The sequence below is a fragment of the Sphingomonas sp. PL20 genome (assembly GCF_017875905.1).
GTDB classification, from domain to species: Bacteria; Pseudomonadota; Alphaproteobacteria; order Sphingomonadales; family Sphingomonadaceae; genus Sphingomonas; species Sphingomonas echinoides.
Window position 1 is genome coordinate 1 of the sequence record NZ_JAGINH010000003.1, and the last position, 45,658, is coordinate 45,658.

General features: G+C 60.5%; 40 protein-coding genes and 5 pseudogenes. 17 read left to right on the top strand and 28 right to left on the bottom strand.

Going from position 1 to position 45,658, the window contains the following annotated elements:
• Positions 1-69: 69 nt before the first annotated feature.
• From H4W01_RS22030 to H4W01_RS22065, 8 genes are all read right to left on the bottom strand, one after another.
• A complete protein-coding gene (locus tag H4W01_RS22030; protein ID WP_209609318.1) occupies positions 70-3,048 on the bottom strand; it encodes a Tn3 family transposase in 2,979 nt (992 codons plus the stop codon).
• Positions 3,049-3,052: 4 nt separating this feature from the next.
• Entirely contained in the window at positions 3,053-3,637 is a 585-nt protein-coding gene (locus H4W01_RS22035; protein ID WP_066659028.1) for a recombinase family protein, read from the bottom strand.
• Between the two features lie 335 nt (positions 3,638-3,972).
• Positions 3,973-5,004, bottom strand: a complete 1,032-nt coding sequence (locus tag H4W01_RS22040; protein ID WP_209609316.1) for an HlyD family secretion protein — start codon at positions 5,002-5,004, stop codon at positions 3,973-3,975.
• Positions 5,005-5,009: 5 nt separating this feature from the next.
• Positions 5,010-6,086 carry an MFS transporter gene (locus tag H4W01_RS22045; protein ID WP_209613559.1) on the bottom strand — a complete coding sequence of 359 codons (1,077 nt, stop codon included), beginning with the start codon at positions 6,084-6,086 and terminating at the stop codon, positions 5,010-5,012.
• Between the two features lie 170 nt (positions 6,087-6,256).
• On the bottom strand, positions 6,257-7,228 hold the full coding sequence (locus tag H4W01_RS22050; RefSeq protein ID WP_126849568.1) for an ExeA family protein: 972 nt from the start codon (positions 7,226-7,228) through the stop codon (positions 6,257-6,259).
• The gene (locus H4W01_RS22055; RefSeq protein WP_126849569.1) at positions 7,228-8,889 is read right to left on the bottom strand and encodes an IS481 family transposase; all 1,662 of its coding nucleotides are present in this window, start codon (positions 8,887-8,889) and stop codon (positions 7,228-7,230) included. Before H4W01_RS22055 ends, H4W01_RS22050 begins: the two co-directional genes overlap by 1 nt.
• A complete protein-coding gene (locus tag H4W01_RS22060; RefSeq protein ID WP_126849570.1) occupies positions 8,889-9,533 on the bottom strand; it encodes a recombinase family protein in 645 nt (214 codons plus the stop codon). Before H4W01_RS22060 ends, H4W01_RS22055 begins: the two co-directional genes overlap by 1 nt.
• A 156-nt stretch (positions 9,534-9,689) precedes the next feature.
• Entirely contained in the window at positions 9,690-10,235 is a 546-nt protein-coding gene (locus H4W01_RS22065; protein WP_126849571.1) for a hypothetical protein, read from the bottom strand.
• 312 nt (positions 10,236-10,547) lie between these two features.
• Here H4W01_RS22065 and H4W01_RS22070 point away from each other — a divergent pair, with 312 nt between their 5' ends.
• Together H4W01_RS22070 and H4W01_RS22075 are read left to right on the top strand one after the other, a co-directional pair.
• A complete protein-coding gene (locus tag H4W01_RS22070) occupies positions 10,548-10,889 on the top strand; it encodes a Tn3 family transposase (RefSeq protein WP_209613561.1) in 342 nt (113 codons plus the stop codon).
• Between the two features lie 52 nt (positions 10,890-10,941).
• Positions 10,942-11,220: pseudogene (locus H4W01_RS22075) on the top strand (Tn3 family transposase); the annotation flags it as partial.
• Positions 11,221-11,587: 367 nt separating this feature from the next.
• On the opposite strand, the gene H4W01_RS22080 reads toward H4W01_RS22075, so the two are convergent.
• From H4W01_RS22080 to H4W01_RS22105, 6 genes are all read right to left on the bottom strand, one after another.
• Positions 11,588-12,814, bottom strand: a complete 1,227-nt coding sequence (locus H4W01_RS22080) for a tetratricopeptide repeat protein (protein WP_209613567.1) — start codon at positions 12,812-12,814, stop codon at positions 11,588-11,590.
• A 5-nt stretch (positions 12,815-12,819) separates the two neighbouring features.
• Positions 12,820-15,039, bottom strand: coding sequence for a GumC family protein (locus tag H4W01_RS22085; RefSeq protein ID WP_209613569.1), 2,220 nt, complete (start codon positions 15,037-15,039; stop codon positions 12,820-12,822).
• A gap of 14 nt (positions 15,040-15,053) precedes the next feature.
• Positions 15,054-15,764 carry a polysaccharide biosynthesis/export family protein gene (locus H4W01_RS22090; RefSeq protein ID WP_209613571.1) on the bottom strand — a complete coding sequence of 237 codons (711 nt, stop codon included), beginning with the start codon at positions 15,762-15,764 and terminating at the stop codon, positions 15,054-15,056.
• A gap of 40 nt (positions 15,765-15,804) precedes the next feature.
• Positions 15,805-17,196, bottom strand: coding sequence for an O-antigen ligase family protein (locus H4W01_RS22095; RefSeq protein ID WP_209613573.1), 1,392 nt, complete (start codon positions 17,194-17,196; stop codon positions 15,805-15,807).
• 72 nt (positions 17,197-17,268) lie between these two features.
• Positions 17,269-19,185 carry a polysaccharide biosynthesis protein gene (locus tag H4W01_RS22100; protein WP_209613575.1) on the bottom strand — a complete coding sequence of 639 codons (1,917 nt, stop codon included), beginning with the start codon at positions 19,183-19,185 and terminating at the stop codon, positions 17,269-17,271.
• A gap of 174 nt (positions 19,186-19,359) precedes the next feature.
• Positions 19,360-19,968, bottom strand: coding sequence for a recombinase family protein (locus tag H4W01_RS22105; RefSeq protein ID WP_209613577.1), 609 nt, complete (start codon positions 19,966-19,968; stop codon positions 19,360-19,362).
• 233 nt (positions 19,969-20,201) lie between these two features.
• Here H4W01_RS22105 and H4W01_RS22110 point away from each other — a divergent pair, with 233 nt between their 5' ends.
• Complete coding sequence (locus tag H4W01_RS22110; protein ID WP_209613579.1) at positions 20,202-20,516, top strand: hypothetical protein; 315 nt, start codon at positions 20,202-20,204, stop codon at positions 20,514-20,516.
• A 227-nt stretch (positions 20,517-20,743) separates the two neighbouring features.
• Here the strand turns inward: H4W01_RS22110 and H4W01_RS22115 are convergent, their stop codons facing one another.
• Both H4W01_RS22115 and H4W01_RS22120 read right to left on the bottom strand, forming a co-directional pair.
• Entirely contained in the window at positions 20,744-20,980 is a 237-nt protein-coding gene (locus tag H4W01_RS22115; protein ID WP_209613582.1) for a hypothetical protein, read from the bottom strand.
• Positions 20,981-21,165: 185 nt separating this feature from the next.
• Complete coding sequence (locus H4W01_RS22120) at positions 21,166-21,957, bottom strand: metallophosphoesterase family protein (protein WP_209613585.1); 792 nt, start codon at positions 21,955-21,957, stop codon at positions 21,166-21,168.
• 102 nt (positions 21,958-22,059) lie between these two features.
• On the opposite strand from H4W01_RS22120, the gene H4W01_RS22125 reads away from it, so the two are divergent.
• Complete coding sequence (locus H4W01_RS22125) at positions 22,060-23,073, top strand: M48 family metallopeptidase (protein ID WP_334685446.1); 1,014 nt, start codon at positions 22,060-22,062, stop codon at positions 23,071-23,073.
• 25 nt (positions 23,074-23,098) lie between these two features.
• Here the strand turns inward: H4W01_RS22125 and H4W01_RS22130 are convergent, their stop codons facing one another.
• Together H4W01_RS22130 and H4W01_RS22135 are read right to left on the bottom strand one after the other, a co-directional pair.
• Entirely contained in the window at positions 23,099-23,485 is a 387-nt protein-coding gene (locus H4W01_RS22130; protein WP_209613587.1) for a hypothetical protein, read from the bottom strand.
• A complete protein-coding gene (locus tag H4W01_RS22135; protein ID WP_209613589.1) occupies positions 23,482-24,165 on the bottom strand; it encodes a ParA family protein in 684 nt (227 codons plus the stop codon). The genes H4W01_RS22130 and H4W01_RS22135 overlap by 4 nt, the downstream gene beginning before the upstream one ends.
• 507 nt (positions 24,166-24,672) lie before the next feature.
• Between H4W01_RS22135 and H4W01_RS22140 the strand changes: the two genes are divergently transcribed.
• Complete coding sequence (locus H4W01_RS22140) at positions 24,673-25,518, top strand: replication initiator protein A (protein WP_209613591.1); 846 nt, start codon at positions 24,673-24,675, stop codon at positions 25,516-25,518.
• Between the two features lie 120 nt (positions 25,519-25,638).
• On the opposite strand, the gene H4W01_RS22145 is transcribed toward H4W01_RS22140, so the two are convergent.
• Entirely contained in the window at positions 25,639-26,208 is a 570-nt protein-coding gene (locus H4W01_RS22145; protein ID WP_209613593.1) for a recombinase family protein, read from the bottom strand.
• Positions 26,209-26,828: 620 nt separating this feature from the next.
• Between H4W01_RS22145 and H4W01_RS22150 the strand changes: the two genes are divergently transcribed.
• The gene (locus H4W01_RS22150; protein ID WP_209613595.1) at positions 26,829-27,611 is read left to right on the top strand and encodes a helix-turn-helix domain-containing protein; all 783 of its coding nucleotides are present in this window, start codon (positions 26,829-26,831) and stop codon (positions 27,609-27,611) included.
• 143 nt (positions 27,612-27,754) lie between these two features.
• Here H4W01_RS22150 and H4W01_RS22155 read toward each other — a convergent pair.
• The 5 genes and pseudogenes from H4W01_RS22155 to H4W01_RS22175 all read right to left on the bottom strand — a co-directional run.
• Positions 27,755-27,888: pseudogene (locus H4W01_RS22155) on the bottom strand (IS3 family transposase); the annotation flags it as partial.
• Positions 27,889-28,000: 112 nt separating this feature from the next.
• Positions 28,001-28,255 (bottom strand): transposase, encoded by a 255-nt coding sequence (locus H4W01_RS22160; protein ID WP_209613597.1) that lies wholly within the window; start codon positions 28,253-28,255, stop codon positions 28,001-28,003.
• 244 nt (positions 28,256-28,499) lie between these two features.
• Positions 28,500-29,369 carry a glucose-1-phosphate thymidylyltransferase RfbA gene (gene rfbA / locus H4W01_RS22165; RefSeq protein WP_209613599.1) on the bottom strand — a complete coding sequence of 290 codons (870 nt, stop codon included), beginning with the start codon at positions 29,367-29,369 and terminating at the stop codon, positions 28,500-28,502.
• 93 nt (positions 29,370-29,462) lie between these two features.
• A complete protein-coding gene (rfbB, locus tag H4W01_RS22170) occupies positions 29,463-30,518 on the bottom strand; it encodes a dTDP-glucose 4,6-dehydratase (protein ID WP_209613601.1) in 1,056 nt (351 codons plus the stop codon).
• 68 nt (positions 30,519-30,586) lie between these two features.
• Positions 30,587-31,360 (bottom strand): annotated as a pseudogene (locus H4W01_RS22175) (IS3 family transposase); the annotation flags it as partial.
• 13 nt (positions 31,361-31,373) lie between these two features.
• Between H4W01_RS22175 and H4W01_RS22180 the strand changes: the two are divergent.
• From H4W01_RS22180 to fcl, 3 genes and pseudogenes are all read left to right on the top strand, one after another.
• Positions 31,374-31,697: pseudogene (locus H4W01_RS22180) on the top strand (integrase core domain-containing protein); the annotation flags it as partial.
• Positions 31,698-31,899: 202 nt separating this feature from the next.
• On the top strand, positions 31,900-32,964 hold the full coding sequence (gene gmd, locus H4W01_RS22185) for a GDP-mannose 4,6-dehydratase (protein ID WP_209613603.1): 1,065 nt from the start codon (positions 31,900-31,902) through the stop codon (positions 32,962-32,964).
• A 1-nt stretch (position 32,965) separates the two neighbouring features.
• Positions 32,966-33,949 carry a GDP-L-fucose synthase gene (fcl, locus tag H4W01_RS22190; RefSeq protein ID WP_209613605.1) on the top strand — a complete coding sequence of 328 codons (984 nt, stop codon included), beginning with the start codon at positions 32,966-32,968 and terminating at the stop codon, positions 33,947-33,949.
• A gap of 437 nt (positions 33,950-34,386) precedes the next feature.
• Here fcl and H4W01_RS22195 read toward each other — a convergent pair whose 3' ends face one another.
• The 3 genes from H4W01_RS22195 to H4W01_RS22205 all read right to left on the bottom strand — a co-directional run bounded on the left by H4W01_RS22195 (position 34,387) and on the right by H4W01_RS22205 (position 35,902).
• Complete coding sequence (locus H4W01_RS22195) at positions 34,387-35,031, bottom strand: acyltransferase (protein ID WP_209613607.1); 645 nt, start codon at positions 35,029-35,031, stop codon at positions 34,387-34,389.
• 442 nt (positions 35,032-35,473) lie between these two features.
• Positions 35,474-35,710 (bottom strand): hypothetical protein, encoded by a 237-nt coding sequence (locus H4W01_RS22200; protein ID WP_209613609.1) that lies wholly within the window; start codon positions 35,708-35,710, stop codon positions 35,474-35,476.
• Positions 35,711-35,731: 21 nt separating this feature from the next.
• Complete coding sequence (locus H4W01_RS22205; RefSeq protein WP_209613611.1) at positions 35,732-35,902, bottom strand: hypothetical protein; 171 nt, start codon at positions 35,900-35,902, stop codon at positions 35,732-35,734.
• Between the two features lie 538 nt (positions 35,903-36,440).
• On the opposite strand from H4W01_RS22205, the gene H4W01_RS22210 reads away from it, so the two are divergent.
• Genes H4W01_RS22210 through H4W01_RS22245 form a run of 8 tightly spaced genes read left to right on the top strand, consistent with a single transcriptional unit; the run spans position 36,441 to position 45,225 of the window.
• A complete protein-coding gene (locus H4W01_RS22210; protein WP_209613613.1) occupies positions 36,441-37,859 on the top strand; it encodes a right-handed parallel beta-helix repeat-containing protein in 1,419 nt (472 codons plus the stop codon).
• 46 nt (positions 37,860-37,905) lie between these two features.
• Complete coding sequence (locus H4W01_RS22215) at positions 37,906-39,075, top strand: DegT/DnrJ/EryC1/StrS family aminotransferase (protein ID WP_209613615.1); 1,170 nt, start codon at positions 37,906-37,908, stop codon at positions 39,073-39,075.
• A 3-nt stretch (positions 39,076-39,078) separates the two neighbouring features.
• Positions 39,079-40,416, top strand: coding sequence for an O-antigen polymerase (locus H4W01_RS22220; RefSeq protein WP_209613617.1), 1,338 nt, complete (start codon positions 39,079-39,081; stop codon positions 40,414-40,416).
• A 59-nt stretch (positions 40,417-40,475) separates the two neighbouring features.
• A complete protein-coding gene (locus tag H4W01_RS22225) occupies positions 40,476-41,276 on the top strand; it encodes a DUF6492 family protein (RefSeq protein WP_209613619.1) in 801 nt (266 codons plus the stop codon).
• 34 nt (positions 41,277-41,310) lie between these two features.
• Positions 41,311-42,066, top strand: a complete 756-nt coding sequence (locus H4W01_RS22230) for a hypothetical protein (RefSeq protein ID WP_209613621.1) — start codon at positions 41,311-41,313, stop codon at positions 42,064-42,066.
• Positions 41,988-43,397: a lipid II flippase MurJ gene (locus H4W01_RS22235; protein WP_209613623.1), complete on the top strand. Its 1,410-nt coding sequence runs from the start codon at positions 41,988-41,990 to the stop codon at positions 43,395-43,397. Before H4W01_RS22230 ends, H4W01_RS22235 begins: the two co-directional genes overlap by 79 nt.
• Positions 43,391-43,996, top strand: coding sequence for a sugar transferase (locus tag H4W01_RS22240; protein ID WP_209613625.1), 606 nt, complete (start codon positions 43,391-43,393; stop codon positions 43,994-43,996). The genes H4W01_RS22235 and H4W01_RS22240 overlap by 7 nt, the downstream gene beginning before the upstream one ends.
• Entirely contained in the window at positions 43,993-45,225 is a 1,233-nt protein-coding gene (locus tag H4W01_RS22245; protein WP_209613628.1) for a glycosyltransferase family 4 protein, read from the top strand. Before H4W01_RS22240 ends, H4W01_RS22245 begins: the two co-directional genes overlap by 4 nt.
• 250 nt (positions 45,226-45,475) lie before the next feature.
• Here H4W01_RS22245 and H4W01_RS22250 read toward each other — a convergent pair.
• A pseudogene (locus H4W01_RS22250) lies at positions 45,476-45,658 on the bottom strand (IS5/IS1182 family transposase); the annotation flags it as partial.

Sequence of the window (45,658 nt, forward strand, 5' to 3'; positions counted from 1 at the left end):
CTCGATGTAGGCGCGGATCGAAAATTTGGCGGCATTGGGGTCGGTACATAGAACGGACCCAGATATACGCTAAGGTTTCGCCGGACCTTCGACGGCGTGCACCTGGCGAAGCGGCCTGAGGGCGGACGATGGCGCATCGGGGTCGGTCCAAAGATAATCGCCGGTGAGGTTGATGTGCTGCCATCCGAGCGGCGAAAGGTGTTGCAACAGGTCCGGCGGGATCGACCGGCCGAGACTGGCAAGATGCATGCGGGCGGCTTGCAGGTAGGTCGTGTTCCACAGGACGATAGCACCGGCGACGAGGTTGAGCGCGCTCGCCCGATGGGTCTGGGCTTGCAGGGCGTGATCACGGATGCGGCCGATCCGGTGGAAGAAGATGGCGCGTTTCAGAGCATTTTCGGCCTCACCCTTGTTGAGTTCGCGGGTTGCGCGGCGCCGCTGTTCGGGCTGCTCGATCCAGTCGAGTGTAAACAGGGTGCGCTCGACGCGGCCGATCTCGCGCAGTGCCAAGGCCAGGCCATTGGCCCGTGGATAGGAGCCGAGCCGTTCCAGCATGATCGATGCACTCACGACGCCGGTGCGGATCGAGGTGCCCAAGCGCAGCACGTCGTCCCAGTGTGCGGCGATCAGGGCCTCGTCGATCCTGCCCGCGACCAGCGGCGCGATATCTGGGCCAGGTTCGATTCCGTTGAACAGGTGAAGCCGGCGCGCGGCGATGTTAGGGATGCGCGGCGCGAACCGGAATCCAAGTAGATGGCATAGCGCAAACACATGGTCGGAAACGCCCCCACCATCGACGTGATGCTCCTCAATGTGCAGATCGGCACCATGATGGAGCAGCCCGTCCAGCACCTGCGCCGCCTCGCTTGCGGATGCGGAGATGACGGTGGAATGAAACGGCGCGTAGCGATCCGAGACATGGCTGTAGAAGGAGACAGCAGGCTCCGCCCCCTTGTGCGGATTGACTGCGCCGGTCGCCTGAGCACGGCGATCAAGCAGGAAGTTCTGACCGTCCGAACTGGACGAGGTCCCGGACCCAAACAGGGCGGCGAGCGGCGCGGTGTGCTGGGCATTGACCAACCGGGCGAGAGCCCTACCGTAGGTTTCCTCGCGTAAATGCCATGAGGCGAGCCAACTGAGTTGGCGTTGGGTCACGAGATCGCAGGCTTCTGCCATGCGCTTATGGCCAAGATTGGTCGCATCGGCGAGCACCGCCGTCAGGATAGCGCGGGGTTCATCGGCAACCCGACCGCTTTGCAGATGCGTGAAGCACTGGCTGAAACCGGTCCATCGATCGACTTCAGCAAGGAGATCGGTGATGCGGATCGCGGGCAGATGGGCGTAGAGCGGCGCAAGGGCGCTATCCGCTTCATCCGGCGTGACCGCCTTCAACGGCGAAATCCGCAGCTTGCCAAGGCTGAGTTGTACGTCTTCCAGCGCGTCCGTCTCCGCCTTCCGCTCGACCTCTGCCAATCTCCGGGCGAGACGGGTACGCCGTTCGTCCAGCCAGGCACTGGCCGTATCGGGTGCCGGGATCGGCAAAGGGCCGGCTGCGCGCATGGTGGCAAATACCGGACTTGGAATAAGCTGTTGCTCGACGGCACGATAGCGTCTGCTTCCCTCGACCCACATGTCGCCGGCACGAAGCCTGTCACGAAGCTCGACTAGGACGCAAAATTCATAAACTCTGCGATCGGGAATGCCGGGGCCGATCGCGCGACGCCAGGCCTGCCGAATGAAGGCAACTGGTGTATCCGGCGGCAGTTTTTTCAGGCGACCTAGATGAAGGTCGCGCATGATAGCGACTGCTCGCGCGAGCGTATGGCAGGCCGGGACCGCTCCGAACGTGAACGAGGCGATGAACAAGGGACCGACCTGTCGGAGAACGGGGTAGTTGGTTGCGGCGACGGTAACGGGATCGACGGCATCGGGGCGGATCAGCTTGCGGGCTTCATCGACTTCACGGCCAAGATCATCCCATCCAACTGCGGCCTCGACCGCGGCGCCGATGTCGCCGCCCGACACCTTGGCAGTGAGCAGGGCATCGCCGAGCCGGGCAAGTAGCCGGATCTTACCGTTGATGTTGCGCCGGTCGCGCTTGAGCGCTGTGTCTGCGCTGTTCTGCTCGCGCCGAAACATCTGACCCAGCAGGCGGTCGAACATCAGCACCGCATCGTCGGTGAGCGTGACGATGGTTTCGAGTACGGTTGCCGCCAGCGTCGCACGGCGCCGCGTTGCTTGCAGCGTTCGGACATGTTGCGCCGTCAGCCGAGCCCCTTCCTGACAGAGGCGTCGCAGGCGTTCAGGATGTATGCCTGCCGCGATATCGGGATCGATCCCAATATCGCGCAGCAGAGCTAGCCGCCGGATGATGACGGCGAACGTCTTGCGACCGGGCTTGCCGGGCGGCTGCCGCACCCATCCGAGGCCGCTGAGGTTCGTGCCGGCGTGAGGCAGAAGAAGGGCATCAAGCAGACGGCGTTGCCCAGTCTCCAGCCCTCGGGTCAGATGCTCGGCGACATGGCGCTCGGCGTCGAGCAGCGCCTGCGCAACCATCCGTTCGACCGAACTGATGCCAGGTACGATGATGCGCCGTCGTCGGCACTCGCCTAGTAGCGACCGTGCCAGCCCAGCCCCGCTGGTCGTCGTCAGCGCAATCGGCAGCAGCCATTCCTGCAACGCCGCTCGCAATGGCCGGCTGAACTGTGTGAACCCAAAGCCCTCGCGCAGCGCATCGAGCTGTTCGTACCGGGTCGGGCCGCGCGTCGCATAATCGGCCAGCACCTCGGGCGCGATCTGCAATTGCTCGGCGACGAACGCGAGCGGCGTATCGGGGATCAATTCGCCCGGGCGCAGCAAACGGCCGGGATAGCGCAGCGCGCATAGCTGGATCGCGAAACCCAGACGATTATGCGGTCGCCTGCGGCGCACGATGATAGCCAGGTCATCCTCACTCAACGTCCAGTGCTGAACGAGCGTGGTTTCATCATCGGGAAGTGCGAGCAACGCCATGCGTTGCTCGTCCGACAGCACGGCGCGACGAGGCATTGGGTTAGGCTTTGGCGGGCGGCGCCCAACCGATCCGGGCAAGAGTGCCAATCAAGGTCGAACGCGGCACCTTGAAGGTGCGACAGACGGATGCCTTGCTTGCTCCGCCATCAAGCGCGGCAGTAATCCGTTCAAGGGTCTCAGTGTCGATCATGGGAGGCCGTCCACCCTGGCGCCCTCGACGCTTTGCAGCCGCCAGTCCCGCCATCACCCGCTCGCGCGTCAGCGCGCGCTCATATTGCGCCAGCGCGCCGAACAGCGAAAATAGCAGTTCGCCGTGCGGCGTGTTCGTATCCATCTGCTCAGTCAGCGAACGGAACGCGATGCCACGCGCCTTCAGGTCAGTGACGATCGCCAGCAAATGCGGCAACGATCGCCCAAGCCGATCGAGTTTCCACACGATCAGCGTATCGCCCGCACTCAGATAATCGAGGCAGTCCTTCAGGCCCGGTCGATCGTCGCGTGCTCCCGATGCCTTATCAGTATGCAAATTACGCGGATCGACACCCGCCGCGACCAGAGCGTCGCGCTGAAGATCGACAGTTTGGCGATCATCGGCCGATGACACCCGCATATATCCGACCAGCATGTACGACAAACCCTCAAAACCACTTTGTCGTACACTACATCAAAGCGACAGGGTTTGTCGACTATTCAGGCGCGGGATTGCCGACCAAAGCCGAGGGATCACCCAAGGGTGTCCGAAAACATGTGTTTTCCGACAGGTTAGACCCCGCAGGTCGCGCAACTCGCGCGCCATTGGTCAGGCCGGAGGAATGGCCGAATCCGGGGACCTGCCTGCCGGACAGCTTTCAGGGTCAGAATGATCGATAGCCACCGGTGCGCAATGGCGAAACCGCCGGGTCTTGACGCTCAGTTCGTGACGAACCGCTAGCATCCCATATCATGGCCGTGCCTCTGTCCTTAGTTGGTGGTGATTGTTGGTACGGCTGACATACCGACCCGCAGTCGACGAGCCTCGGGCTGGCCGTCGTTGAACACGATGCGGACAGCCAGGCGCTGAGTGATCTTGGTGAAGTTGCCAGTAGCATTCTCCGGCGCCACTTCTGCGAAGGACACGCCGGTCGCGGGCGCGATACTCTCGACGTGCCCCTTCAATTCGAGCCCAGGCAGCGTATCGAACCGCACAACCGCATGCTGGCCAGGGCGGATGCGCTCAAGCTGCGTTTCGCGGAAACGGGCCTCGACGTAGGCTTTTCGCAACGGCACGACCGCAAGAAGCGGTGCGCCGACAGTCACGAAATTGCCGACGCGCAGCGTGCGGCGACCGACAACGCCATCCACAGGGGCACGGATTTGCGTGTAGCTAAGATTAAGGCGCGCGGCATCGAGCGCGGCCCGAGCCTTGGCTACCGCCGCCTGCGCATTGGCCAGATCGGATTGCAGGATCGGAACCTGCGCGTGCGCCGCAGCGTGGGCAGCCGCATCGCGTCGGCGGGCCGCAAGATCGGCTTGCAGCCTGGAGGACGTTTCCTGCTGCTCCTGAAGGCTGGCCGAGCCGTCCTTCGCCAGATCAGCGTAACGCCGGGCGTTGGCCTGAGACAAGGCGACCGCCGCTTCGTCCGCATCGATGGCCGCCGCACTCTGGCCAATCACGCTTCCCTGCCGCGCGATTGTAGCCTGGATGCCGCGAGCATTAGCCTCGGCAGCACGCAGCTCGGCTTCTGCCGACGCGACCGTCACGCGGTAGTCGCGATCATCGATGACCGCGAGGAGCTGCCCTTTGCGGACCTGCTGGTTGTCCTCGACAAGCACGCGGTCGATCAGTCCGGCAACCTTGGGGGCAACGGTGCTGAAATCGGCCTGGACGTAGGCGTCATCCGTACTCTGGCTTGCCGCACTGCCCTCGCCATGCGCGAGCGCCCAGCCTCCGCCCAGCACGGCTATGGCAATGAGCCCGCCAGCTGCAATGCGGGCGCTTTTCGGCATCTTCATCGTGATCAGTCCTTGGTTTGCCGGGGCAGCGAGGGCGCCGGCAGATATTGGAGACAAAGGGTGGGAAGGATTAGCACCACAGCGATCAACGCCATGAGGCGGTAGAGATCGGCGATCGCCAAGGTGGTCGCCTGCACCTCGAAGCGTTCGAGCAAGCTATGTGCGTCGCCCAGACCGCCGAGCCGACCGGCACGGTCGACCATGCCACGCGTGTGCGCTGCACCTCGGTCGATCAGACCCTGCTGGATGATGACGCTGCCCAGGATCGTGGCGATCGAGCGGAGCATGTTGACGAGGCCGGACACGAACGGTCCTTCCATCGGTGCTGCCACTCCTGTGATAAGAAAGAGGAGCGGGATGACCACCAACGGCTGCCCGATGGTCTGGCAGACCTGGACGGTCCAGAACTGCTCCACCATCCATTCGCTGGTCACATAGCTGCCGAGAAAGCAGCCCACGGCGACGATGAACAGGCCGAGCGCCATCAGATGGCGGGCGTCCAGCCACTTCTTGTATAGAAGTGCCGAGATGATCGGCGCCAGCACGAGCTGCGGCAAACTGACAATCAAGCCAATCGGCGCGATCTCGCGCGGGCGGAAGCCCTGAACATGGACGAGCTGGTCGGCCGGGAGCGCGGAGCTTGCCAGCAGCACGATGAGAATGCTCATGAACACGATGAAGGCGAGCCAGAAATTGCGCCTCTCCAGCAACTGGAGTTTGATGAATGGAAGGTGGTGGAACCACTCGCTGATCAGGAAAGTCGCGAACAGAGCGGCACCGCTGATGAGGGCGGCGGCGATGGCGGGCGAGTGAAGCCAGTCCAGGCGCTCGCCTTCCAGCAAGCCGATGGCCAACAGCGCCAGTCCCAGCGGCCCGGTCGCAAACCCGAGCCAATCGATCTCACGAAAGCGCTCGGTGCGCACCGGGTCCTGCGGCAGGCCCCACCAAACCGCCCAGAGAGCGAGCAGGCCGGCCGGGATGATCTGCCAATAGACCAGACGCCAGTCGCCGAGATCATCCACCCAGGCGGACGCAAGCCAGGTGGCGAGGTTGGGCGCGAAGGTTGCCGTCAGCGAGTACATGTAGTGGCTTGCAATGATGCGCGGCCGGAACTGCAATAAAGGACGGTTTCCGGCTCACATTGCGTGAGACGGAAGGGCGCGGCAGACGCAGTTTCGTTGAGACGCAAATCACATTCGGTGCGACGGACGTGAGATGTTCGGCGATGGGCGCAGGATCGCGGACACGGCGGTCAAAGCGGCAATCCTGCTGCTCGCATATCGTCGGTCAGTTCGCGCGCACGAGCCGGGTCGAGTCCGCCCCGGAGCAATTGGCGGATTTCCGCCGGCTTGGCGTAGAACTGGTCCGCCAGGCTCTTCGTGTCGTAGCCGTGGCGGGTAAGCTGAGGTTCGAGGTCGTCGATCTGGCGTGAAAGCACACCCTCGACGGTCGCGGCGTCGATCGGTTTCACGCTGGCCTCGAACCCTGCCTCGAACGCCCGCACAAGATGACGGCCGATCTGGAGCGGGGTCTTGAGCTTGGCGGCGAGCAGGATCGCGGCATCCTCGGTCAGCACGGCATCGGGCTCAATCCCCGGCGACAGCGCAGTGCGCAGCGCCCAGTCGATGTAATCGCGCTGACGGTCGCGCAGACCGCCAAACTCGAACACCGTCGTCCGATCGCCGATTTCCTCCATAAGAGGGCGCTTGAGGTCGTTGCGCAGCTTTGGATGGCCGACGAGGATCACGGCAAGTTGACCGCCGCCCTCGGTGACAAGCTCGACGAGGCGCTTGAGCGCGGTCAGCGTTTTGGGATGGAGGTCGTGCGCGTCGTCGACGAACAGTGCGACCGGCCGCTTGGCCTTGCGGAACAGCTCCTGCAAATCGCGTTCGCGCCGTTCCGACTGGCTGGGGATCGAGACGGTCTTCTCCGACGAGAGGTCGTAGAACAGGGCCGCGACCAACAGCGGTACCGATATCTTGGCCTTCTCCAGGCTGAGCGCGCGCGACACGATCACGCGCCCCTCGCGCTCCAGCTCTTCGCGCAGTCGCCGCGTCAGCACGGTCTTGCCCGAGCCGATGGTGGCGGTGAGCGCAACTAGGCGTCCGCCATTAATCGCAGTCTTCAGATCATGGGTGAGCTGGGCATGATGCTCGGTCTCGAAGAAGCCGAGATCGACCGGAGGCCGGGCCAGTCCGTAATAGCGCATTACCTCGGTTTGCATCAGCCGCTCCGTCTATGGCCGGGCGGGAATCGCCTGCGGATTTCTTCCATCACCTCGGGCCTGGAGAGCGTGCGCGCGAGCAGCGCGTCGATGAAGGCGCGGTCCTCCTCGCAAAGCCCGCCCAGGGGCAGGCGCAACTCCTCGGATATGGCGAAGCGTGCCTTGAGCGGCGTGGCGAAGGTGAGTTCGCCGAACGGGTCGGGATCGGCAAATGGCCGGGCCGGCACAGGCGCGATCCCATCGGCAGGCTTGCGACCGATCACCACGATGTCATTCTCGCCCGTCAGGACCGAGCGGGGAATCCCGATTTTCGTTGCCAGCGCATCAACCCGATCCGCGCGAATCTCACGCCGGCTCTTGCGATGTTTGCGGTAGCGATGCAGCGGCACCGGCCCTCCGACCGGATCGAACGGTCCGTACCGCTCGTCGCCATATTCAACCCATAGCTCCTGGTCGAACAGCCCCCACCAGACGACGACCGTTTCGCCGGCCACCTCGGACGTGACCTCATAGGTAACGCCAGCGACGGTCAGGCGGCAGTCGAGCCCGACCTTGCGGCGTTCGGGCTCGCGGGCGAATGCACAATAGCGCTCCCAACCGCACATGGCGCGAATGCCGCCGTCGGGCAGATGCCCGAGCCAGTCGTCGATCCGGGAATGCGGCTCGCGACGATGATCGCCACCGTTGTAGGTGGCGATGTAGCGGGCCAGCCAGCGATTGGCCTCTTCCTCACTGGTGGGTTCGTGGAAGTGGTACAGCGTCTCGTGCGCTTCCTTGACGGTGCGGAACGGTCGCTCGACCTTGCCTTTGGCGCGCGCGGTAGTGCGGCGTCCGTCCGACCCTGCCGGCATGTGCGGGGTGACGGTGATCCCGAGACATTCCATGACCCGCTTGAACACGCTCGATTTGCCGACCGGGCCGCCATCGAGCTGGATGTTCTCCGGAATGCCTTCGAAGGGATTGTCCTCCTTCGGCGCCATCGCCCGGAACAGGAAGCGCAGCGCCGCCTCGGCATCCTCGCCGTAAACCAGCGCATATTCCTGATAGACGACGCCCGACCGGTCATCGACCACCGAGAACAGCATCAGCGTCGGTGCGCCGCCCCGATCGGGATCGATCCAGGTCGGGGCTTTCAACTGTTTGAGGTCCGACGGGCTCATGTCGAAATGCCAGAGCATGTTGGCGCGTTCGGCCTGATAGCGCACCGCAGTCGGCTCGCGCGTCATCCGCTCGGTGTCGTACCCGCGTTGCCGCATGTGGCGATTGAGCGTCGAGGCCGCCAAGCGCCCTGACGGCAGCTTCACCAGACCGCGATCGGGGGTCTCGACGCCGTGTTCAGTGACGATTTCGAGGATACGTTTCGTCGAGAGGCGACGACCCTGCCGGTTGGTCGTGCGGCTCTTCATCGCCGCGACGACCTCGCACCACCACTCAATCTCGTCGGCAGGCATCGTCCGCGACAGACCACGATCGGCGCGGTGCGCGTCCTTCGGACGCCTCTCGCCGCGCAACAGCCGGTAGAGCGTGGCGCGGCTGATATCGTAGAGTTCGGCGGTCGATGCCATCAGCGGCTGCCGCTCAGGATGCCTCGCCGGAAGTGCCGCCAATCGACGCCGGAGCGTCACGATCGCCTCAATGGGGACCGTGACGCCCGCGCTCATTACGCAGCCTGGCTTTGTAGTTGCCGACTGGGACCAGCATCGAGCAACGCCTGCCCCGGCGCCTTGGGAGTGCCGTCGCCGTTGACGTAGACATAGAGCGTGGTGGTCGTGATTCCGAGCCGCTTGGCGACATCGGCTGCGACGGCACCCCGATCGGACATCGCCGCCATCGCCATCGTCAGCGTCGCCCGGTTCATCTTGCGCGGCCGACCGCCCATGCGACCGCGCGCGCGCGCCGCAGCAAGGCCGGCATGGGTGCGCTCGGCGATCAACTCGCGCTCGAACTCGGCGAACGCCGCGAAGATGCCGAAAGCGAGACGGCCATTGGCAGACGTTGTGTCGATCTGCGCGCCGGCACCGGCCAGGACCTTCAACCCGACCCCGCGCGACCGGAGATCCTCCGCCGTCGTCACGAGGTGACGCAGATCGCGACCGAGCCGGTCGAGCTTCCAGATGACGAGCGTGTTGCCTGGCTGGAGCGCCTTCAGGCAGGCGGTGAGTCCCGGCCGGGCATCATGCCGACCCGAGGCCATATCCTCATAGATGCGGGATGGATCGATGCCGGCCGCGAACAGTGCGTCGCGCTGCGGCTCCAGCGTTTGCGTGCCGTCCGACTTGGACACCCGGATATAGCCGATGAGCAATGCGTACCCCGCCAGAAAAGATCACCGGCATGGTGCAAGATGGCGCTGGTTTTCACAACGGGTTTTCTTGCTGTTTTCGGGCAGCCGGAAGCGGCATCGCCCGACCGCGAGAAAACCGCTCGTTTTCCTGGCGGTCCCGGCATCGGTTTCCGGCGATCAGGCTGCGCTACGGTTTTCCACCGCCTTGCAAATTCTTTCTGCTGTCGCCTTGAGCACCTGTTCCACCAAAGCCTGGGAACCGAGCGGTAAATCCGAGGATTTGAATTCGGATACTAATCGCGCGCAGCCGTCGGCCCAACTTCGCCTCAACTCCGTCAATCGCTCCGACAGGTCGCCTGTGCGACCATCAACGGCTGCCTGGGCCTCTCGCTCGAGTTCGGCGGCAGCGCGCAGCACGTGCACGAGCTTTGCTTTCATGGGCTCAGGCAACTCGGGTAAATCGCCATGGGGATGGCTGCCGGAGGCCATCATGGCCTGGTTCCGTTCCGAAACCTCCTCCATGATTCTGGCATAACGCTCAAACCCGGGAAAGCGGTCACACAGATCGCGTAACGCCCGGTCGCTTGCAGTGGTGTAGATGGCGTGCAGGTCCTGCATGTGGCCGATCATATGATTGGCCAGCGCGATCCCGGTGATTCCCTGCGCTTCAAGCTGGCGGACCCGCAGGTTAATGGCGGCAGCGATCCGGTTGGCATCGGTCATCTCGCACCCGTCCTTTCGCTGCAGCATCGTGAGCACGTCGCCTTCGACTGGAGGCAGCACCGCGTGATTGCAAGCGTCGTGCGGAGCGGACCATGCCTGCGGTCTGTCATGGCTTAGCAACCTCACAGGTCGAAAGGGCCACGAAGTCGCAACGTCATGGCGTGTCCGCGATCCTGCGCCGATCGCCGAACATCTCGCGTCCGTCGCACCGATTGTGATTTGCGTCTCAACCAATGTGAGCCTGCCGGCCCCTAACGTCTCACCCAATGTGAGCCGGAAACCGCCCTTTATTGCAGTTCCGGGCGATCATCATTGCAAGCCGCTACAAGTATCGAGACAAGCCGCAAACTATGGGCCGCCCGGCTTGATCCCCGACGCCGCACGGCATCGATTGGTACCTACACCCATATTCTCGACCAATGGGCAATCGCCTGGGATCAGCCGATCCTGCTCAATACCAGACAGGCAGGTGCCGCGATCGAGGGTGCCTTGCGCCACACTGGCATCGAGCGTCTCGCCGTCGATACTCATGGCTATACCCATTTCGCGGCCGGGATTGGCAAGGCGCTTGGCATCGCCCTGTGCGTGCGCCCCTCGGGCCTGGCTGATCGCAAGCTTTACCTGCCGCGCGGCTTTGCGTGTCCGAGGCGCTGACATCGTTCGCCCGTAGTACCATTGCACCGGGCACGATCATCAAGGCTATGATGAATTTCTGCGGGTGGCGGCGTCGCTGAAGCATGGCTGGTGCAGCGCAAGCTGGCTGATCGAACGCTTCGGAAGCGCGGCAAAAGGCAATCCTGTCTATGAAACTGGCGCTGCGATCGGCGCGCTTGTTTGCACGATCCACCTTTGCGACTATCTGTCCAACGAGGAGTTCCGGCGCATGATCCATGCCCTGCTCGCCCAGGGCGAAGCCGTCCACACTTTGCAGCGTGCTATCCATGACGGCCCCATTTCCGCCGCCCACGGCCGTTCATCCGAGTAGCTCGTAGCGATCTCCGGCACCCTCACCCTGATCGCCAATCTGGTTATATTCTGGAACGCACGGACATCGACGCTATCGTCGCCGAAGCACCCGATCAGTTCGATCAGACCCATCTCGCCCGCATCGCTCCGATCGCGCACGCCCACATCAACATGCGTGGCATCTTGCGTTTCAACATCGACCCTCACCGCGATGCGCTACTCGATCATGGCTCAAAAAACGCTCCCAGAGCCCAAGATTGCAGTCAAAGCTGAAAATAACAGAATATCCAACAGGATCAGCTTGTTAGCTCAACGAATGGTCATTTTATCCAAGCATTTCAACATGTTGCTTATCGTCACTTTCTGCACCAAAATGCCGTGAACCCCTACTCCTGAGCTGGCCGTAGCTGAGCTCGATCAATTTGGCCTGAAAGCCCTGATACGGCGTCCGAGGGACGCGCAAACAACGATAGAGTTTGCACCGGGCAATCGCGTGGGACGTCGAACTCCCCGCCGAACGCGCTCCCCGTTTCCGTGGATTTTGCGACGATCACTCGCCCCAACTCACGGCCGTTACGGCAACTAAGGACCCAGTATGGTAGAGAATCTTTGTTTTGCACGATGCCGCTGCCATGTCCGTCAAAGCGGTAGGCACCGGGCGGTAAGACCTGCATTTGCTGCAGGAGTAATCCTCCGGTAGCCGTAGGCACAGAGAAGTCGAAAGCTCCGTTTTCTAGCGAGGTTGCAATCTTCCCGTCGTTAACAGGGATCCAATCGAACAATGAAGGTGTAGTGATACGTGCAGAGAACTGGGGATCGCGTGAAATTTTGGGGTCGATACTGCGGCGCATCTTTTCATAAAAGTGCCAGGCATCTTCGAAATCGTCCGCTCTGCTCAAGCTATTGATGACGCCTGCAACCGCGCTGGCGGGCAAGGGCATCCCTGCCTGGCGCATTTCCTCAAAAAATTGAGCGGTTGCGTGCGGTTCGCCCCCGGTATCTGCCAGGTAGGAGATAAAAGCTGGTTCCCATTCCGGGGCGGGCTCCTGACGCAAAGTCAGGATGATATTTATGCGGATAGCCGATTGCTCAAGGGCACCCGCAAGAATTGGGAACAGCAAGTCCGATGAGACTGGAGACGTCCTTAACGCAATGTCGTAATGGTGCAGCGCAGCCCGGATGTCATCACGCGCGACAGCATCCTCGATCGCCCAGAGCTGGGTGCGGATGTCACGTCGTGAAAGACGCTGCGCATAGTCGAACAGTCGGCGAGCCTGCACGGCGTCACCACGCAGTGCAGCCTGGAGGCCGAGCGTGGCGACCGCTAACACTGCCGTTGGATCCTGCCGCAATGCCACTTTCGCCAACCGAGCAAATGGTGCGTTTTGATTGGTACTGGGGTGCCCGATAAACAGCTTCTGCGCGAGCGCAGCGGATATTGGGCCATTGCCTTCGGCTAGCAAGTGAGCCCGATCGGGATCGGTTTCGACGAGCACGTTGGCGAGGCTATGCGTTACACTAACATATCCCAATATGGCAGAAATCACCGCCAACGCGCACCGCACTAGCCAAGCTTTTGGGCTATGACGCATCCATTTCATGCGATGCGTCATATCGATCAGCCAATCTTTTCATCGTGGTCGTTGCGGCCATAGCGATAGCCATATTCATATCCATAGCCATAATGGGCCTTGCGCGCGTCGAACTTGGTTAGCACGCCGCCAATGACTCGGGCATGTGCACTGGCCAGTCGGTTAAGCGCTGTCTTGACCAAGGTGGCGCGGATACCGTGCGACTCGACCACGAAAATAACACCTTCCACCCGGCTCGCGATTAGAGGCGCGTCGGCAAGCCCCATGACGGGCGGTGCGTCGATCACGACATGATCAAAAGTCTCAAGCAAACGTTCGATCAGCAATGCCAAGCGCTTCCCGGTAAGGAGTTCTGCGGCATTTGGCGGGATCGGGCCTGACGACATTGCGGTGAATCCGAGTTCACCCATTTCGAAAGTCAATGCAGCGATGTTATCTTCACCGGTCAGGAAGTTGCTCAAGCCCCTGTTATGGTCAACGTCGCCCAACTGATGGACGGATGGCGAACGCATGTCGCCATCGACCAGAATGACCTTGCGCTGTCCACGTGCGAGCGTGGTTGCAAGCGCAAGGGCGGTCGTCGACTTACCTTCGGCTGGTCTGGTGGAAGTGACCATGAAGGACCGCGGCACGCCATGTTCGGTGGTGAACGCAAGGGTCGTCTGGACGGCGAGATACGCTTCGACCAGATCCGACTTGCGGTCCTTGAGTGCCTCTTTCGGTGTCTGCCCGTCGACCCGAGGAACCGAACCCAATAGCGGCAGACCAAGCGAGCGCTCGACTTCAGCCGGATCGGCAATCGCTTCGTCGATTTGCTCCAGCGCAAATGCCAGCGCGATGCCGACGCCCAACCCGCCGAGAATAGCAATGGCAAGGTTCAATAGTAAAATAGGGCTCGAGGGCTTTTGTGGCACATCGGCCGGATCGACGATCGAGATGTTGTTGACGCCAACGCCACCCGCCACGCCGATCTCTTTGAAGCGTTGCAGCAGGCCGTCATAGAGCGCTCGGTTGGTATCGACCTCTTGCTGGTAGATATTGTACTGGATCGAACGCCGGCGGAGGTCGAGATACCCCGATTTAAGCTGGGCAACCTTAGTCTGGAGCTGTTGCTCGCGCTGCAACGCTTCGCGATAATCGGCCTCAAGCGATCCCGTGATGCGGCTTTCTTCGCGCGAGATCGAGCGATCAAGTTGATCGATCTGGGACTGGATCGCCTTGGCCGCTGGATATCCTGGCTCGAACTTGACCATCAATTGCTGGTACTCGGCGGCAAGCTCGGCACGATGCTGGCGCAAGCTGTTGATCGCCTGGTTGCGCAGCGCTTCGGTCGAAGCGCCCGAACGGCCGACTTGCTGATAGCGCGCCTGGGCCTGAACCCGATCGACAGTTGCTTGGCTGAGTGCGGTGTTCAGCGTGGCCAGGTCGTCCGCCACGATCGAGCGTTCGGACGTGCTTTTCCCGTCACCAGAGCCGCCTTGCACGGGCAAATTGATGATTTGTTGCGCCGAGGCATAAGCGACGAGTTGCCGCTGCGATTCATCGAGCCGTTGTTTATATTCGGCCAACTGTCCTTGGAGAAGATTGCGACCGTAGGACGTCGCCTGGACTTTGCGTTCCAAGTTGGTCTGAATGAAGTTTTCTGCCCAGGCGTTGGCAACGCTTGCCGAAAAGCCGGCGTTCGGGCTAACAAAGTGGAGATTGACCAATCGCGATAGCCGCGTTGGATCAACGCTAAGATGTTTTATAAGAATCATACCAGCCTCGCGCTGGCGAACCGATCTACCTGACGCCGGGTAGCGACCATTGATTTTATCGAACGCTGGATTGTTCCGCGGCTCCCCCAACATCGCGAAAAATTTTGGATCGTCGACCAGCCGCAATTGTAACGCAACGCGTTCCGCCAGCGAGCGCGATTGCAGCAAGCCGTACTGCGTCTGGTAAAATTCTTGATCAGCGACGGTCGCGTCGCGCTGTACCCCTTGAAAATCGGTAACCTTGTCAGATTCGCGCGAAATTTCGATGGTCGTAGTTGCGGTATATTTCGGGGTCATCAACAATGTGACGATGAGCCCGAGCAGCGCGCTCGCTAGGACTATCCCGATGATCACATAGCGCCAACGCGTCGCGATACGCAGGTATTGACGCAGGATCGGTGTTTCTTGCCGTCCAGCATCAAGGGCACCGACCAGCGCCGTTCCGGAAATCGGCGCAATGCCGTTGGGCGGAGTAGAAATCATATCCATGAAACTCTTAGGCCTTATCTGACAAGCGCGATGAGCGGGGCAGATAGTAGTGGTGACACGGAAATCAGATCGCGGAACAGGCGGCGCTGTGACGAATCTCCGACCACGATCACATCGTTCGCGTAAATGGGCGGGTCATCGTACCCGCCGCGCCGGATCGCGGACAGATTGTAAAGGCCCGCCATCTTGTTGCCGTTGACCGTGCGCAAGATGACCACGTCGTCGATCTTGGCAAATTCGGTCAACCCCTTGGCCGACGCGATCGCTCGCACCAACGTCATCTGGTTGGTGACGGGATAGAGGCCGGGTTCTACCACTTGCCCGTCAATGGTAACGACCTGGCTGACCGAGCTCTTGATGTTGACTGTGACATCAGGATTGCGAATGTAGCGGCCACGCAGCGCCGCTTCGATCGCATCGGCCAACTCCGTTGCGGTCTTGCCGCGCGCATCGACTGTCCCGATGAGCGGCATCGCGATACGGCCGCTCGCATCGACCTGCATCTCCCGGCTCAATTCAGGTACGTTGAATACATCGACCTGTATCGTGTCCAGCGGACCAATCAGCGAAGGTCGATCGTTTACGACGAGATCAGCTCGGTCCGGCGCGGGAAGCCCTTTTTCGGTGTCAACGACCGTAAGCCGGGCTGACGATTGTAATATCTCACGTCCCCCGCATGCGGACAGCGCCAGTGCAATGATTAAGGAGGCACATAATTTATGCATTGTCGCTGGGAAATCCCAATCAAGAGAACAGGCCGCCAGCCTATAGGTGCTGACCCCTGCGCGGTAAAGGCGTGACTTCCGCCGTCGCGTTTAACCATATGCCAGCGATTACCGTGACCGCCATAATAAGGGGCACGCGAGCGGGATAGTCGAAGAGACTGGCAATCATGACAAGGAAAATCGTTGCTGAACCAAGCCGCGGGAGTGCGTAGGCCCGTCCCAGGCCGATGGTCCAAACGGACATACTGGCTCGCCCCCACCAGACAAGAGCTGCAAGCACGAGTATCGCGCCCGGCAGTCCGGCGTCGAGCACGATCTCCAGAAAATCATTATGGGCGTGATTGAAATAGGTCGGTGCCAGGAGTTCGAATGGCTCGTGCATCCGGAACATCGGATCAAAGCCACCAATCCCCGACCCAAACGGAAAATATGTCTTCACCATGGATAGGACGGTCGGCAGGCCGCGAGTGCGCATATCCTGTCCGGGGTCGAGCGCGAAGGCCCGGTTAATCGAAACCGCGCGATCGGCCATTACACTGAGAGATACGAAGGCAATGATGATGGCAGCAAAAGCCGCAACCGACGCTGGATAAACCCAGCGCGGATAGAGTGCCAACGCCTTGCGGATTCTTTGTCCGGATAAAGCGACGCCAAGCAACAAAGCGACGACACCCAATCCGAGCCCAGCGCGCGAGCCGCTGCCAAGGATGGTCAGGAACAACAGCAACAGCAAAGCCGCAACTGCGGGTAGTCGCCAATATGCCAGACGTTCACCGGTTATCCCCCAAGTCGGTGCCAGCAAGCAGCCAATCGCCATGAACAAAGCAAAATGGTTTCGATTTGCGAAAGTACCGCTGAGCTCGCCAGGAGAATCGTTGACGAATGGATTATCGTAAATGATTCGTGAAAATTGCACCAACCCGACCAGCATTGTCGCAATAACCACACACAGCAACATGCCGGGCAAGCGCCTTTGGTCGTCGTCATTCAGGTTCGTCGCCAGCAACCATGTCGCAACCGGTACGATCAACGATTCCAGTGCATTCAACGTCGCACCTGGAACGATCGACAAGGGGCGCCATGGCTGCGCCTGTCCGCTCAGCGTTGCGGCTTGGATAAACACGTCGCGTCCAGGAAGACGCTGCCATATTTCGGGGGGGAGCGGCACGAGCTGGATGGCTGGCAACGCAATCGCGAAAAGCAACAATAGTGCCACCGGGTCCGCCCACACTCGTGGCAAGCGCGGCCCGGTCAATAGCAGGATGATCACTGTCAGCCAGGCGACGCAACGCACGACGACCTGCCCGAGCACATCCGCGCGCGATGCGCCACCCGCCATCCATAGCGCTGCCAACAACACTGCCAAAAGCACAAAAGGCACGCTCGGCAACGGGATCGACTTCGGTAATCGCCGTGAGGAAGTGGCAGACATCGGTACACCCTTGCTAATCTCTTATGGGAGAGGACTTAGCCGCTAAAAATCACGCACCATCCTCTGGACGGGTCACGCCACCCCGACCACTTTTTTCTGCAAAGTAACCCAATCGACGATCGTGCTGGCAGGCGTAAACTCCGCCACCAGTTCCTGCAACAGGGCGCGTGCAGGCTCGACCTGACCGGTCGCGATCAAATCTTCCAGCCGGCAGAGATCACCGCGCAGGCGATCCCAGGGCAGCTTGTGCTCGGTCGCCATCATGATGCGCGGGTGCGCTGTTGGCTGAGGATTGTCGCCAATCAACAGCTCTTCATAAAGCTTTTCGCCGGGCCGCATCCCAACAACGGCGATTTCGATGTCACCACTAGGTGTTTCCGGCGATTTTACCGAAAAACCGCACAGTTCGATCATGTTGCGTGCGAGATCAATGATGCGCACCGGTTGCCCCATGTCAAGCACGAACACCTCGCCGCCTCGCGCCATGGCGCTCGCCTGTACGACAAGCTGCGCGGCCTCGGGGATAGTCATGAAATAGCGGGTGATCTCGGGATGTGTAATTGTGACCGGGCCACCATTGCGGATCTGCTCGCGAAACAGCGGCACGACCGAGCCGCTCGACCCCAGGACGTTACCGAAGCGGACCATGGAAAAGCAGGTTGTGGATTGATTTTCCGCCAGACCTTGCAGCACAAGCTCGGCCAGGCGCTTGGTCGCGCCCATGATATTGGTCGGGCGCACCGCCTTGTCGGTGCTAATGAGGACAAAATCCCGCACGCCCGTCTGCACCGCGATTTCGGCGACGCGTAAAGTGCCGATGACATTGTTGCGCAATCCCTCCAGTGGATTGTGCTCGACCAAGGGCACGTGCTTATAGGCAGCGGCGTGGAAAACCATGGTCGGCCGCCATGCCTGCATGATCTCGAGCAAGCGCACCTCGTCGGTCACCGAGCCGAGCAGCGGAACAATGTCTAGCTCTGTCGCCTCGGTCAAATTGCGATGGATCGCATAAAGCGCGAACTCGCTATTCTCGAGCAGTAGCAGGCGCGCAGGCCCGGCTGCGGCGATCTGGCGGCACAACTCGCTGCCAATAGACCCGCCGGCACCGGTTACCAGGATCGTGTGACCCTGCAGTTTACCCTCGACCGCCTTTGTATCGGGGGCAACCGGATCCCGGGCCAGCAAGTCCTCGATGCTCAATTCGCGCAGGTCGCTCGCCTGCACGCGACCGTGCGCCAAATCCATCAACCCAGGCAATGTCCGGATGCCGAGGGGTAAACCCCGCAGACCTTCCAGGATTTCGTTGCGGCGCTGGCGCGTGGCCGAGGGCAGTGCGAGAAAAACGTCGCTGATCGCGTGCCGCTCAATCAGGTCCGCCAAACGCTGCGGCGGGTAGACCCGCAATCCGTTGACGTGCGTATTATACAAGGAACGGTCATCGTCGAGGAAGCCGACGATTTTAAATTCGTGGCTGGCTTCAATCGCGGCGGCAAGCTGGCGGCCCGAGGAGCCTGCCCCATAAATGACGACACGCCCCTTTGGCCGGGCATCGATCCGACGTTGCATCTGCCCACCTAGCACATAGCCGATGATCAGGCGCGCTATGCTGGTCGCCAGCAACAGCAGAATCGGCTGGATAATGCCGATTGTGCGGGGCACGGTATCAAAGGCATAGGCAGAAATAATCGTCGCGTAGCCCAGGCCATAGCCCGTGCAGGCGAGCGCGATGGCCGGGACGACTTGTGCGCCCGTGCTCCGAAATGCCATCCGGTACAGGCCCGCCAGGTAAAATGCCGGGAGTGCCAGCATGATCGACAGCACGACTGCGATGCTCGCTCGCCCCCCCAGGGGAACGAAGTGGCCGAGCCGCAAGTACAAAGCTAACCACACCGTCAGCACGCACAGCGCAGCATCGATGGTTGCGACCATGATCTGCTTGGCTTCCCGCGGCAAACCCAGCAAAGGGCGCGCAATTTTACCGACCGACATCCAAATTCACCCGTTTTTATCGGCCTATGTCGTTCCTGTCGTGCATGGCCCCGTAGCGGCCCTAGCGCATGCGAGCTCTTTTAGACAATCATCGGCTATCGCACTGAGGCTGACTGACGTTCGCAACTCTTCCCAGGGGGCTTTGAGGATCGGCTGCCCCCGAATGACCCTAGCTTACGTGGTATCGGCTCCGCACTGTGTTTGCGCCCGATTGGCATCTCGCAGTCGCATCACCGTTTGACGACTTGTTTTGTACTGCCTTGCCAGTGCCGACACGCTTTCGCCCCGCTCAAGTCCCGCCACGATCGCGGCGCGCGCAGTCGGATCGAGGGAGGGGGGGCGCCCAAGGTGTTTGCCTTGGGCGCGGGCGCGGGCAAGTCCGGATTGCGTTCGCTCGATCAGCAGTTCGCGCTCGAACTGCGCGACCGCGTTAATGACACCCATCGTCATCTTGCCTGCCGAACTGGTGAGATCGACTCCACCTAGGGCAAGGCAATGAACGCGTATCCCAGCCTCCTCCAGTCGAGCCACTGTAGCGCTTATATCGATCGCATCGCGGCCAAGCCGGTCAAGCCGAGTGACAATAAGTATATCACCGCACTCCATGCGCTCGACCAGCCGGGAGAAGCCCTTACGTTTGGCGATTGCTTCCGAACCCGACACCGTCTCGCAGATCACCCGGTGTGGCTCGACCGTGAAACCGGCGGCAGCGATTTCGCGGATTTGGTTGTCGGTGGTCTGGTCGGCAGTGGAGACCCGGGTATAGGCAAAGGTGCGCGACACACTCGGTCCGTCCACAAAAGGTGTCCGTATTTACTTACCTGTCCTAAATCGCGTCAACCTATATTGTGGATAGTCGCCCCCCTTCCGTAATTCATCGATTTTGGACACGCGTGTCGATCGCGGAGACGCAGATCAGGGCACTGACCAAACGCCGCATTGATCCCGGCGGAGAAGTTCAGCATTATGTCGTGATCTGGTGGATTATGCCGAGAAGCGCGCGGGCAAGGATTTGTATGAAGACACTCATCACGATGGCCGCCCTTGCGCTAACGATCAGCACCGCCGCGCAGGCGCAGACTCGCTCGGTTCGTGAAGCAGCGACCACCTATGGCGCTCGCTTGACCGCCAAGGGCCAGCCAGCCAATCTCAACGAGAATCGTATCAATAACCGCGTCATCAGCCGGATCGACAGTCGGGTGAGCTTGCGAATTGAACGGTATCGTCCCGACACAACCAGTAACCCGACCGCCGCCTTCCAAAAACCTTTGGACGATCAGTCGCGCGTCGCGCCGCGAATTCAACCTATTCAGCAGCAGTCGGGCGAGTAACGAAAAAGCAGCTTAAAGGTCTTCCGTTGCACAGCGCGCTGGAAAAAAGCGGCGTTCCCTTTTTTTTGGGGGGGGGGGGGCAGATCCCTCGTACGCCATCGACACCTAGGATTGCCACAACAGGCTTTAAAAAGCCGAATTTGCTCTCTCAAAAAATCAGAGAGAAAATAAAAAACGGCGACCATTAAGGCCGCCGTTTTCGTACCATAACCCGGAGGTTAGGAAAATTAGTTGCTGCTGCTGCCGCTGGTTGCAGCAGCGATACCGCCAGCTGCACCGGCAACGGCGAGAACGCCGATGATGATGCCGGCCTGGGCGATGCCGTTCTTCTTCGACGAGGTCTTGCCAACGCGAACCGACTTGTTCAGCGAAAGCGAAGCAGCAGGCTTCTTGGCCGATGCCACAACTGGCATAGCAACCAGCGACACTGCGGCAAGCGAGGCTGCGATCTTAGCGAGATTCATTGGTAACTCCCTGTCTTACTTAATGATGAACCTCGTGAGAGGCATTCACTGCAGTACTCGGCTGTGCGGCTAGCACAGCCGCTGTCTCAAACAAACAAAAAAACATAAATTCGACATGTTTTCTGGCAGTGCAGCAAAAATGTTACAGGCCGCCCCTTAGAGCAAAGCGGTATGGATTGCCTTAATCAAGCGTCTGGCGACGTACCGAACGCGGCTTGCGTCGAAAGGATCCATCTTTGGTCTCCCGCCAAAGCCAGCGCAGAGAGCCGCCCCGTCGCATAAGCGCCTGTATCGATGCCGATTCGATTCGGCCGCTCGACCACCTCTGGTGTTATTGTATGGCCGTGGACGATACAGGTGCCGAAGTCGGCGCTCGACGTGATGAAGTCGTCCCTGATCCAACGGAGATCATTCGCCTTTTGGTCCGCCAAGGCGACGCCGGGCCGGATTCCGGCATGGACAAAGGTATAGTCCCCAATCTCGATCCGGTCCTCCAGCTGTGCCAAAAAGGCACGGTGGCTGTCGGGAACGAGCGGGGAAAGGTCGCGCAACACTTCGGCATAATCGGCGCGATTATAGGCCGCTTCGTCCATGCCATAGCTCAAGATCGTTTCGCGTCCGCCGAAGCGGCATAGCAGCCGCAAGGCGTCCACGCTGCCGTTCAAGGCCTTGAGAAAGACTTCTTCGTGGTTTCCCATCAGCACGCGCGTGTCGATTTCGCTGCGCTGCAAGGCGATGACACGGTCGATAACGGCGGCGGAGTGCGGGCCGCGATCGATCAGGTCGCCGAGGAAGATCAGCGTCTGCTGGGCGGGCGGGCGCGCGGCATGATCGACCGCGATCCTGGCGAGCAGATCGTCGAGCAGATCGAGCCGGCCGTGAATGTCGCCAATGGCATAGACGCGTCGCCCCTCTGGTATCTGGCGGCGCGGCAACGACTTGGGTTTCGACAGAATGTTTCTAAGGCGTTCAAGCATATCCGAATTTCGGCAGGAAGGGCCCTGGATGTCGCGCCCCGAGCGCGAGAGTGCCGCCGATAGAGGATGACCTGCTCTTGAACAACCGTTAAAGGGCTGCCGATGGTCTCAACATTGCGTGCCGGGCTGCGCCTTGCCCTCGTGGCGCTTCTGGTGGGGGCAGCCGCCCCGCCCCCGTCACAAGCGCCCTCCCCTGCCGCCTTCGCAGCGTTGCGCCAGGCCGATCTCCGCGTCGCCTCGGTCGGCTATCGGCTCGCGACCGCCAATGCCGCGATTTGCCTCGATCACCAGCCCGGCCTCGGCCTGCAACTGCACAGCCTTGGGCAATATGGCGTGGACGCACGTGCCGCAGCCCGTGCAGCCTTTGGGTTTGAAACGGGCGTCGCGGTCGAGGGCGTCGTGCCGGGATCGACGGCTGCGGCGGCCGGGGTGCGCCAGGGCGATTCGCTGGTCTCGATCAACGGCGCTGCGGTGTCGGCCGCGCTTCCGGGCGCGACGGCGCCGCCCTCCACCGCAGAACGCGATCGCGTCGAGGCGCAACTGGAGCGGTTACCGCAAGCCGCCCCGCTGACCCTTGGCGTGAAGCGCGGCGTGCAGGAGCAGACCCTTGTCGTCACCCCGGTGCCGGCCTGCCGCTCGGCGTTCGAAGTGTTGCTCGGCGCCGGGAACGATTCTGCGGCGGATGGCGCGATCATCCAGATCGATGCGGGGTTGCTCGATAGCCTCAGCGATGACGAGCTTGCGGTCGTGCTGGCGCATGAACTCTCGCACAATATCCTGCGCCATCGGGCCCGGCTCGAGGCCGCCGGCGCGCATTGGGGGATTTTGGCGGAGATCGGCAAAAACGGTCGCTTGATGGGCCAGGCGGAAATCGAGGCGGACCGGCTCAGCGTCTATCTGCTCGCCAATGCCCATTATGATCCGTTCTCGGCCGGTCGTTTCTGGCGGGGGGCTGGGCGCAAACTCGATTTCGGCATTTTGCGCAGCCGCATCTATCTCAGCTGGAAAGATCGCGCTTCGCTGCTGGATCGCGAAGCCGCGACCCTTCCGACGGGGGCCAAGCTGCCCTACCGCCCTCCCCTGATCGATCTCGCGACGACGCCGATGACGCGTTGACGGTAACGGTCGCGTCGCCTGCCCGTCAGCTTCGGTCGGGCGCCGATGTCCGCGTGCCTTCGACCAGGTCCCGGAATTCGGCCAGCGCCTGCCAATAGGACCGATGGCCGCGCTGGTTGGTGAAGTCGATGAACCAGTCGAGCGTCTCTTTCGGGCCCTTGATATACAGGCTGCTCTGCGGGGCGGCTTGCCGTCGGCGCCGGACGGGCGTCGCCCCCTGCCCTTCTGCCGGTCCCTCTGCCGGATCGCCGCGGTCGACAAAGCCGAGCGCATTGCCGCGCGCGATCGCCGCAGCTTCGCGCGCTGGATCGACGCTCAGCGGCGCGCGGACGATCCCGCTCAAATCGAGCTTGGTCGGATCCCCTACCCCTGCCGGCGCCGGTGCCTTCTTCCCGAACCCGTAGCCACTCATGCCTGCATCTCCTGTTGCACCGCCTCGACCACCGCGCGCGCGACCTCGAGCGCGTTGCGGCGTGCAGCGGGCAGGCCAGCGGTCTGGCTGTCGCTCAGCTCGTCCAGCGTCGCCGAGAAATCGAAGATGTCGCGATACGCTGCGCGCTCGACCAGCGCTGCAGTCAGCAGCGGCAATGCTGCGTCGTTGATCGCGGTGACGATGCGTTTGGCGGTCTTGGTCTCGATCGCGGCATTGTCGCGGCTGCGGACCAAGCGGAAAGGGATCGATCGGCCGAGCGCTTCGGCTTCTTCCTGGACGAGGGCGACCGCATTGGCGGCGAGTTCGGCATCGATCGGGGAAAGGTTGAACGGGATCAGGACCAGGTGCGAGCGCGCGAGCGCGCGCGAGGTCATGCGCGAGGCGGTGCCCTCGAGGTCGATCAGCACGAAGTCATGCGATGTAGTGTAGTGATCGATGACGCGGACCAGTTCGGATTCCTTGGGGCTGGCGATGATCTCGAACGGCAAGGCCTTGCCTTGCTCGCTGCGTTTGCGGCCCCAGCCAGCGATGATCGCATTGGGATCGGCATCGATCACGGTGACTGCGGCGCCGCTGCGCGCGAGCTCGCTGGCGAGCACCAGCGTCAGCGTGGTTTTGCCGGCACCGCCCTTGGGATTGGCCACTGAGATTGCTGGCATGGTGCGCTCCTTTGCTGGCGGCGATGGATAAACCCTTTGCTACAAAATGTCGATATCGCAATCGACACCATTTGCATATGGCATGGCAATTACCATTCAGGCGATATCGCTATGGATATCCATATTGATATTATCTCTATAGCCGCTGCCCGCGCCCCGCGCTGCAACGCGACTTCCCGTTCCAAAGCTGCGCCGGGTTGACGGCCCTGTGCGCCCGACCAGCGGGTGCGATCCGCGACCCAGGCGCGTTTTTCCGCGTGAAAGCACGAACCGAAACCCGGCATCCTCGCGAGCACGGCCAATTTCCACGCCAAAGCCTCTAAAATCCAGCGGCTAGCCGTCCAAAGCGACGTCGAGAGCACGATCCGTGGCCATTAAGCGACCAGCGCCGCTGCGCCGATGCCAATATTCGTGCTTTCGCACGGAAAACCCGCTCGGCGCCGCCAATGCTGTGGACACCGCCCCGCGACCCACCCATGCTCGACTGGGTCAGAGATGAGTAGAGCGATGGACGACATATTACTCAAGCAAGGCGACCTGTTCCAGCTGGCCAGCCCGCTTTATGGCGATGTCCAGGGGGAGCGGACGGTAGCCGAGTTCCCGTTCTTCGCTTTGTCGAAGAAGGCCCATATGACGCCGATGGTGTTCGAAAACGGCGATGCCCGGATCGAGATCAATCCGAGCAAGACCGGCGTTGCCACCATCTATGACAAGGAAATCCTGCTCTATATCGCCAGTTTGATGGCCGAGCGGATGGAGCGCGGCGAACAGGTCGACCGCGTGATGAGTTTCACCGCCAACGATTTGTTTCGCGTGACCAGCACCAACGCCTCGGCGCGGTCCTACACCTCGCTCAAGGCGTCGCTCAACCGCCTGCAGGGCACGCAGATCATCACCAATATCGAAACGGGCGGGGAGGGGTCGGACAGCGCCTTTTCCTGGTTGCTCAAGGCCGACATCAAATATGCCAAGCTGCCGACGGGCGAGCGACGCGTGAAGCGGATCGAGGTGATGGTGTGCGACTGGCTGTATCGCGCGATCCTCGCGGATCGCCGGATCGCGGCCTATCATCTCGACTTCTTCAAGCTCGGGCCGATCGAGCGGCGCCTCTACGAGCTGGCCAAGTTCAATTGCGCCGATGGCGAGGGTTTTGAGGTCGATATGGAAGCGCTGGCGGCGCGCGTTGGCTGTGCAACCGACAAGCGCGGGCTCGAATATTTCAAGAAACACCTGCGCGAGGTCGCCGAGCAGCAATCGCTGCCTGAATATGGGCTGACCTTGGTCGAGGAGAAGCAACCGTCGCCAAGGGGAGGGCGCCCGCGGATCCGGACGCTGGTTCGGTTTTTTGCGTGACAGACGCCAAAACTGGCGCTCGGCGAGGCAAGCGATTCATTGGGTCTATGGTTTTCCCGAAAAAACGGCTGTGGTGCCCCCGATAGCCTTGGCGCGACCCAGCTCTCCGATATAGTCGACCTATGTCGGTCGAGCGATACCGAGCCGCTTCATTTCGCGATAGACGGTTGACCGCCCGATCCCAAGCTGGCGCGCCGCTTCGGCTGGCGACACGCTTGCTGCGATAAGTTTGAGGGCCGCGCTTACCTTGTCGGCGTCAAGCGGTTGCCGTCCCGGCCGTTTCCCCTTCGCCCGCGCGGCAGCGATGCCATCGCGAGTCCGTTCGGAGATCAGCCGACGCTCAAAATGCGCGATCGCCCCGAAAACATGGAAGATCAGCTCGCCGGCTGCGGACGACGTGTCGATCTTCTCCTCCAGGCTGAGCAACGCAATGTCGCGCTCGCGCAGCATTTGCACCGTTGTCAGCAATTCGCCCAGCGAGCGGCCGAGGCGGTCGAGCCGGACGATCGCCAGCGTATCGCCCTTTCGCGCGTATTCCAGCAGCTCGGCCAGCCCCGGCCGATCCATGCTCTTGCCCGACATCACGTCGGTGAACACCCGGATCGCGCCAGCCTGTTCGAGCCGCAGCCGCTGCCCGGCGACATCCTGATCGCCGGTACTGACGCGGGCATATCCCAAAATACCGGCCATCGATCGCGTCTCCCAAACGGTCGTTTTGTGGACGAACGCGCCGGTCCATCGTCGATGTCGCGAAAACCGTCCACAAAATACGTCTCTTTATCCTGCCCCGTCCAGGAACGACAAGTCCGTTTTGGGGACGATATCGGGGGAGGGCGCCTTCGAAAGCGCGCGTCGAAAATCCCTCAAGGGCCAAGTCGGTCCGTGCTGCGCCCGCACCGAGCACACCGCCTTCCCCAAAATGACTTTTCCGTGTGAAAGCACGAATCTTCACGAGGTTTGCCGGGTCAAAGCACGATTCAGCCAGCTTGGCCGCAATCACCCGGCGGCCGATAACCTTCAATGTGGTTCTTCCTGCTGACATCCGCTCGATCGGTTGGCGCGATGGGAAGAACTGCCCAATCGCCGGGACGACGATTGGTCACCATAAGGGGGTTTCCATGACTGGATAAAGGAAACCCGGCACGAAGGCCGGGCATCCCGATAGGCTCTACTCTAACACCCGTCGCCAAACGGGCATCATCGCTCAGAACGATTCGTTAGATATCCTATCCAGACTTCCGTCGCAAGGATGCGCGCTTCGCGCCACGCTTTTCCTTTGCCTGCATGGCCTCCATCAAAAGGGCTGTACGATGGCGACGATGACGGTTGGAGCAGCCTCGCTCCAGGCGCTTGGTGGATTGTGTCTGCGCCGCCCGGCACGATCGGGCGCACCGCAACCCAGCGGTGCCCGGATCCTGCGCGGCAGCGTGGAGGCCGGCACCTTCGAAAAGAGCTTTTTCACGCCACCTGCGCCGGGGGAAACCGACCGTATCTTACGCGCCGCGCGCAAGGCGCTGGACGCGGGGCGCCGCTTGCGGCGCGATGCGCGCGCCGACGGGCGCCAGCTCACGCCGGTTGAACGCGGGCTCGCCTCGCTCACCAATGCGGCGGTGCGCGTGCTGGAGGAATTGCTGACGCTGGCGCGGCTCAACCACGGCCAGGTGTTCCCGACCTATGATTATCTGGCCCAAGCAACCAGCCTCGGCCGCGTGACGGTCGCCCGCGCGCTGCATGTGCTCGACGATGTCGGCTTCATCGTGCGCCAGCGCCGCTTCAAGCGGGTGGCAGGGCAGGGGCCTGGCCCGCGCTATGAGCAGACATCCAATGTCTACCGCACCTTCCTGCCCGAAGCGGTGCTCGCCTATCTACCCCGCTGGATGCGGCCGGCCCCCGTGCCGGTCGACGAAATTCAGCGCCAGGCGGAGCGCATCGAGGAGCATCAGGCGATGCTGTCGCGGCTCAGGTGTCGGGATCTCGCCTTGGAGGTGGCAGGTGGTGCGCTGGGGCAGGCGCTGGCGAAACTGGGGGCAGCGATCGATCGCCGCGAGCGTGAGTTTCAAAATGGTTCGGAAACACTGACGGAATTAATTTGATAATAAGTTCAACGTAGAACTTCACTATGTAGCCTGCTGCCGGTTTGACGGACACCGAGATAAGCTCATTTGGGTCACACGAGCCTCTCGTTCAAACTCGATAGGGCTGAGATAACCCAGCGCCGAGTCACGCTGGGGCGGCGCGATGCTGGTCGTTGTCGCTGCGCGGCCATCATCAATGCCGCCAACGGCAGCTCGATCCGCATATGGTCGCGTATCGCCAACCGACGATCATACGCGTTGCCAGATCAAGCACCGCCGCCAGATAGAGCGAACCCTATGCGGTGACGACTGAGGTGGTGCCGGAAATCTGGACAGGAGGCGAGGCTATCCCTGACGTGAGGGATGGACGGCAATGAAGACGACGCGGAAGCGGTATACAGGCGCGTTCAAGGCCAAAGTGGCGCTGGAGGCGATACGTCCGACAGATTGTGCTGCGCCTGCAGGATCAGCGCCTTGAACATCATCACCGGATCAAACGGCGGGCGTCCCCCCTTGCTGCCATCGCCATAGATCAGCCCCTCAACCAGCCAGGTGCGGAAATAGTCAAAATCTACCGTCTGCTGCAAAACTTCGAGCGGATTGCCATCCTTGCTCAGGGCAGCAAGGTGATCGCCCAAACTGAACAAGGACTTGGGATCCATGACCGGGCTCCATCTTCGCTCCACGCCACTGAATCACCACAACGCACCAAATGCCAACAGTTTTTGCGGGTGTCCAGCTCGAGGTTCCTGACAACATCGTCGACCATTACTGCGAGGCCTGGAACAAGCTCGTCGACAAGCCGTGGCGCATCATGTCCATCGGACAACGCAAATGGGTGCGTCGGTCATGATCAATGGAGGTTGGTAAAACCGGCCAATATCCCACACTTCTGCAAAAGTAGTGCTAGCCTCCTTGTACGGCATTCAAGATCGCCCGGCCATATGCCGTATTCTTGAACCGCTCGGCTGCCTCCCGCGCTTGTGCTTCGGTAATGAACCCCTGGTAAAATGCGATTTCCTCAAGGCAAGCGACCTGGATGCCCTGACGATGTTGTAACGTCCGCACGAATTCACTGGCTTCAAGTAAGCTTTGATGTGTGCCGGTGTCGAGCCAAGCATAGCCGCGGCCCACCTGCTGAACGAACAGCTCGCCCACTTCCAGATAGAGACGGTTTATATCGGTAATTTCAAGCTCGCCGCGCGCCGATGGCTTCAAATCGCGGGCAAACTGGACGACGCGATTGTCGTAAAAATACAGGCCTGTCACGGCATGGTGCGATTTTGGCTTTAAGGGTTTTTCCTCAATGCTGACGGCACGGCCGCCCTCGCCGAATTCGACCACACCATAGCGTTCCGGGTCTTCGACCCGATAAGAAAATATCGTCGCGCCGCGGGTACGGGCGACGGCGCGGGTAAGCAGTTCCGTCAGCTTTGCACCAAAAAAGATGTTGTCGCCTAATACGAGCGCGACATTGTCATCGCCAATAAAATCGGCACCGATTGTGAAGGCCTGGGCGAGGCCGTCAGGACTGGGCTGCTCGGCATAGCTGATTGTCAGGCCAAGCGCCGCCCCCGTGCCAAACAGTCGCTGGTAATTGCCGAGATATTCGGGACTGGAGATGATCAGCACATCACGAATACCCGCCAGCATCAAAACTGAAAGCGGATAGTAGATCATCGGTTTGTCGTAGATCGGTAGCAATTGCTTGTTCACGACCAGCGTCGCTGGTTGCAACCGCGTGCCCGAACCACCCGCCAAAATGATGCCCTTCATGCTCTTGCTCCGATCATTTCGCCGAGAATATCGACGATCATATTGCGCGAAAGCAGCGCATCGTGCGCACCGGGCTTGCTCCTCCCGATATGCTCACGCCGATAGCCCGCGGCGATGGTCCGCTTGGTGTTCGGCAACAATCGTCTCCCACCAATCCCGATTATCGAGATACCATTTGACTGTCTTGCGTATGCCGCTGTCGAAGGTTTCTCGCGGGGTCCAGCCGAGTTCGTCACGGATCCGGCTGGCGTTGATCGCATATCGTTTATCGTGGCCTGGCCGATCGGTGACATAGGCGATCTGCTCTGCGTAAAGCTTGCCATCGGCGCGTGGCTGAAATTCATCGAGGATCGCGCAAAGGGTAGTCACCACTTCGATATTTTGTTTTTCGGTGTTGCCGCCCACATTGTAGGTCCGTCCCGGCATGCCGTGTTCGAACACCGCCTGCAGCGCACGGACATGGTCCTCGACATAGAGCCAGTCGCGCACTTGATGGCCTTTGCCGTAGACAGGCAGCGGAGCCCCAGCGAGCGCCTTGACGATCATCAACGGAATGAGCTTTTCGGGAAAGTGATAAGGCCCGTAATTGTTCGAGCAATTGGTGATGAGGACTGGCAGGCCATAGGTATGTCCCCAGGCACTGACCAGATGATCTGCCCCGGCTTTCGACGCCGAATAAGGCGAACGCGGGTCATAGGGCGTTTCCTCGGTAAACAGGCCGGTATCGCCAAGGGAACCATAGACCTCGTCAGTCGAGATATGATGGAAGCGGAACGCCGCTTTGGCGTTGTCGTCCAGCCCAAGCCAATATGCCCGCGCCTCGGCCAGTATCGTATAGGTTCCAACCAAGTTGGTTTGGATGAAGGCACCGGGCCCATCGATCGAGCGATCGACATGACTTTCCGCCGCCAGATGGGTGATCACCTCCGGCTGAAACGCGATAATGGCCGCTCGCACGGATTCGGCATCGCAGATGTCGCCCTGAACGAAGCGGTAGCGGTTAGATGCGGAAACCCGCTCCACTGTCGAAAGCGTCCCCGCATAGGTCAATTTGTCGAAATTGAGCACCTCGTGTGGGCTGTGTTCGATCAAATGACGTATCAAGGCTGAGCCGATAAACCCGGCCCCGCCGGTGACGAAGATGCGCATCGAGGGTATTCCTTCAGGCAAACGGACCACATCGACAATTCACCGCAAATGACGTGCTCCCCTGATTGTTACCAGTCAGAGGTAGAGTCTCGCTCCTTCATGATGGGTGTTTGATTGGATGGCAACGTGTCTGAGGGCATGCCCCCAGACACGTTGGCCGCCGATCTCGGCGGGGGTTTTCCGCCCAGTTTGGAATGTTGCCGGACCGTGTTGTAGTCCTGCCGCCATGCTGCCAGGACGGACCTGGCATGGGCCAGCGATGTGAATAGTGTTTCGTTCAGGCATTCGTCCCGCAGGCGGCCGTTGAAGCTTTCGACGAAGCCGTTCTGCATCGGCTTGCCCGGCGCGATATAGTGCCATTCGACCTGGCTTTCCTGCGACCAACGCAGGATCGCTGATGAGGTCAGTTCGGTGCCATTGTCGCTGACAACCGTGTGCGGCTTGCCACGCATCGTGATCAGGTTGCTCAACTCCCTGGCCACCCTTGCGCCCGACAGCGATGTGTCGACCACCAGCGCCAGGCACTCGCGCGAGAAGTCATCCACCACGCACAAAATGCGGAAGCGGCGGCCGCAGACCAGGCTGTCGGAGACAAAGTCGAGGCTCCAACGCTGGTTCGGGCCCTGCGGCAGTGTCATCGGCGCGCGGGTCCCCAACGCCCGCTTGCGGCCACCACAGCGACGGACATGCAGCCCTTCTTCGCGATAAATACGCAGCAGTTTCTTGTGGTTCGGCACCATGCCCTCCCGCGCCAGCAGATAGCCAAGGCGGCGATATCCGAACCGGTGCCGCTCGCCCGCCAGTTCACGCAGCCGCTGACGCAAAGGCGCGTCATCGGCCCGCGTCTGCGGTGAGGTCGGCTATCCAGCGTCGATCCGGGTGGACCAAGGGAGCGAGTTCGTCTCCCGCGACCTCGACCTGTGGGCGTACATGAAGGGCGTCACGCTGGACTTTTCGCGGCCTGGCACGCCGACGGACAACGCGTTCATCGAAAGCTTCAACAGAAAGTTCCGGGCGGAGTGCCTGAACCAGCACTGGTTCATGAGCCTCGACGACGCGGTCGGAAAATGCGAGAGTTGGCGCAGAGACTATAACGAGGTGCGACCACATAGCGCGATCGGCAACAAGCCGCCGATATCGCTGGTGAACCGGCCAGCCGGGTGGTCCAAGATCGGGTAGCAGCTCACGAGCATAATCCACTAACAATCAACCCGGTCCACTCGACGGGGGCAGGTCATCTCAGCGCTGATATTCGAATCACTGAAATCCGAGGGGCTAGAAAATACTCGCGAAGCCCCACGCCTTTACGCTAACCGCTTTTTACGAGACGGCAGACCTGATCGGGATTGGCATGTCTGCGCCAAAAAAATGAAGGGCCATTATGACGAAGAAGGTTGCGCTTATCACCGGTATCACCGGGCAGGACGGTGCGTATCTCGCTGAACTGCTGCTGTCGAAGGGATACGACGTCCACGGTGTCAAGCGCCGTTCGTCCTCGTTCAACACGGGCCGTATCGAGAATATTTATCAGGATCCCCATGAGAAGGATGCCCGGTTCCATCTCCATTATGGCGATCTGACCGATTCTACCAACCTGATCCGCCTCGTGCAGCAGGTACAGCCGACCGAAATCTACAACCTCGCCGCGCAAAGCCACGTGCAGGTCAGCTTTGAGACGCCGGAATATACTGCCAACGCCGATGCGATTGGAACGTTGCGGCTGCTCGAGGCGATTCGGATCCTCGGCATGGAAAAGACGGTTCGCTTCTATCAGGCCTCCACCTCGGAACTGTACGGGTTAGTGCAGGAAGTGCCGCAGAAAGAAACCACGCCTTTTTACCCCCGCTCGCCGTACGGCGTGGCCAAGCTCTATGGCTACTGGATCGTGGTGAACTACCGCGAAGCCTATGGGATGCATGCGTCGAACGGTATCCTGTTCAACCATGAAAGCCCCTTGCGCGGCGAGACGTTCGTGACTCGCAAGATCACGCGGGCCGCAGCTGCGATCAAGCTGGGCCGCCAGGACAAGTTGTGGCTCGGCAACCTGGACGCACAGCGGGATTGGGGGCACGCACGCGAATATGTCCGCGGCATGTGGATGATGATGCAGCAGGATACGCCGGACGATTACGTTCTGGCGACCGGCGAGACGACGCGGGTGCGCACCTTCGTGGAATGGGCGTTCGAGGATGTAGGCATCACACTGCGCTGGGAAGGCGAAGGTGAGAACGAGAAGGGCTATTGCGTGGAAACCGGGCGCTGCCTGGTAGAGGTCGATCCGCGCTATTTTCGTCCGACCGAAGTCGAATTGCTGATCGGTGATCCGACTAAGGCCAAGCAAAAACTGGGATGGACGCACGATACCAGCCCGCGCGACTTGGCGCGCGAGATGGTCGAGGCCGATCTTCTCTTGATGCGCGACGCTCCGATCGCCAAGGGTGTCTGACATGGTCGATGAACATCACAGTTCGGCGAGCAAGCGGATATTCGTTGCAGGGCACCGCGGTATGGTTGGCAGGGCGATCGCCCGCAAACTGGGAGAGCGCGGCACCACTGTGGTGACGCGCACCCACGCTGAACTGGACCTAACCGACCAGCATGCGGTGCGTGATTTTTTCGCGACCGAAGCGCTGGACGGAGTTGTCCTAGCGGCGGCCAAGGTAGGCGGCATCCACGCGAACAACACCTATCCAGCCGACTTCATTTACGAAAACCTGATGATCGAATGTAATGTCATTCATCAGGCTTTCGCGAATGGGGTCCGCCAGTTGCTGTTCCTGGGATCGTCGTGCATCTATCCGCGCGCGGTTGGGCAGCCCATGCCTGAGGATGCGCTGCTGACAGGCATCCTCGAGCCCACGAACGAGCCTTACGCGGTCGCCAAGATCGCGGGAATCAAGCTGTGCGAAAGCTACAACCGTCAGCATGGTACCGACTATCGCAGTGTTATGCCGACCAATCTCTATGGCCCAGGGGATAACTTTCATCCGGAAAACAGCCATGTGATGCCGGCACTGATCCGGCGCTTTCACGAGGCGGTCGAGGCCAGGGCCAAGCAGGTGGTCATTTGGGGGTCAGGTAAGCCGTACCGCGAATTCCTGCACGTCGACGACATGGCCGAGGCATCGCTGTTCGTTCTGGAGCTGCCGCTCGAGCAGTATCAGGCGAACACCGAACCGATGCTCAGCCATATCAATGTCGGCTATGGCGAGGACGTGACTATCGCCGATCTGGCGCGATTGGTGGCACAGGTGACCGGCTTTGAGGGCGAGATCGTGTTTGACACGACCAAGCCCGACGGCACGATGCGCAAGCTGATGGACTCGAGCCGGCTTGAAGCGATGGGCTGGAAACCATCGGTCGCTCTCGCCGACGGAGTAGGGGAAACTTACCGATGGTTCCTTAATCATGTGGTGTCGGCAGAGCGCTGAATTATGCGGTACCAGGTATGAAAGGCCCGCTAGGCGAAAACCGCTAATGGGCTTATAAACCCGATAATATATCCCGTCCTTTCCCTTGCCCTGCTCATGTCTGCCGCCTGTCTCGTATCAGATTGCGGGCGGCGCCAATGGAGAGGCTGCTTTTACGATGCCTGTGGGGAAGCGTCCGCAATATGCGCTTCCCATCTTCAGTGGTCAGGATAGCGGCCAGATCAACCCAGACGGCACGCTGGTAGTTAACAGCGGTTCTGGTGCCTTCGCCGGCACCGTTCGCTGCTTTCCGTACGCGAAGTGAGGTAGAGCGATGGCTGCCGACAAAGAATATCCGTTTGCTGCCTTGCTAAAGCGGGTTGATCGTCCCGACGATCTGGGTCCCCCACCTGACCCGTGGCAGGACGCAGCGCCTCCGCGGAAAAAAGCAAACGGGCTTAATGTGACGCTTTGCGGTCTTGGTCTGCGATCCAAGACTCCACGTCCTTGGCATGAAAATGAGATTGCGCGACGCCATCTTCGCCCCAGAACTTAGCATCCACAGCGCGCGTATCGCCAACGATGCGCGCCGGTCCGCCACGAACGATAGCGTAATCAGGCACGTCATGAGTGACGATCGACCCACCGGAGACAACACAGCCTTTGCCAATGGTGATGTTCGGCAAGATCATAGCGCCAGAGCAGATGACCGTGTACTCGCCAATGGTCACGGGGCCCCGGACATATCCAATCCTTTCTTCTGCGGGTACGGCAATATAGTGTTGGCCGTGCAATCGGCCGGCATTGTGGCTGCTGTGGGTAAAGAGGTGGACTCCAAAAGCGATCTGTACTCCGTCGCCGATCGTCACCCCATTACTCCCATCGACGATCGAGTTGTGGCCTACCCAAACGTGGTCGCCCATCGCAATCTTAGATCTGTCGATAAGGGCGGCAGTGGAGCTGATCCGTGTATGCTTGCGGAACAACCCGCTTGGTTTGTCCTTGTAGCCGTAGACCATGTAAGGGCGATGCAGCCAAGACATGCCGCGCATGATCAGCGAGATCACAGAACCGAGCGGCGACATATAAATTTGGCGTAACATGCTATTCCCTTAATGTCGGCAAACATGATGCCTCAGAACGGCGGAATCGGCAACGTCCGTCCATAAGCCTTCTGACCCACAAGAGAGGGCAAGCGACGCTGAGACGTCTATGCTTCGCATCCGGGTGACGCGGATCTGCCCACCGCTGGCTTGAGCCGCACGCAAAGGCTTATCACCAAAGGCCAGAAAATTGTCCAAGCGAAGTCTGACAAAGTATCGTTCGTCCAACCGCCATTGCTGATATAGTCTAATATTTCGTTCCCAACCTCAAGCCACAGACGAGGGCCGCACTCCGCTAATCTACGCCGCGAGTTGCGCCAATTGTTCTGACGACGGACAAGGTCGCCTCGAATCGCCTCCAGAGCCACCTTGGCCTTGAACTCACCCCTATACCGCTTCCGCGTCGTCTTCATTGCCGTCAATCCCTCACGTCAGGGATAGCTTAGCCTCCTGTCCAGATTTCCGGCACCACCTCAGGCAGATCACGCCAACCAAAATCATTCCTGCCGGAGAATGCCCAGACTGGAGTGATAACGCATCCCAAGGAAAGCAGCAGCGCGAAATGGTTGCGGTTGGCAAGGTTGCAGCTGACCTGTCCTGGGGAGTCGTTGATGAAGAGGTTGTCGAAGCCAGAGCCGGAAAACTGGAGCAGCCCCAGCATCGCTGCCGCAGTCACCATCCCCAGGACCATTGCTGGAAGCTACTCGACTTCACGTTCGTCGAGTCCAGCGATGAGCAGCAGCACTGCAAAGGGAACGACCAGTGATCCGGTGGCATTAACCGCCGCACCTGGCACGATCGCGATCGGTCGCCACACGTTGGCCACGCCGCCCAGATCGTTGGCCCCGGCCAGTTCGGATCGGCCGGGCAACAACTGCCAAACAGCGGGCGGCAATGGTATAAGTTGTACAAGCACCAAAATCAGCGCAGCGGAGAGTATCCACAATGCCGGACGAACCCGGGTTATCGATGGGCGGACACCAAAAAAAGGCGACCACGACGATAGCGATCCACGCGGCAATTCGGACCACCGCCTGCCCCAGAACATCAGCCCGTGACACACCGCCCCGCCAGCCAGATCGTCACAAGCAGCCCGATTAGCACGATGGCGTTCAAGCTTACATGTGGTATGTAGATGGATCGTACCGATACTGACATGCCAATTGCCGGTTCAAAGTCTGCGTGTGTGGCGCGCTAACCTGACGCAAGGTGCCAGCCTTAGCGGATCGTTCGGTTTCGCATAAGCTTTATGTCGCTAATACATCCACCAATCGAAAAGCCGGCACCCGATGCCCAGCACGGCCGCTACCCAATTGCTCCGGAACGACATTTTCATGCCCGACCTAGATGCCCGCTCTACTCCGCCACGGTTGATGTCGCGTCGCGACCTGCTGCGACAGGCCTCCATCATGGCGATGATATGGGGCCTGCCCACTGCAGCCTGTGCTCGGGCGGCGGCAAATGTGAGCCTGTTCGTCGATATCGCGACGATGTCACCGCCTTCCGGTGTGACGACGATCGTGACGGAAGGCTGGTCGCAAAAGGGGGTCGGCAGCGGGCGCTATGTCTTCGATCCACGGGTCGACCAGGCTTGGGTCCAACGTTTTCCGCGATCCTCGGCGGTTACCGTCGATGGACGCGGCTTCCGACTTGACCAAGTCGGCGGCAATGTCAGGCAATATGGCGCCGTCGGCGACGACCGGCAAGACGATACGGCTGCTATCAACGAGGCGCTGTCGCGCGGCGGCACGGTCGTCCTGCCGGGTCCGGCGACCTACCGCGTCACCGGGTGCCTGCTCATGCCGGTCGACGCGACCCGGCTCCAGTTCGAGGCATCGGTGACGCTCCATACCAGCGCCTGGCAATTTCGCGGTAGTCAGATTCCGTTTGGCAACGCCATTCACGTCACCGGCGACGATTGCGAGATCACCGGCGCGGGGCCAAGTTCGATCATTCGCAACGATCGAAGCGATGCGAACGGTATCGGCTTTCTGCACTGTGGCGGGGGGCGCGTCGCCAGTCTGTCGCTCCAGGGCGGCAAGGACCGATTGTCGGCTATCACCGACGACACGTTTCAGTCCGGCATATCCATCGTCAACGATCCCGCCAGCAACCGGCGCGGGCGGACCAGTCGCACGATCGTCGAGGACTGTATGATCACCGACTGGATGCAATATGGCATTAACCTATACGGCGCATTGGTGCGCGACGTTGTCCTGCGCCGTAACACGATCACCCAAAATGGCCGGAAGGGCGACCGGGAATCGGTCGGCAGCGGCATCGCGATCACCCGCGGCGTCGGTCCGATCGAGGTCGAGGACAACACGATCACCCGCAACAAGGGGTGCGGCATATTCATCAGTTCGGCGGGCGTTCAGATCGAACGGGTCGTCATCGTCAACAACGAGATCGCCTATAACGGGCTCGACGGCGTCTGTTGCAGCGAAGAGCGAAATTTCGGCGCAGTCGCGACAATCGGCGTGCGTGGGGTGACGTTAAGCAAGAACAGGATCGAAAACAATGGAGCCACGGGCGTACGCGCGGGAACTTATGACGGCGTGGGCTCGATCACCGGGCTTTCCATTCTCGACAATCGTATTGCCAATAACCGGAAGTCGGGCCTGTTGTTACAGGCCAATGCCGATCCGGCACGAGGCGTCGATGCGACCGTCAGCGGCAATCAGTTCATCGCTAATAGCGATTACGGCATCGCAGTCGGGTTGAATCGGATCGGCCTGCGTCATGATGGCAACCGCTTCGATCGCAATCGCCTTGGCGATAGTGTCGATCACCGGAGCGGAACGGCACGCCGTTTGATCGATCGCTGATTTTCGGGACTGTTCCCCGCCCCTCAGGTTCTTTATGGGGTCGATCATGACGACGACACAATTGCCCTTCCTCCCCTATGCTCTCCCCGATATTGGGGGGGCCGAACAGGCCGCTGTCGGCCAGGCGATGGCCAGCGGATGGGTCACTACCGGCCCCAACGCCCGTGCATTTGAACAGGAATTCGCAAGCTATCTGGGTGGCGACGTTACCGCACTGGCGGTCAGTTCGGCAACCGCAGGGCTACATCTTGCGGTGGAAGCGATCGGCATCGCGCCAGGCGACGAAGTGATCGTTCCCACCCTTACCTTTACCGCCACGGCTGAGGTCGTGCGCTACATGGGCGCCGATCCGATCGTCGCCGACATCGATCCGGCAACGCTCAATATCGACCCGGCCGACATCGAACGCCGCATCACCGAGCGTACCAAAGCGATCATCGTCGTCCATTACGGCGGTCTAGCATGTGACATGGATGCGATCCTGGACATCGCCCGTCGGCATGACCTGCGCGTGATCGAGGATGCGGCGCACGCATTTCCGACAATGTATCGGGGTGCCCTAGTCGGCACGCTGGCGTCCGACATCACTGTGTTCAGCTTCTATGCGAACAAGACAATGACGACCGGCGAAGGCGGCATGGTTGTCACCCGCGATCCCGCACTGGCAGAGCGGATACGGGTCATGCGCCTGCACGGAATAAATCGCGACGCCTTTGACCGTTTTCAATCGAAGACGCCAGCATGGTATTATGAGGTCGTCGCACCAGGATATAAGTATAACCTGAACGACATGTCCGCTGCACTTGGACGAGTTCAGCTTACCCGAATCGATTCCTTTGCAGAACGCCGCGATGTGCTGGCTCGCCGGTATCATGACGCCTTTGCTAAACTGCCGATCACCGATGCACCCCGACCGGCACAGGGCGACACCCATGCCTGGCACATCTATGCCATTCGCCTCACGGTGGAAGAGGGCGACCTTGACACTCGCGCCCGGTTCATCGAAGCGCTCAGCGCAGCGGGGATCGGTACAAGTGTGCACTATATTCCATTGCACCGTCAGCCATACTGGCGGGACACTTATGGTTTGACGGCGAGGAACTATCCGCACGCGGACCGCGCCTATCACGGTCTGGTCAGCCTGCCGCTGTACACTTTGATGAGCGATGCAGATCAAGATCGAGTCATCGAAGCTGTCAAGGGCGCGTTGGCATAAGCTGTGCTGAGCTTCCTATTCCTATTTCTGTCGATTGCGATCGTCATCGGACAGGTAAGTCTCGACCGGCGCGCGACGGCATTGTCCCCACATATCCTTTTTCAAGTCTATTTCATCATCCAACTGCCTCTGAACCTGTTTCTGGGAGCAAATTACTACCTTCCTCGCTTCGAAGCATTATCACCATTGACGTCGACCGCCGACATTCTTTGGCTTGGCGGCTTTATGATCATGGCACAAGTTATCTTTGTCTTTGTGATGTATTCGATCGGTGCACGTCCGGTCGTCGGGCCTCCCCCAAAACCGGTGGTCTGGCCGCGAACGCGCGTCAACCTGATCTGTGCTGGCATTTTTCTGCTCGGTTATGCCGCCTTTTTAGGGCTGGTCATCATTAATGGCGGCTTTGCGGCATTTGCGGAAACGCGCGAGGCATGGCGAACTGCGGGAGTTGGGGGACAGGGATGGGTTCTCTTTCCAGCCACGACCATGCTGGCGATCGGCATGTGTGCGACCTTACTCAACAATATCAACCAATTTAGCGGTCGGGCCGGAGCGGCGAAGATTATCATTATATGTCTTATTGCTACTTTCCCGGCTAGTCAGTTGGGTTTTCGAGCATTGATTTTTCTCCCGTTACTACAGGCCGTCTTCTTTTATCATTCCTATGTTCGTCCGATATCGGGGAAATACATCGTCATCGGTTCAATCTTGCTGATGATCGCATTCACCCTGTACGGTATCCAGCGTGAAATTCCTTACGCTTCGAATTACGGCAGCTATCTTGAATATCTAAATTATATTACGCTAACCCGCCCCGATATCACGTACACTGTTGCATTGCGGTCAATGGGGGCCGATATCGTCCAACAGACGATATACCATATGCAAACTTTCGGTCACTATATTCTGTTCTTTCCAATTTTTGTCGAAGCGTTGACAATCGCTGTGCCGTCTTCGTTGTGGCCCGGAAAACCACAACCTTTGTCAGTACAATTCTCACATGACATATTCGGCATAGAGGGTGGCGTGTCACCGACCATTCTTGGCGAGGGGTATTGGCATGGGGGCGTCCTGGGCATCATTGCTCTGATGATGCTTGCCGGTCTTCTTCATGCCTATTTCCGATCGCTTCAGCAGCGTAGCAAAACAAGCGCATCCAGCGCGTTGCTTATGCTCTCGCTCTATCCATCGCTCATAATGATGGCCGAGGCGTTTCAGGGATATTTCAACGGTATCGTCCTAATCTGCATCGCTAACTGGCTATTCCGCCGTGCGATCGGTGCAAAGTCCTTGCCATCGTCCGATACCGGTAACGCCGTCCCCCATGATACTGCGGCCTGATCGGTCGGCCACCGCTGCATCGTCGCCACCCGCACCAACGTTCGTCCAGGACAATCGCCATGCTCCCGCTTGTGATCTGCGCTGGCCCCAGGGCCTTGCCCACGACCGCCGTCGCGTCCCATTATTATGCGGCGGATGGCATTCTGCCGATCGTGGTTCGCCCTGCCGCCTGCACGGATCATGACTCAGATTTCGCGGCCGGCACGCGCTGTATCGACGACGAGGCGCTGGATGGCGTGGAAGAGGTTAGCGCCTATCTGCGTGCACATCGCGATCGATTGGCCAGCTTCAACCGGGCTCCGGGCTGGTTCCTGCAACAGTTCATAAAACTGTCTGCCGTGGCGACTCTGAATACCGATTATGTCTTCATTGTCGATGGCGATACGATCTTTTCGCACCGGCTGTTGCGCGACGTATTGACCCAGCCATTGATCCTGACAACAGGCGAGCGATATGAGAATTACGACCGGCTTCTGATCGCGCTGGGGCTTACGCCACCCGAACTGAGTTGCGTAGCGAACGGCAACGTTTTCCCCAGCGATTCGCTGTTGCGGCGGTTGGCGACGCCCGAGGGCTTCGTGTCCATTCTGGAAGATCACATATTCCCATCGAACGGGATGCTCGATTTCTCGGAATATCAGATAACCGGCAGCCTGCTGCAATCGCGCCTGGCAATGCGCCGTATTAAGATGTTCCGCCGCTTCGACCTGCTGATTCATGGTCTCGACGATATTCCGGCGGGGTTTGTGGAGCGCGCGTTGCGGCGGTACGATGCCGTCGCGATCGAGGCCAATCATCTCCGCTCGCCCGCAAGGCGGATCGCCGCCCGGATATTTTATGGTATCGGACGCAGCTGGTGAATCAAATCCATTCCACAAGCGATCAGGCAGCATCATGACCAACACGCGACGCGGTCGTAACGTCGTCGTGCGTACGCACGGCGGACTGGGCAACCAGATCTTTCAAATCCTCTACGCGCGGCTGCTGGCGGATGGACGTGACCCCGAACTGGTCCACGATGCCAATTATCCCCATGCTTTTGGCTTGAGCACGACATTTGCCGATCATCCGCAACCGTCGCCCGTCGCCCGGCTGATATCGCGCGTTCGCGTGCCCAAGTTACTTGAGCGGGCCCGCCTGTCGGCACGTGGCACGGTCACCATCGGCGGCACGACGTTCGTCGATGCCTATTTCCAAGGCACGCATTTCTACAGCCCCTTCGGACGCGAAGCGATCCGTCGCGAGATCGACCGTATCCGGGGTGAACTGAACGTGCGCCCCAACGAGATCGAGGGCGACGAGCTGCACCACATCCGACTGGGCGACTTCTTCAACGACGAACAGTCGCAGCGCACCTATCTGGCGGAGCGTTTCAAGGAATTGCCCGCCGGGGCGTTCATCATAACCAACCGCGAAGACCTCGTGGAAGAGGCGATCCGTGGCCCCGAGCTGGCCGGAAACAATCTTTCGCTCGTTTCCAGCGCCTCGGCGTCCGCGGACGAAACTCTGCGACTGATGAGCGGGTATCGCACCATCGTCTCGAACGACAGCACGCTAGCATTCTGGGCCGCATGCCTGGCTGGCCGTCGCCTAGTCACGCCCAGTCCGTTGCTCAACGCCTTGTTCGACCAGCTTCGCGCAGCAGGCTGAACCAAGACATGTGGTCACGGGCCTTTCGTCTGCTGATGATCACCGGCTGCGGCGTTGGCGGAAGCCTTGTCAATTTCGCGGCGCAAGCGATCATCGCGTCCCGGTTCGGTGCCGGACAGAATGTCGACACCTATGTATTTTCACTGGGGTTGCCGACGTTCCTGGCCGGACTGCTGGCAACCTGCGTCAGCTATATCGCGGTCCCGGAGATTGCACGCGTCGCCGACGATCCCGAGCGCGAACGCCAGGTGTCGGGCCGGTTTCTGGGCGGAATCCTTCTCTTGGCGGTGGCGATGGCGCTTGGCGCGGTCCCCGCGCTTTTCCTCCAGCCCACGCTGTTGTTACCCCCCGGCTCAACCATCCGGGACCAGCCGCTGTTGCCGTTGCTGATCACGCTGGCGTGGACGACCGGCGGTGTCCAGATCGTCAACGCACTGCTGATCGCGCGCCTCAACGCGGTAGGTCGCCAGATTACCGCGGCGATGCTGTCGTTACCGCCGGGCATCGTCTCCATCCTCGTACTGTTGACGGTTCCCGTCCGGGCCATATCCATCGTGGCTGTCGGCGTGCTGGTTGGCACGATGGTCGTGACGCTGATCGGCTGGGGGGTGCAGCGCGGTCACTTCGCTTGGCATCGGGGGTCACAACCCGGCGGAGCGGCGACCGTCGCCATCCGATCCTCGGCCTGGCTGTCGGTGGTCGCGCTGACATGCTTCTCCAGCTATGCCGTCATCGACTCCTTCTGGGCACCGCGTACCGGACAAGGTGCGCTTGCATCGTTGGGTTATGCACAGCGGATTCTGATCGGTGCCGGTAACCTCGTCATCCTGGGCCCCTCGGCGATCGCCGTGCCGATGCTGGCACGGATCGCAGCGCATGGTGACGTCGCACAGTTCCGGCGGACCCTGGCGCTGATCGTCCTAGGCATCGGCAGCGGCGCGGGGCTGATCGCGCTCGGCATCTTCGGCTTTTCCGGCAAGATTGTCTCGCTGCTGTTCCAGCGGGGGGCCTTCGATGCCGACGCCGCCCGGCAGGTCGCATCCGCCCTGGCGCATCTCGCGCCGGGTATGGCGGCCATGTTGATCGGGGTCATGCTCATGCGGGCGATCTTCTGCATCCCGGACAGTTTTCGCCATGCTGCGGCGCTTGGCCTGGGGTGGTCTGTTCTTTATTTCGCCTTGTCAGGACTGTTCGCCCGACGGGGCGTGACCGGCATCGCCGACGCCTATAGCCTAGCTTGGGCTATGACGGCGGGGGGCGGATCAGTCATCTTGTGGCAACGGGCCGGCACCTTACACGGCGCGGGCCGAACGAAGACATCATCATGTTAAAACGGTTAATCGATGTGACGGCCAGCGCCATCGTACTGCTGGTCACCCTGCCCTTTCTAGTGGCGGCCGCGCTTGCGGTACGTTTCAGCTCGCCAGGTCCGATCCTGTTTCGGCAACCTCGGGTCGGGCGTAACGGGCGCGTATTCGAAATTTTGAAGTTCCGGACGATGCGTGTGGCCCAGGACACGACCAATGCGATCACGGTCGGGCGCGATCCGCGGATCACGCCGGTCGGCCACTTCTTGCGCCAGAGTAAGATCGACGAGCTGCCGCAACTGGTGAACGTGTTGCGCGGCGATATGAGCCTGGTCGGCCCGCGCCCCGAAGTGCCGCATTATGTCGCGCTCTATCCCGACGACCTGCGTCGCCGCATCCTGTCGGTCCGTCCCGGTATTACCGACCGGGCCTCGATCAAATATCGCAATGAGGCCGAATTGCTCGTCCGCCAGCCCGATCCCGATGCTTATTATCGCTCGGTCATCATGCCCGACAAATTGCAGATCGCGGCGCACTATGCCGATCGCGTCTCGGTCGCCGAGGATATTAGAGTCATCCTGGATACGCTGAAGGCGGTGATCCGGCCGGAGCCTATCCATTGAGCGGCCCCGTCATGGATGGTCGGCCACTCGATATCTGGATCGTCAATCCCTACGGCACCCTGCCCAGCGAAGGATGGCGGGAATATCGCAGCAGCATGCTGGCGCGGGCGCTAGCCGCGCGTGGCCATCGCCCGACCTGGTTCCTGTCGAACTTCGAGCATCGTTCGAAATCCTTTCGCCAGCAAGTGCACGCGGATCCGGCATTGCCCGGCGTGGCGATCCATTGCCTTCCTGCGCAGCCTTATGTGCGCAACATCTCGTTCGGCCGGATCAGGTACGAGCAATCCTTCGGCCGGGCGTTCGCCACGGCCAGTCGGACTCTGTCCAAGCCGGATGTCATCGTTCTGGCCGAGCCGTCGCTGTTCTTCAGCGGACCGGTGCGGCGCTATGCGCGCAAAAACGGCATTCCGCTGATCGTCGACATCCTCGACCTGTGGCCCGAGATGTTTGCGGTCGCCGCGCCAAAGCTGTTGCGCCCGTTGGTGCCCCCCTTGCTGGCACCGCTCTATGCCCGTCGGCGCAAGCTTCTGCGCAAGGCGACCGGCGTCGTCGGCTGTACGGCGGGTTATGCCGATGTGGCACGGGCGGTGACGAGCTGCCCGGTCGACACCTTCTATCTCGGTGTCGATGTCGCCGACGTTCGTCGCACGATGCGGGAAATTCCCGATGCCCGGCGCCTGCCGCCCTTTGACGGGCTGACCTGCGTCTATGCGGGCACGTTAGGCGATGCATATGACATTCCTAGCTTGGCCGCATCGGTCGAAGCCCTGGCCCCGCTGGGTCGCGTGCGGATTGTAGTGGCGGGGGACGGCCCGGAACGACCAAGAATTGAACAACTCGCGCGGGCCTATCCGGAAACGCTAGTCTTCCTGGGCAAGGTCGCTCCGCACGAACTTGGCCCGATCTATGCTCAGGCCCAGATCGGCCTGTGTTCCTATGCGCTGGGGTCGATGGTCGAGATGCCGGTCAAACTGTTTGACTATCTGGCCGCCGGTCTGGGCTTCGTTACGTCCCTCGATGGCGAAATCGACATGCTGATCGCCGAAGGTGCCGGCATTTATTGCCAAGCCGGCCACCCGGATATCCTGGCTAAACAGCTGACCGAGCTTGCAAACGACCCTGGCCGCGTCAAGCAAATGCAGCACGTATCACGATTGCTGGGCGAACGATTCGACAACCGGCAACAGCATGATAATTATTCGAAATTTATCGAACGATTGGTATCGTAGCCTTGGCGCAGGCATGAAGGGTCACCCCATATCTCGAACAATATATAGACAGTCCTTCATGCGCACTGAGGTGGTGGCGGTTTTCTGGACAGGGGGCTTAGCTGGACACCCGCAAAAACCGGCTGATGTGATAGGTATCAGTCGAGAGGCGGTGGCATTGGAGCTTTCGGTGTCCATGAGGTCGGTGTTTTGGCCATTTCCGGTCTTTGTATCCGGCGATTTCGGTCATTCTCCGGGATTTTGGGCAGATTCAGGCTATGGTTGCCCGGCGTTCGTGGAAGATCAGCCTGTTAAAATTGTAGGCGAGGTTGCAAAGGGTCAGCTTTGCCTCGGCGCGGGCGAGGCCGATGGTGCGGATGAACAGCCAGAACCTGCCCTTCTGATGCGCGAAGACATGCTCGATGTAGGCGCGGATCGAAAATTTGGCGGCATT

Excerpts from the sequence above, each read along its gene's own strand:
- H4W01_RS22235 (WP_209613623.1), top strand. The coding sequence starts at position 41,988 with ATGCCTGGCTGGCCGTCGCCTAGTCACGCCCAGTCCGTTGCTCAACGC.
- H4W01_RS22045 (WP_209613559.1), bottom strand. The coding sequence starts at position 6,086 with ATGTACTCGCTGACGGCAACCTTCGCGCCCAACCTCGCCACCTGGCTT.
- H4W01_RS22150 (WP_209613595.1), top strand. The coding sequence starts at position 26,829 with ATGGCGACGATGACGGTTGGAGCAGCCTCGCTCCAGGCGCTTGGTGGA.
- H4W01_RS22030 (WP_209609318.1), bottom strand. The coding sequence starts at position 3,048 with ATGCCTCGTCGCGCCGTGCTGTCGGACGAGCAACGCATGGCGTTGCTC.
- H4W01_RS22240 (WP_209613625.1), top strand. The coding sequence starts at position 43,391 with ATGTTAAAACGGTTAATCGATGTGACGGCCAGCGCCATCGTACTGCTG.
- H4W01_RS22040 (WP_209609316.1), bottom strand. The coding sequence starts at position 5,004 with ATGAAGATGCCGAAAAGCGCCCGCATTGCAGCTGGCGGGCTCATTGCC.
- H4W01_RS22145 (WP_209613593.1), bottom strand. The coding sequence starts at position 26,208 with ATGGCCGGTATTTTGGGATATGCCCGCGTCAGTACCGGCGATCAGGAT.
- H4W01_RS22195 (WP_209613607.1), bottom strand. The coding sequence starts at position 35,031 with ATGTTACGCCAAATTTATATGTCGCCGCTCGGTTCTGTGATCTCGCTG.
- H4W01_RS22050 (WP_126849568.1), bottom strand. The coding sequence starts at position 7,228 with ATGCAAACCGAGGTAATGCGCTATTACGGACTGGCCCGGCCTCCGGTC.
- H4W01_RS22140 (WP_209613591.1), top strand. The coding sequence starts at position 24,673 with ATGGACGACATATTACTCAAGCAAGGCGACCTGTTCCAGCTGGCCAGC.
- H4W01_RS22115 (WP_209613582.1), bottom strand. The coding sequence starts at position 20,980 with ATGAATCTCGCTAAGATCGCAGCCTCGCTTGCCGCAGTGTCGCTGGTT.
- H4W01_RS22230 (WP_209613621.1), top strand. The coding sequence starts at position 41,311 with ATGACCAACACGCGACGCGGTCGTAACGTCGTCGTGCGTACGCACGGC.
- H4W01_RS22200 (WP_209613609.1), bottom strand. The coding sequence starts at position 35,710 with ATGGTGACTGCGGCAGCGATGCTGGGGCTGCTCCAGTTTTCCGGCTCT.
- H4W01_RS22135 (WP_209613589.1), bottom strand. The coding sequence starts at position 24,165 with ATGCCAGCAATCTCAGTGGCCAATCCCAAGGGCGGTGCCGGCAAAACC.
- H4W01_RS22110 (WP_209613579.1), top strand. The coding sequence starts at position 20,202 with ATGAAGACACTCATCACGATGGCCGCCCTTGCGCTAACGATCAGCACC.
- H4W01_RS22125 (WP_334685446.1), top strand. The coding sequence starts at position 22,060 with ATGGTCTCAACATTGCGTGCCGGGCTGCGCCTTGCCCTCGTGGCGCTT.
- H4W01_RS22120 (WP_209613585.1), bottom strand. The coding sequence starts at position 21,957 with ATGCTTGAACGCCTTAGAAACATTCTGTCGAAACCCAAGTCGTTGCCG.
- H4W01_RS22095 (WP_209613573.1), bottom strand. The coding sequence starts at position 17,196 with ATGTCTGCCACTTCCTCACGGCGATTACCGAAGTCGATCCCGTTGCCG.
- H4W01_RS22090 (WP_209613571.1), bottom strand. The coding sequence starts at position 15,764 with ATGCATAAATTATGTGCCTCCTTAATCATTGCACTGGCGCTGTCCGCA.
- H4W01_RS22160 (WP_209613597.1), bottom strand. The coding sequence starts at position 28,255 with ATGGATCCCAAGTCCTTGTTCAGTTTGGGCGATCACCTTGCTGCCCTG.
- H4W01_RS22055 (WP_126849569.1), bottom strand. The coding sequence starts at position 8,889 with ATGAGCGCGGGCGTCACGGTCCCCATTGAGGCGATCGTGACGCTCCGG.
- rfbA (WP_209613599.1), bottom strand. The coding sequence starts at position 29,369 with ATGAAGGGCATCATTTTGGCGGGTGGTTCGGGCACGCGGTTGCAACCA.
- H4W01_RS22065 (WP_126849571.1), bottom strand. The coding sequence starts at position 10,235 with ATGACCGATGCCAACCGGATCGCTGCCGCCATTAACCTGCGGGTCCGC.
- H4W01_RS22085 (WP_209613569.1), bottom strand. The coding sequence starts at position 15,039 with ATGGATATGATTTCTACTCCGCCCAACGGCATTGCGCCGATTTCCGGA.
- H4W01_RS22100 (WP_209613575.1), bottom strand. The coding sequence starts at position 19,185 with ATGTCGGTCGGTAAAATTGCGCGCCCTTTGCTGGGTTTGCCGCGGGAA.
- H4W01_RS22035 (WP_066659028.1), bottom strand. The coding sequence starts at position 3,637 with ATGCTGGTCGGATATATGCGGGTGTCATCGGCCGATGATCGCCAAACT.
- rfbB (WP_209613601.1), bottom strand. The coding sequence starts at position 30,518 with ATGCGCATCTTCGTCACCGGCGGGGCCGGGTTTATCGGCTCAGCCTTG.
- H4W01_RS22215 (WP_209613615.1), top strand. The coding sequence starts at position 37,906 with ATGACGACGACACAATTGCCCTTCCTCCCCTATGCTCTCCCCGATATT.
- gmd (WP_209613603.1), top strand. The coding sequence starts at position 31,900 with ATGACGAAGAAGGTTGCGCTTATCACCGGTATCACCGGGCAGGACGGT.
- H4W01_RS22130 (WP_209613587.1), bottom strand. The coding sequence starts at position 23,485 with ATGAGTGGCTACGGGTTCGGGAAGAAGGCACCGGCGCCGGCAGGGGTA.
- H4W01_RS22210 (WP_209613613.1), top strand. The coding sequence starts at position 36,441 with ATGGCGATGATATGGGGCCTGCCCACTGCAGCCTGTGCTCGGGCGGCG.
- fcl (WP_209613605.1), top strand. The coding sequence starts at position 32,966 with ATGGTCGATGAACATCACAGTTCGGCGAGCAAGCGGATATTCGTTGCA.
- H4W01_RS22080 (WP_209613567.1), bottom strand. The coding sequence starts at position 12,814 with ATGACGCATCGCATGAAATGGATGCGTCATAGCCCAAAAGCTTGGCTA.
- H4W01_RS22225 (WP_209613619.1), top strand. The coding sequence starts at position 40,476 with ATGCTCCCGCTTGTGATCTGCGCTGGCCCCAGGGCCTTGCCCACGACC.